General features: G+C 39.9%; 46 protein-coding genes. 25 read left to right on the forward strand and 21 right to left on the reverse strand.

The genetic code is table 11. The features are described from left to right. Positions 1–125, reverse strand: a 125-nt coding sequence (locus HYU69_04600; protein ID MBI2269621.1) for an ABC transporter ATP-binding protein, incomplete at its 3' end; no start/stop codon positions are given. A gap of 241 nt (positions 126–366) precedes the next feature. Between HYU69_04600 and HYU69_04605 the strand changes: the two genes are divergently transcribed. From HYU69_04605 to HYU69_04630, 6 genes are all read left to right on the forward strand, one after another. Continuing rightward, complete coding sequence (locus tag HYU69_04605; GenBank protein ID MBI2269622.1) at positions 367–750, forward strand: DUF983 domain-containing protein; 384 nt, start codon at positions 367–369, stop codon at positions 748–750. 85 nt (positions 751–835) lie between these two features. Beyond that, a complete protein-coding gene (locus tag HYU69_04610) occupies positions 836–2581 on the forward strand; it encodes a hypothetical protein (GenBank protein ID MBI2269623.1) in 1746 nt (581 codons plus the stop codon). A gap of 259 nt (positions 2582–2840) precedes the next feature. Further along, positions 2841–3365 carry a hypothetical protein gene (locus HYU69_04615; GenBank protein ID MBI2269624.1) on the forward strand — a complete coding sequence of 175 codons (525 nt, stop codon included), beginning with the start codon at positions 2841–2843 and terminating at the stop codon, positions 3363–3365. Between the two features lie 140 nt (positions 3366–3505). Next, complete coding sequence (locus HYU69_04620) at positions 3506–4165, forward strand: DUF2461 domain-containing protein (GenBank protein MBI2269625.1); 660 nt, start codon at positions 3506–3508, stop codon at positions 4163–4165. Between the two features lie 106 nt (positions 4166–4271). After that, entirely contained in the window at positions 4272–4502 is a 231-nt protein-coding gene (locus tag HYU69_04625) for a hypothetical protein (GenBank protein MBI2269626.1), read from the forward strand. After that, positions 4496–4804 carry a type II toxin-antitoxin system RelE/ParE family toxin gene (locus HYU69_04630; protein MBI2269627.1) on the forward strand — a complete coding sequence of 103 codons (309 nt, stop codon included), beginning with the start codon at positions 4496–4498 and terminating at the stop codon, positions 4802–4804. Before HYU69_04625 ends, HYU69_04630 begins: the two co-directional genes overlap by 7 nt. 37 nt (positions 4805–4841) lie before the next feature. Here the strand turns inward: HYU69_04630 and lptB are convergent, their stop codons facing one another. The 5 genes from lptB to HYU69_04655 all read right to left on the reverse strand — a co-directional run bounded on the left by lptB (position 4842) and on the right by HYU69_04655 (position 10423). Beyond that, positions 4842–5567 carry an LPS export ABC transporter ATP-binding protein gene (gene lptB, locus HYU69_04635; protein ID MBI2269628.1) on the reverse strand — a complete coding sequence of 242 codons (726 nt, stop codon included), beginning with the start codon at positions 5565–5567 and terminating at the stop codon, positions 4842–4844. A gap of 102 nt (positions 5568–5669) precedes the next feature. Continuing rightward, complete coding sequence (locus HYU69_04640; GenBank protein ID MBI2269629.1) at positions 5670–8075, reverse strand: carboxypeptidase-like regulatory domain-containing protein; 2406 nt, start codon at positions 8073–8075, stop codon at positions 5670–5672. Positions 8076–8379: 304 nt separating this feature from the next. Continuing rightward, positions 8380–9009, reverse strand: a complete 630-nt coding sequence (locus HYU69_04645; protein MBI2269630.1) for a thiamine phosphate synthase — start codon at positions 9007–9009, stop codon at positions 8380–8382. Positions 9010–9020: 11 nt separating this feature from the next. Further along, complete coding sequence (locus HYU69_04650) at positions 9021–9770, reverse strand: geranylgeranylglyceryl/heptaprenylglyceryl phosphate synthase (GenBank protein ID MBI2269631.1); 750 nt, start codon at positions 9768–9770, stop codon at positions 9021–9023. Positions 9771–9796: 26 nt separating this feature from the next. Beyond that, entirely contained in the window at positions 9797–10423 is a 627-nt protein-coding gene (locus HYU69_04655; GenBank protein ID MBI2269632.1) for a 4'-phosphopantetheinyl transferase superfamily protein, read from the reverse strand. A 144-nt stretch (positions 10424–10567) separates the two neighbouring features. Between HYU69_04655 and HYU69_04660 the strand changes: the two genes are divergently transcribed. After that, positions 10568–11917 (forward strand): adenosylhomocysteinase, encoded by a 1350-nt coding sequence (locus tag HYU69_04660; protein MBI2269633.1) that lies wholly within the window; start codon positions 10568–10570, stop codon positions 11915–11917. A gap of 590 nt (positions 11918–12507) precedes the next feature. Here HYU69_04660 and HYU69_04665 read toward each other — a convergent pair. The 3 genes from HYU69_04665 to HYU69_04675 all read right to left on the reverse strand — a co-directional run bounded on the left by HYU69_04665 (position 12508) and on the right by HYU69_04675 (position 16085). Next, positions 12508–14925, reverse strand: a complete 2418-nt coding sequence (locus tag HYU69_04665) for a TonB-dependent receptor (protein ID MBI2269634.1) — start codon at positions 14923–14925, stop codon at positions 12508–12510. A gap of 107 nt (positions 14926–15032) precedes the next feature. Beyond that, complete coding sequence (locus HYU69_04670; protein ID MBI2269635.1) at positions 15033–15557, reverse strand: hypothetical protein; 525 nt, start codon at positions 15555–15557, stop codon at positions 15033–15035. Between the two features lie 72 nt (positions 15558–15629). Continuing rightward, positions 15630–16085: a hypothetical protein gene (locus HYU69_04675; protein ID MBI2269636.1), complete on the reverse strand. Its 456-nt coding sequence runs from the start codon at positions 16083–16085 to the stop codon at positions 15630–15632. Between the two features lie 62 nt (positions 16086–16147). Between HYU69_04675 and HYU69_04680 the strand changes: the two genes are divergently transcribed. From HYU69_04680 to queG, 17 genes are all read left to right on the forward strand, one after another. Continuing rightward, positions 16148–16471, forward strand: coding sequence for a hypothetical protein (locus tag HYU69_04680; protein ID MBI2269637.1), 324 nt, complete (start codon positions 16148–16150; stop codon positions 16469–16471). Next, on the forward strand, positions 16472–19453 hold the full coding sequence (locus HYU69_04685) for a histidine kinase (GenBank protein ID MBI2269638.1): 2982 nt from the start codon (positions 16472–16474) through the stop codon (positions 19451–19453). 147 nt (positions 19454–19600) lie between these two features. Then, complete coding sequence (locus HYU69_04690; GenBank protein ID MBI2269639.1) at positions 19601–20347, forward strand: response regulator transcription factor; 747 nt, start codon at positions 19601–19603, stop codon at positions 20345–20347. A 706-nt stretch (positions 20348–21053) separates the two neighbouring features. Continuing rightward, complete coding sequence (locus tag HYU69_04695; GenBank protein MBI2269640.1) at positions 21054–24758, forward strand: carboxypeptidase regulatory-like domain-containing protein; 3705 nt, start codon at positions 21054–21056, stop codon at positions 24756–24758. Between the two features lie 54 nt (positions 24759–24812). Continuing rightward, on the forward strand, positions 24813–28742 hold the full coding sequence (locus HYU69_04700; protein ID MBI2269641.1) for a T9SS C-terminal target domain-containing protein: 3930 nt from the start codon (positions 24813–24815) through the stop codon (positions 28740–28742). A gap of 93 nt (positions 28743–28835) precedes the next feature. Continuing rightward, the gene (locus tag HYU69_04705; protein MBI2269642.1) at positions 28836–29915 is read left to right on the forward strand and encodes a PorV/PorQ family protein; all 1080 of its coding nucleotides are present in this window, start codon (positions 28836–28838) and stop codon (positions 29913–29915) included. Positions 29916–30049: 134 nt separating this feature from the next. Further along, complete coding sequence (gene greA, locus HYU69_04710) at positions 30050–30523, forward strand: transcription elongation factor GreA (protein ID MBI2269643.1); 474 nt, start codon at positions 30050–30052, stop codon at positions 30521–30523. Positions 30524–30718: 195 nt separating this feature from the next. After that, positions 30719–31120: an HIT family protein gene (locus HYU69_04715; protein ID MBI2269644.1), complete on the forward strand. Its 402-nt coding sequence runs from the start codon at positions 30719–30721 to the stop codon at positions 31118–31120. Between the two features lie 219 nt (positions 31121–31339). Then, a complete protein-coding gene (locus HYU69_04720) occupies positions 31340–31921 on the forward strand; it encodes a redoxin domain-containing protein (GenBank protein ID MBI2269645.1) in 582 nt (193 codons plus the stop codon). Positions 31922–32245: 324 nt separating this feature from the next. After that, entirely contained in the window at positions 32246–33592 is a 1347-nt protein-coding gene (locus HYU69_04725; GenBank protein ID MBI2269646.1) for a cytochrome c, read from the forward strand. Positions 33593–33724: 132 nt separating this feature from the next. After that, positions 33725–34078, forward strand: a complete 354-nt coding sequence (locus HYU69_04730) for a hypothetical protein (protein ID MBI2269647.1) — start codon at positions 33725–33727, stop codon at positions 34076–34078. Between the two features lie 207 nt (positions 34079–34285). Further along, positions 34286–35170: an EamA family transporter gene (locus HYU69_04735; GenBank protein MBI2269648.1), complete on the forward strand. Its 885-nt coding sequence runs from the start codon at positions 34286–34288 to the stop codon at positions 35168–35170. 209 nt (positions 35171–35379) lie between these two features. Beyond that, a complete protein-coding gene (locus HYU69_04740; protein ID MBI2269649.1) occupies positions 35380–36231 on the forward strand; it encodes a YicC family protein in 852 nt (283 codons plus the stop codon). Between the two features lie 45 nt (positions 36232–36276). After that, entirely contained in the window at positions 36277–36846 is a 570-nt protein-coding gene (gmk, locus tag HYU69_04745; GenBank protein MBI2269650.1) for a guanylate kinase, read from the forward strand. Continuing rightward, entirely contained in the window at positions 36843–37529 is a 687-nt protein-coding gene (locus HYU69_04750) for a hypothetical protein (protein ID MBI2269651.1), read from the forward strand. The genes gmk and HYU69_04750 overlap by 4 nt, the downstream gene beginning before the upstream one ends. Before the next feature lie 95 nt (positions 37530–37624). Further along, entirely contained in the window at positions 37625–38653 is a 1029-nt protein-coding gene (gene ruvB, locus HYU69_04755; GenBank protein MBI2269652.1) for a Holliday junction branch migration DNA helicase RuvB, read from the forward strand. Positions 38654–38688: 35 nt separating this feature from the next. Further along, the gene (gene queG, locus HYU69_04760; GenBank protein MBI2269653.1) at positions 38689–39609 is read left to right on the forward strand and encodes a tRNA epoxyqueuosine(34) reductase QueG; all 921 of its coding nucleotides are present in this window, start codon (positions 38689–38691) and stop codon (positions 39607–39609) included. Positions 39610–39643: 34 nt separating this feature from the next. Here the strand turns inward: queG and HYU69_04765 are convergent, their stop codons facing one another. After that, positions 39644–39838, reverse strand: coding sequence for a hypothetical protein (locus tag HYU69_04765; GenBank protein MBI2269654.1), 195 nt, complete (start codon positions 39836–39838; stop codon positions 39644–39646). Positions 39839–40129: 291 nt separating this feature from the next. Then, entirely contained in the window at positions 40130–40702 is a 573-nt protein-coding gene (locus HYU69_04770) for a UbiX family flavin prenyltransferase (GenBank protein MBI2269655.1), read from the reverse strand. Positions 40703–41012: 310 nt separating this feature from the next. Here HYU69_04770 and HYU69_04775 point away from each other — a divergent pair, with 310 nt between their 5' ends. After that, positions 41013–42056 (forward strand): PorP/SprF family type IX secretion system membrane protein, encoded by a 1044-nt coding sequence (locus HYU69_04775; GenBank protein ID MBI2269656.1) that lies wholly within the window; start codon positions 41013–41015, stop codon positions 42054–42056. Between the two features lie 3 nt (positions 42057–42059). Here HYU69_04775 and HYU69_04780 read toward each other — a convergent pair whose 3' ends face one another. From HYU69_04780 to HYU69_04825, 10 genes are all read right to left on the reverse strand, one after another. After that, a complete protein-coding gene (locus HYU69_04780; protein MBI2269657.1) occupies positions 42060–42743 on the reverse strand; it encodes an NAD-dependent deacylase in 684 nt (227 codons plus the stop codon). 84 nt (positions 42744–42827) lie between these two features. Continuing rightward, the gene (locus HYU69_04785; GenBank protein ID MBI2269658.1) at positions 42828–43550 is read right to left on the reverse strand and encodes a (Fe-S)-binding protein; all 723 of its coding nucleotides are present in this window, start codon (positions 43548–43550) and stop codon (positions 42828–42830) included. A gap of 99 nt (positions 43551–43649) precedes the next feature. Then, entirely contained in the window at positions 43650–44951 is a 1302-nt protein-coding gene (locus tag HYU69_04790; protein MBI2269659.1) for an MFS transporter, read from the reverse strand. Between the two features lie 31 nt (positions 44952–44982). Further along, on the reverse strand, positions 44983–46071 hold the full coding sequence (locus tag HYU69_04795) for an OmpA family protein (GenBank protein MBI2269660.1): 1089 nt from the start codon (positions 46069–46071) through the stop codon (positions 44983–44985). 5 nt (positions 46072–46076) lie between these two features. Then, the gene (gene hemE, locus HYU69_04800; GenBank protein ID MBI2269661.1) at positions 46077–47099 is read right to left on the reverse strand and encodes a uroporphyrinogen decarboxylase; all 1023 of its coding nucleotides are present in this window, start codon (positions 47097–47099) and stop codon (positions 46077–46079) included. Between the two features lie 66 nt (positions 47100–47165). Further along, positions 47166–47864 (reverse strand): noncanonical pyrimidine nucleotidase, YjjG family, encoded by a 699-nt coding sequence (locus tag HYU69_04805; GenBank protein MBI2269662.1) that lies wholly within the window; start codon positions 47862–47864, stop codon positions 47166–47168. A gap of 201 nt (positions 47865–48065) precedes the next feature. Continuing rightward, positions 48066–48563, reverse strand: a complete 498-nt coding sequence (locus tag HYU69_04810) for a hypothetical protein (protein MBI2269663.1) — start codon at positions 48561–48563, stop codon at positions 48066–48068. A gap of 8 nt (positions 48564–48571) precedes the next feature. Further along, positions 48572–49222, reverse strand: coding sequence for a uracil phosphoribosyltransferase (upp, locus tag HYU69_04815; protein ID MBI2269664.1), 651 nt, complete (start codon positions 49220–49222; stop codon positions 48572–48574). Positions 49223–49284: 62 nt separating this feature from the next. Further along, positions 49285–50589 carry a polysaccharide deacetylase family protein gene (locus HYU69_04820; protein ID MBI2269665.1) on the reverse strand — a complete coding sequence of 435 codons (1305 nt, stop codon included), beginning with the start codon at positions 50587–50589 and terminating at the stop codon, positions 49285–49287. After that, a complete protein-coding gene (locus tag HYU69_04825) occupies positions 50589–51029 on the reverse strand; it encodes a DinB family protein (GenBank protein MBI2269666.1) in 441 nt (146 codons plus the stop codon). The genes HYU69_04820 and HYU69_04825 overlap by 1 nt, the downstream gene beginning before the upstream one ends. Between the last annotated feature and the right edge of the window lie 211 nt (positions 51030–51240).

Raw genomic sequence — 51240 nt, forward strand, 5'->3', positions numbered from 1 at the left:
GTGGATTTTCCCGCCCCATTTTTACCTGCAAGTCCTACCCTGTCCTTTTGGTTGATCAGAAAAGAGATGTCCTCAAAAAGAAAAGAACCTCCAAACCCAACACTCATTCCATTTACCGATATCATCTTCCACTATTTTTAAGCCTGCAAAGGTACGAAATGTAACTGGTTGAGCGCTATAAGGGTCAGGCAAAAATAAGCTTTACCTTTTCCTGCAAAAGCGCAAAGAGCGCAAAGGCTTTTAACAAACCTCTTTTATCTCTCTTTTTCTTCGCGCGAAACCAACACCGAGCATATCTATAATATGGCCCTGATAATTATCATACCCCTTTATTCCTGTTATATTGTACTTTTGCAAGTATATTTTATGAATTTCAGGGGAACCAAATTATACAGCATAGTAAAGGCTAAATGTCCGCGTTGCCATGAAGGGAATTTTTATGAAACAACCAACCCATACAACCTGAAGAAATTTGACAAGATGCATAAACGTTGTCCCGTTTGCGGGCAGGATTTTGAACGTGAACCTGGCTTTTATTATGGAGCTACTTATGCCAGCTATGGTATGACGGTAGGATTTGGCATTCTCACGTACTTATTAAGTACTGTTGTTTTCAAAATTGATGATATTCATTTTTTATATTTCTTTCCTGCACTGATAGTCCTTTTGGGCCCCGTATTTTTCCGTACTTCGCGGCTGGTATGGATCAATCTGTTTGTGAAATATGATCCGGCGGCGAATAAAAGTTGATCGGTAAAACACATACATTTTTAAAATTTATCCCTTACTTTGTTCTTGAAATAACGGGCCTGCATAAATAGTGCCGACGCTTAACATGGGAAAAAAGAACAAACAATCTCAACCAAACAAACCGGTACAACAAAGCCCCAAGCCGGAAACCAAAAAAACATGGCTTATAGCTGGAGGAATTGTACTGGTAACACTGCTTTGTTACACCCCTTTATTCAACAATGATTTTTTGAAAACATGGGATGATATGGCCTATGTTACAAACAACGAACTAATAAAGGATCTTTCTGCCAATGGTATTGCGCGTATATTTAAGGAGGATGGGGGTCTTTACGCCAACTATCACCCGCTTACCACATTGTCGCTCGCCCTTAATTACCACGAAGGTGTTACACCTTTTCCTTTTCAGTTCACCAACCTGCTGTTGCACCTCTTCAATACCGCACTTGTATTTGTATTTATTTACCTGCTTAGCGATAAAAAGATCATCCTCGCGTCGATCGTTTCATTATGGTTTGGCATACACCCCATGCATGTGGAAAGTGTAGCCTGGATCTCTGAACGTAAAGATGTACTTTATACATTCTTCTTTCTCACCGGACTTGTTACCTATTGGAGGTATATTACTTCCAACTTCGCGCTAAAATGGTATATACTTACCATGCTTTTATTTGCGCTAAGCATGCTTTCGAAGGCAATGGCGGCTTCCTTCCCGGTAGTTTTACTTTGTGTGGATTACCTGGTGAAACGAAAATTCAGCGTAAAACTCATTGCTGAAAAGATCCCATTTGTGGCCTATGCAATAGTGATGGGAATTATAGCCATAAAAATGCAGGCTGCCGGCAATGCAACTACCGCTTTAACATTTCCTGCATTCAGCAGGTTGCTGCATGCCTCCTATGGCTTCACCATGTATATTTCAAAAATGCTTGTTCCCACAGGGCTTTCGGCTTTTTACCCTTATCCCTACCCGCTTACCAATTCATATTGGAACATCGACGTCATTCCCTCAGAGTTATACACAACACTAGCTGTAACACTTTCTATTATTGCTGCTGTGATATATATTGCGGTAAAGCAAAACTCGTTAAGCCGATGGATATTGTTTGGCATGGGTTTTTACCTAGCTTCTATAGCCCTTGTGCTGCAATACTTTCCAGTTGGCAGAGCCATTATTTCCGATCGATATTCATACGTACCATATATAGGCTTGTTTTGCATTATTGGAGCATTTATCCAACACTATGTTACTTCGTCCAACACTAAACAAATGGGCAAAATACTCCTGGGTGCGGCCGGAATATATTCATTGGTATTATGCTACAAAACATACCAGCAGGTACAGGTATGGAAGAACGATGATACACTTTGGTCGAATACAATAAAAAAATACCCGGGTGATAACCGCATAGTGTTGAGTTATTTCAATCGTGCTTCTTACTATTATATGCAGAATAAATTCGATGCCGCGCTGAATGACTTTTTAGTGATCTCCAAACAAAACTCAAAAGACGACAATGTTATGGTGCGCATAGGAACTATATACGGCCAGCAAAAAAACGACCTTAACAACGCTATTTTATACTTCCGGAAAGCTTATGAAGTGAACCCGCAAAACACAGAAGCATTAAAATACCTGGCTACTGCCTATGGCCTCAAAGGGGACTTTACAAGTTCACTGGCTTACGCGCAGGAAGGCATTAAACTATCTCCCAACGACCCCGACCTGTACATAAATGCGGCAGTGAGTCTGCATAACCTGGGAAAAATTGAAGAAGAAACCATTTACAAAAACAAAGCGGAAGAGCTTAAAAGGCAAAAGGGGCAGTAAAATATTTGTTCCACATTAATACAGAACCTTCTGAAAAACTATCTCAAGAAATACTATGCAACAAACAGCCCGACTCGTCAGGCTGGCTAAGTCGAAGTCGGGCTCCGGCAAGCTTATACAAAAATTTTTGGATGACAGACACGCTCAAACCCAGCACCGACAACTGAATTACCATTTTGGTATTTAGCCGCAAACACAAACTTTTTTTATTGAATTGTCTTGAGTACCTTAGAGGAATAAACTAACACAATTAAACACCATGCTTGTAAAACTTAACCTTGCACTTGCTTTTGAAACGCTTGTTTTAATTGCCGCGCTTTTTTTATTGATATATATTAATAAAAATCAACTGAGTAAATGGTACCGGTATGCCGGCATAGCCATTGTCGTTTTTATTATGGGATTAATGTTATGTTCTGTTGCAGCCAGCTGCCGCATGTGCGGACATAAAAAAATGGGCGGCTGTGAAATGAGCGGCATGGGGAAACACAAACGCATGATGTGCATGAGTGCAACAATGCAGGGCGGTTGTTGTGAACAGATGATGCAGGGTTGTGGCAACAAAATGATGGGTTGCGGAATGGGACATGGAATGGGAATGGGAATGCATCATGGATCCTGCGGAATGGGTATGGGTAGTGGCTGTATGATGGGTTCTGACAAAGGCCACTGCGGAATGGACAAAGAAGACTGCGGAATGAAAAACGATGATGAAAAAGAAGAGTGCATGAAAAAATGCGGCAAAGATTCCATTATTAAAAAAGAAGTGATCATTAAAAAGTAAAAAAAGACTTGGGCTAAAACCCTCATTTCCCAGCCAATTTAATTGCCCCGGCATTAATGCCGGGGCAATTAAAATTCAGTATCTCCGGCTTTAGCCCCAACCTACAAATCGACAATTGGTTAATTTCATAATCTCCTGTTATGTTAAATCCTCAAACATTAAAGTTTTTAGCTTCGTTAAAAAAGAACAACAACAAAGAATGGTTTGATAAAAACCGTCCGGCATACGAAACTGCGAGAAAGGATTTTCAGACTTTTGTTGACACCCTCATACCCGAACTTGCACGTTTCGACAAGGCTGTGACGGGACTTGAAGGCAAAAAGTGTTTATTCCGCATAAACCGAGATGTACGCTTTTCGAAAAACAAATCTCCCTACAAAACCAATTTTGGCGCCATTATTAATCCAGGCGGGAAAAAATCAAACCTGCCCGGTTATTATATTCATATTGAGCCGGGAGCGGCCTTTATTGCAGGTGGCGTATGGATGCCAGAAGCTGATAAACTGAATGCCATTCGCCAGGAGATCGATTACAATCTCCCCGAATTTCAAAAAATAGTGAACGATAAAAATTTCAAAAAGCATTTCGGAAAATTAAGCCAGGAGGATAAACTTGTCAATCCACCCAAAGGGTATGATAAAGAAAATCCCGCACTTGAATTGTTAAAATTAAAAAGCTTTATTGCCTATAAAGATCTGAATTCAAAAGTGCTCACTTCCAAAACATTCTTAAAACAATGTGTTGAAACATTCAAAGCGATGTATGCATTGAATTTGTTTTTGAGAAGGGCGATGGATTAGCCTCACCCTGCCCTCTCCGAAGGAGAGGGTGCTAACGCACTTGCCTTGTTTTCAAAAAACATCCGAAAATTATTAACTTTGCATCGTATCTAAAATCATAATTACTATGACAGCTACTGCAATAAAAAAAGAGTTAAACGCTTATTTGCCTCTGTTATCAAACAAGCAACAAGAATTATTGCTATCTATGGTAAAAAACATATTACACATAGAACCATCCGGCCAACGGATAAGCGTTAAGCAATATAATAAAGAAATAGCCAAAGCAGAAAAGCAAATAGCCAAGGGGAAATTCACAACACAAGAGGATTTGAAAAAAGAAATGAAGGGATGGTAAAAGGTAAAGCTTATAAAATAATTTGGGCTGACTTAGCCAAAGAACAACTAAAAGATATTTACAAATACATTAAAAAAGATTCTGAGCAAAATGCTAAAAAAGTGCGCTCGGCTATTTTGGTATCCACAGCTGTTTTAGAAACAGGCAAGGAAATATACAAAGCGGCTCAACTCAAAATAAATAATAAAGGGAATTACAGAGCCTATATTATTTACAGTTACCGCATAACATACAAAATAGAAGTTGATACCATTGAAATATTAAGAGTGAGACATACCAGCAGAGAACCACTGGAGCATTGATTTTCCCATTGTGCACTTTTTTGAGAAGGGTGAGGACCTACTTCCTCAACTCAAAATTCTTCCCCAAATAAACCTTCCTCACCTGCTCATCATTCGCAAGGTCTTCGGCCGAACCGGCTTTAAGGATAGAGCCTTCAAACAACAGGTAGGCCCGGTCGGTGATACTTAATGTTTCGTGTACATTGTGGTCGGTGATCAATATGCCGATATTTTTTGCTTTCAGCTTATGCACTACGGCCTGTATATCTTCAACAGCAATGGGATCAACACCGGCAAAAGGTTCGTCGAGTAAAATAAATTTAGGATCAACAGCGAGGCAGCGTGCTATCTCTGTTCTTCTGCGCTCACCGCCCGAAAGCCGGTCGCCGATGCTTTTGCGTATATGCTGCAGGCCGAATTCATCCAGCAGCAGCTCCAGTTTTTCGGCCTGTTCCTTTTTATCAAGCTTTGTCATTTCAAGAATGGCCTTTATGTTATCCTCCACACTCAGCTTGCGGAATACCGATGCCTCCTGCGGCAAATAACCAATACCCATCTGGGCGCGTTTGTACATGGGCTGTTCGGTAATATCTGTGTCATCCAGGAAAATTTTACCGGAGTTCGGTTTTATCATTCCCACGATCATATAAAACGATGTGGTTTTCCCCGCACCATTAGGACCCAGCAACCCAACAATCTCGCCCTGGCTTACCTGCACCGACACATCTTTTGCCACCGCGCGGCTTTTATATTTTTTGGTAATATTTTCTGTACGTAAAATCATACTACTACGCCCATTGCCTGAATAAGATTGCGACTTCAGTAAATCCTGATTCATATTTTACTTTATTTGAATTATGTAACATAAGCTTCGTAGTACGCTGTATCAGAATGAAAGTTGAATAGAGCCCCGTATACCAAATTTAGAAATATCCGGTTTATCTAAGTACGTCAATCTCCAGAAAGCATCAAAGCGGAAAATTTTGGCGATATTTTCAACGCCCGCGCCTACTTCGGCATAAGCGCCCTTATCCAGCCAGGATAAACCGTTTGGCAGAACAGTTACATCAAGATTCTTAGGGTTTAAGTGTCCCAGCAATCCTTTCGCGATAAACACTTCTCTCCATTTCAACTTTCTGAATAACGGAATACGGTTAAAAAAGAACCCGTCAAAGTGGTGAAATATGGAAATCGTAATATAGCGGTCGCTCACAAACTCGAAAAAATTCATGAGGTTGTAGGAAGAGTAATCGTAAATGTATGTTTCATTACCGGGATGAATAAAGCCGAAAGGGGTGAAATACAAACGATCATCAATGCTCGCTACCATTCTGTGATAATCATACTCCCCTCCAAAAATGCCGCTCCCTCCATACGTATACTGAAAGGTTAACACAGGCGAGCGTGTTCCAAGACTGGTACGGGTAAATCCATCACCAACAAATTTTTCATCACGCGCATAACGTGTAACAAGACTAAATTCAGACGCATTAATGAATTCCCGTTCATCCAGTTTGCTGTTGAGTGTATTAAATAAATATTTGTCACCCAATATCTGGCTAAATATCCTGTTCGTAAAAAGCAACTTATTGCTGAATCCGGGATACCACTCCTGTTCATAAAAAGCTTCGGTCTTTTCAATAGCCGTCATGTTTTTAAGCGATCGCGCCCTGAAAACGGATGACAGGATATTATCCTGCGAAAAAGCGGTTGCGCTTTGTCCCAGCACTTCGTAATCATTCTTGTAAGATACACCGGCTATTATCCTGGGCTTCTTGGATAAAAATGTTTTGTAACCCATACTGTATTTGAACTGCTTATCCTTTATTCCGTAAGCTACGTATCCGTTCAGTTCATACCATTCGCTGAAAGCAATACTTGTACGGCCCCCGAAACGCAAACGCCAACCCTCTATTCCGTTAAAACTTGCCAGGTTATAATAGGGACCAATATCAAAGTAATTAAATGTTTTATACCCGCTTATAAAAATTGTCACAATATCCACCCAGGTTTTATATATAGGAAGCGTTTGAATGGTATCAACCATTTTGTAAATAGCCTTTTCATTTTTAGTGAGTGTATCATGGCGCACACCATTCCAATAGTCATCATTCCTCTTCAACGCCTCATCATCAACAACCAGGTTAGTGGCATCTGAATAAAAGTCGCCGAAATGTGGTTTGTTAATGACAAAGTTTTTATACGAAGTTGTTTTACGTCCGTATATCCCCATTGTATTGTCCTTAACCGAAAAGTCGATCACCAGCTTATCTTTATGGAGCATCCAAACGCTGTCAACACGTTCGTAATCCTGTATCACAGACAAGCCATTAATAAAATTAATATTGGCATCATTGGCTATACTCATCTCCAGGCGCTTAATAGCGAACGTTGTATCCGCGATCCACATGTTTCCCTCAAAACAAAATTCCTGTTTGCGTTTGGGCTTGAATTGGATCTGGTAGCACCAGTGATTGTCAACATACATACTATCGATCAGGTAATACTTATAAAAGAAAAGTCCATTATCAGAAACGGGACTGGCAAAACCCTTGGAGAATAGAATAATGCTGTTTTCATAGACATTAAGATTCAGATACATATCGCCCAGAAATTGTGATATACTGGAGTTCTGCACACCGGAAATTTTACTTGCTTTTACAACTTCCTTTTTCTCTTTCGGATCGCGGCGATAATAATAATCGGAAAGCGTTTCGGTTATAAAAAGCGGGAGAAAAGGTTTTTCACTCCTGTTTGTGCTGTCAATATTATCAAAAATAAATTTAATGGGTTTCATTATTTTCCGATTCTTGAATTCCTTGTTGATATTATTCAGATCGAACTCCAGCTTGTTGTAAGATTCATACTGGTATGCATCCAAAAGATCTCTGTCATTTTTAGGTTTATGAGCGATCACTTTACGCAATATCCGGTGAGCCGGATTTTCACCCGCTTTCACTTCAACCACCTGCAGGTTGATAGCATTCTCTTCCAATAAAATTGTAATGTTCTGGGAGACATTACGCCTGATCCCGACCGTCGTACTCTTATATCCAACAAAGGTCGCGACAACAGAATCCGAAACCGCATTGGTGCTTATATCGTAATTGCCGTCAAAATCACTGGTGGCACCATTCTTCGTGCCTTTGAAAATAACATTTACAAATGGTAAAGGCTCCTTGGTTTTAGCATCGAGTATCTTACCGGTAACTCTTGTCTGCGCAAAGGCTCCACCTGTCAGCAATAAAATTGCTATCACACAAAATAAACCTCTCATAATACGTAGTGCCATTTAAACTATTAAAATACATTTTTTTACGCAGTGTGCGCAGCTTTTGTTTCAATTATCCATGACTGCACCATATAATTCAGGAGTCCAATTAAAAATTGTATTCTTCTTTCGATCGGCATTATACCATTGGGCTTATACCTTTTTAGTATCAACATTAGTTGGGATCATCCTGAAGGAATTCCGGCTGGAGAAAAAGGGTTCCGGGCCTACATTTATACCATGGCTATATGAGTTTGCGGAAAGCAAACTGGCCAACGCTGCTGGTGTGTATACTGCACTAGAAAAAGCTGTTCAAAGGGAAGACTCATTCAGCAGGGATACCAAGCTCTTTAAACTTATTAATATAACTTTCAAATTCAGTTACAGGATCATCAATATTCCATATAGAACTGTGGATTGCAAGTCCGTAAAATCCAATCTCCTGCACTTTCGCTATATGATCAACATCAACTCCCCCGCGTGCTATAACTTTATAAGGTGTCTTTTTCAATGTGCCTATCAGGCTATGCTCGGTAAACCCGGCCTGGTACTTGGATGTTGAACTGTCGAAGATAGGACTGAGAAAAACATAATTGTATTGCTTTTCGGCTTCCAGTATATTTCCAAGCTTAGTGTATGAAGTTGTAACCAAAATACCGGGCTTCCGTCTTCTGATCATCATAAGTGTAAACCAGGTCTTGAGCCTTCTCCGTTTATGGGATTTGGTAAGATGTATCCCCTTCAGATCAAATTTTAAGGCCAGGTTGTGATGCGAATGAATAATTATACGGTTATGGTATTTAGATGGAATACTTTGCAGAAACTTCCTGAGTTTTGGCGTGGAATATTTCGGCTTGCGGAGATGTAGTGTCTGAAGCCCCTTTTCAAACAGACTCGTTAATATCTCTACTTCCTTTTCAATACCCGATGATGATGAAATCAGTATCAGCTTCATACAATCCCCACTTAATTATTCAAAATAATACCCTTATGAACAGCCTCCGCTATTGATAATAAAAGTCCGGCATCACTCTCAAGCGCGTTACCGATAACAAGTATATCCGCTCCGGCCTGTACAGCTATATTCGCTTGTTCAACCGACTTTATACCGCCTCCAACAACCAATGGTACCCTAATATTTTCTTTAACACTTTTAATCATTTGTCCGCTTACCGGTTTAAGCGCCCCGCTTCCGCCATCAAGATAGATCAGTTTAAGTCCCAGCATTTCACCTGCCATTGCAGTACAGGCCGCGATATCGCTTTTATCATGCGGAAGCGGCATCGTATTACTGATATAGGAGGCACTGGTTTGTTGGCCGCTGTCAACTAAAATATAACCGGTTGAAAGTATTTCGAGACCACTGTGCTTTAAATACGGGGCTGCAACAACATGCTGTCCGATTAACAGATCGGGATTGCGGCCGGATATAAGAGATATCAATAAAATACCATCCGCTTTATCACAAATCTGCATTGTGCTTCCCGGGAAAATAATGACAGGTATAGTGGAATGTTTTTTTATTTCCTTTATGCAGCGCTCAATGCTTCCTCCGGCCATAAGGCTTCCTCCCACAAAAAAATAATCAACTTTAGCGTCATTTGCGATTTCAACAATTTCAGTTGACTCAAATTTATCGGGGTCGATCAAAACAGCAAGTTGTTTTTGCCCGGAACGAATTTTTTCCTGAATTGTAGTGTATATGGAAGCCAATATACTTTCGTTTAGTTTTACAATATTAATTAATCATTAACATAAACCAACATGTAATCACCTGTTTTTTCGTAACAAAGAGACACATCAATGTTGATGTGTGATGTTTTTATATGTCCAACCAGCTTTCCACTTGCATTTTGAGCGAAAGGTTCAACAAAAATATTTTCACGGAACAACAATTCCTTTTTGCCATAGTATTTGTAAAGCGTTTCTTTAGCACACCAATAGGTGATCAATTGTTCGATCCGGTTATTATTATCCAACTGTTTAAGCTCCGCTTCACTCATGAACCGCCGGGCAATACGTTCAACCTTTGATTTAATAAGCTCAATATCAATACCTGTTTCGTTAACCTTGTTGATTATCACTGCTACCCGATCATGCGCGTGTGAAATTGAAATTTTTGTGGTCGAATTCATCAGGGAGGGTTTGTTATAACTGTCATATTTAATTTCGTTACAGGGTTCCGTGCATAACAGGTTCACTAATATCCTGGCGCTAATACGCTGTTTCTTCAACTGCTCATTTACATTTAATACCAATGGATCGATCCTGCAGTTAAGTAGCAACAATAGTCCATCAACGCCTTCGGTGATATGCCACAAAGCCAGCTGACTATTGGGGGTAATATGCTTATTGAACAGCAATGGCATATATATAGTTCATTATCAGTATATTAATAAATAATTTTGTGATCATCCTTGTCGAATAATAACCTATAATTTTTTGGGCTTTTAAGGTCACTTTCATACATTTGCAGGCTAAAATTCTGATAATCAAATTAAAAATAAAAAAACATGGCACAAACAGCAACTGCTGAAAAGAAAACTTCGGGTAAAAATCCTCCTCCGTTTTTAAAATACAAAGTAAAGGATATATCATTGGCCGAGTGGGGTCGTAAAGAAATAAAATTGGCTGAGCAGGAAATGCCCGGCTTAATGTCGCTCCGCGAAGAATTTGGTCCGAAAAAGCCATTAAAAGGTGCCCGCATTGCCGGTTGCCTGCATATGACCATTCAAACCGCTGTGTTGATCGAAACATTGGTTGAACTGGGTGCTGATGTTACCTGGTCATCCTGCAATATTTTTTCAACACAGGACCACGCTGCTGCAGCTATTGCCGCTGCGGGTATTCCTGTTTATGCCTGGAAAGGAATGACCAACGAAGAATTCGACTGGTGCATTGAACAAACACTTTTCTTTGGTGAAGACAGAAAACCATTGAATATGATACTTGATGATGGCGGCGACCTTACCAATATGGTTTTGGATCTATACCCACATCTTGTAAAGGATATTAAAGGCATCTCTGAAGAGACCACTACAGGTGTTCTTCGCTTACATGAACGTGTAACCAAAGGAACTTTACCGCTTCCGGCTATTAACGTTAACGATTCTGTTACAAAATCCAAATTCGATAATAAATACGGCTGCCGCGAATCATTGGTGGATGCTATACGCAGGGCCACTGACCTTATGCTTGCCGGAAAAGTTGCTGTTGTTGCCGGTTACGGTGATGTAGGAAAAGGTTCCGCTGAGTCATTAAAAGATTCAAAAGTTCGTGTTATTGTAACTGAAATCGACCCGATATGCGCGTTACAAGCCGCCATGGAAGGTTATGAAGTGAAAAAAATGGACGAGGCTATTAAAGAAGCTGATATTGTGGTTACCGCTACCGGTAATTTCAACATCATTACTGACCGCCATTTCAAAGCTATGAAACACAATGCCGTTGTTTGTAACATTGGTCATTTTGATAATGAAATTGACATGGCCTGGCTGAACAAAAACCATGGCAAAACAAAAGACACCATTAAACCACAGGTTGACAAATATACTGTTGATGGTAAAGATATTATCGTACTTGCTGAAGGCCGTTTGGTAAACCTTGGTTGCGCAATGGGTCACCCTTCATTTGTAATGAGCAACTCGTTTACCAACCAAACACTTGCTCAATTGGAACTATGGATGAATCCAGGCAAATATGAAAACAAAGTTTATACGTTGCCAAAACACCTGGATGAGAAAGTAGCCCGCCTGCACTTGAAAAAAGTTGGTGTAGAGATTGACACATTAACTGATCAACAGGCTAAATACATTGACGTTCCTAAAAACGGTCCGTTTAAGAAGGATACATACAGGTATTAAAAGTAAAGCGGGTTTAAAACCCGCCTTTCATATAAAAGGGCTGAGATTGCAACGAGCAATTTCAGCCCTTTTTATTTTGCCAACAATAGTCCTGAAAAGGCTTCCTCCAGTTATAAATAGAAAACTCTACGCACCTTTCCCGATTAAGGAAATTATGAAACTAATAAGTATAGAACAAATAAATAATAAAAGGAGGAAGTTTTTTAATTCATCCTCCTTTATTAGCAATCAAATTTATTTGACTGCTTTTCCTATTGCAACACCAATTTGTATTCCTAATATAATAGAATACAAAGAAACGAAGCAAATTTGGAAACTATGGGTTTTACTCATAGCTTACATTAGACAAAGGGATAACGCAACCTTTGGGAAAGTCTACACGTTACTTTGTCTAATTATCTTAAAGGATTTATTTATTTGCCATTATTACATAGAAAGGAAAATAACGGATATAAAGTCATTCTTAGATGACATTACATCTTTCTTTCGTAACAACATTTCCATAAATGTAATAAATTGTTTCTTGTTTATTCACTTTTCCTTAATCGGGAAAGGTGCGAAACTCTATCAAAAATGGGGTAAATTATACTCTAAAAACGCACACGCAATGCCGCGGTAATGTTCCTGCCTGCAGCACTTATACCTGATGAATACGGCCGATACAGTTGATCGGTGATATTTTCAAGTCCTGCGTTTAAAACAAGGTATTGATTGATGAACCATGCTGCTTTAAAATTAAGTGTATACCAGCCGGGAGTAAAAGGATTTCCGTTTGCATCTTTAGCGAAAGACGAATTATCAATACGATCAACCAAAGGAAGACGCTCAAAATCCATTTTACCATTATATAATGCGTAAAGATCAAACTTGAGTTTTTTGCGCTCATAAAACAAATGAGTACCTCCAAACAAAGGCGCAACATGCGGTTTAGGGTAATAGATTAAACTATCTTCACTTTGTTCTTCACCCCGCTGATAGCTGATCGTGCTTTTTAATCCGACCCCTTTACCAAAACTGAATTCAATACCTGCCTGCACACCATAAACATTGGCAGCAGTGATGTTTTGGACTGCCAATACCTGGCTCAACTGTCCATCGTAAATAATACTGTCTTGTCCGTTATATTGAAAATTTCTGCGGGCCAAAGCATCCTTCAACAAAGTGTAATATGCGGCAAAATCTGCTTTCAGAAAGCTGCCAAACGTTTTAGCCGTGCCTATTTCCGCATTGTAAGCATATTCCGGCTTAAGATCTGCATTGGGAACAACCACACTTTCGGCCTGTGAATCAAACACCTTCCCCAGATCATCTATATTGGGAGCGCGAAAGCCGGTTGATCCATTCAGATACAACTGCCATGTGGTGTTAGGACTGAAAACAAAACCAATGCTGCCATTTAAGGCGCCATTACTGTTTTCCGCATGAACAAACGGGAAAGGGAACAGCGAAGTGTCAAAATCAGCTTTTATCATGTATTGGGTGTAACGTGCCCCCGCGTTCATGATCCATTTTGAATTTAACTTGTATTTCAAATTCGTAAAAGCTCCGTATGCCCGCCAGGTTGAACCATCAGGATAGCGCGTGGTGGTTGGTGTTTCTGCAAATGTTACCCTGTGTACCCGGTTGGCGACCGAACCTACTTTATTGTGAACAAACTCCGCCCCGAAGAACAATATCGCTTTTTCATTTATCCTTTTGTCTAAATCAAGATTGAATGAAAGAGCGTCAACAGTTTCTGTCTGGTTACGAAGTCGATTGTCATTAAACTTTCGGTCATGGCGGCTTTCCTCATAATCCTGCATAGCTGCTGCAAAACGTAATTGGTCATACAGCTTGCTGCTTTTTGTATTAGAAATGCCCAGACGATTCATCATCCACTTTTGGGGACCATAATACCATTCCGCATTATCAAGTTTACCATCGCTATTTAAATCCTGCACCAGCCGGTCATACCGCCCGGCGTCAGAGGTTTCAGAGTAATGAAATGCATAATCAAAATCCCATGCTTCATTCGGTTTAAACCGAATTTTTTGCATAAAATTTGTTTGGCTGAATGCAGAACCGACCTGCAAAGAGGAATCGCTGTTCACAAACATGGAATCTTTTCCATTTACTGTCTTCACGTATGAAGGACGAAGGAAATAAGAATTCCCTTTTGAACCGGCACGCAGATCGGCATAGTCGGCGTAAGTATAACTGGTTGTAAACGCCCATTTTTTCAACCCGATGCTTAAATCCATATGACCTGTTTTTTCATTATTCGCTGAAGAGAAGCGGCCAAATACATTTCCGGTGAATAACAACTTATCCCCTTCAGAGAATTTCGGCTTTAACGTATGGAAATCCATCACACCGCCTATTGCATCGCTGCCATACATTACCGCTCCGGGCCCGAAAAGAATTTCAGTGCTTTCAAGCGCATTGGCATCTATCGATATTACATTCTGAAGGTTGCCGGCACGAAAAATAGCATTGTTCATCCGAACACGATCCACAACGATCATTACACGATTGGTCGCGAAGCCTCTCAGGTTTGGTGAGCCTCCTGCCTGCTGACTCTTTTGAATATAAGCATACCCGCTTGTCTCCAACATATCTGCTGTTGTCTGAGGGTTCTTAAAAGCAACATCCCGCCTGCCTATTTTCTCAACACGAGCGGGAACTTCAACTTGCTTCTCTTCCCAACGATTTGAAGAGACGACCACTTCATTCAGTGAAATATTATCTTCCACCATTTCAACTTTAAATTGCATGGCTTCAAGCTGCTTATAACTATATACCGATTCTTTAAAACTTATAAACCGAAAAAAAATACTGTCAGCATTTTTAAAAGCAGAAATGTCAGCCTGACCCTTTGCATTGGTTGTGGTTGACAAATTCGGATTTTTGCTATAAATAGCACAACCCGGTAATGCCTGTAAAGCATTGTTGTCAATCACTTTTACTGTCTGGGTATAGCCCGTCACAGACCATATCCATAAAAATATTACCATAAATCTCCTTTTCATATTCGATCAGTTTAACTATTTTAATTTTGAAAAAAATAAACTATCATACAAAAACGATGGAGATTATTTATCCACGTCCTTATTATGAAAGAAAAAATAAAAATCAATTAAACTAACCTGGGTGGGGGGGAGGGAATTTCTCTGATACAAGAAATGAGTGAAGATTGAAACCTGCACGGTAATTGAATGGATTTCTCCTGAATAAAAGAATTCTGATTATTTGTTGGCAAATAAAGATTTGAAAAAAACTCGGGTAGCTTTTGTCCGCCTTTTCCTGTTGCCGGATTCTCTGTGTTTTGTTGCGTTTGCTCTTTAAGGTTAACAATAAGTTCCTTTTCTTTTTTGTCATTAAGAACTTCGACTACAATATTCCCATTGCCATCCGTTTTCTTTCTTACCACATCATATAAATTTCCTTTATAACGGAACTCATTTCTTTCAACCCATTCAAGGCTTTTATATTCATCCCCATCAAAAACAAATACAGTTAAGTCATTCTGGGGAACGGGATTTTTAATTTTTTGATACACCTCATCCTTTACCTGGCTCTGAAAATACAGGAACACAGGGTAATATCCCACAATGTTGTAGAGAAACAGAATAAGGAATAAGCACGAAAACACTCTTCTCATAAAATAAAAATGCCTTTTTACCGGGGCAAACAATTTAAACAGAAAGAACGATCGCCCTCAGTTTACTATCAATTAATTAAAAATATGAATAGTATTTGTACCGTCGAAAGTGGCCTGATACTTTGTTAATGGAATAGTTGCAGGACCAACATTTACACTTCCATCGCTCATTAAAAATTTTGAACCGCAGCAAGTATCAATGGCAAAAATACCACCCGGCTCTCCGTTAATTCTCGCACAGGCATCTGATGGCGTATATGTACAATTGCGTTCATACGCCATAAAGTCGGTACTGTTTTTACGATAAACAAGAATTCCACGTACTCCTCCGTTCACATACACCCAGCCTGTCGGGCTGTTCAAAGCCGGATTACTGGTGATATAAATATACATGTCAACCGGCGCGGTTGGAACACCGCTCTTATTATTCTCCGAATTTTTTTTGCAGCTATTGCATATAAAACAAAACAATAACCCAATAAAAATATATTTTCCTGTATTAAACATAATGCTGTAAAGATAGGGCATTTATGCCCTTTTTAAAAGAGTGTGTAAATTTTCGTATAATTGTTACCCCACATTCCCAATTTATGAGCAAAATATATAAGCGCATAATCCTATTTGCTGTCCTTTTTATGCCTTTAATAGCATTTGCCCAGGAGGCAGCCAAAACAGACAAAGAACAACAGCCTAAAACCACACGCGCCCAACGCAAAGAAGCAAAAAAGATGTGGAAAGAAAAACGAAGGAACGAACGAGCCGAAAAAAAGAAAATTAAAGAGCACCATAAACGTATTCAGACAAAAGAAGTGCGAAAAAGAATGAAAAAAGACAGGAAAACTGCTATTCGAAACAACCAACACAAACGCGAATTCTTTCTCAAACGCTGGTTTTCAAAAAAACAAAAAGTCTGATTGAAGAAACATACAGAATATAGGAGCTGTTGCGCATTATTAATTATTAATTTTTCATTATTAATTTCTTTATCTCCCCTATTCGCGCAATCCTATTACTTCCGGAATTACTCAGTTGATAATGGTTTGCCATTTATACAGGTATCTGCCATTTTCCAGGACAGCAAAGGCAATTTATGGACAGGTGGCTACGGCGGCTTAAGCAAATTCAACGGTCGCACATTTACAAATTACAGTCCTAAGAACGGACTCATACACCATTCCGTCAGATCAATCACAGAAGACAAACAGGGAAATATATGGATTGGCACAATTGATGGAGTGAACAAATTTAACAATGGAAAATTTACATCATATACTACTGCAAATGGCCTGCCCGACAATTCCATCCGCGCTTCTTTAACTGACTTTGAAGGAAATATTTGGTTCGCTACAGGCAACGGGATCTGTAAATACGATGGAGAACGATTTGAACTCATTAACTCCGGCAACGGACTCATCTCAAACGATGTATTGTGTTTACATGAAGATGCTGCGCACCTGATCTGGATCGGCACTTCCCAGGGATTATGCTCATACGCAAACAAGAAAATTACAAATTATTCAGTCAATGATGGATTGCCTGATAAAAGCATAAGAACCCTGTGCAGCGACTTAAATGGAAATTTATGGATCGGCACCAGTAACGGCTTAAGTGTACTCAGTAAAAATAAGTTTGAAAACTACTTTATACAACAAGGCTTGCCCGACAATGAAATTAAAACCGTGCAAACAGACGCGCTAAAAAACGTATGGGCTGGAACAGAAAAAGGACTATGCAAGATCATTCATTCACCAAATGGCATTTCATTTAAAAAATATGTTCCGGGACCCGAACTTAACAGTAATATCATTGAAAGTCTTTATACGGATTATGAAGGCAATTTCTGGATCGGAACGTACAACGGCCTGTATCGATACCGGAGTGATGTGTTTGGCTTATTTGCAGAGAAGGAAGGAATGCAAAGCACATTTATATACCAGATCTTACGCGACAAAAACAACAACCTGTTTATAGGCACTAAAAACGGAGGGTTTTATATTTATGACGGAAAAACTTTCACTAACTATACCACCAAAAACGGATTAAGCGGAAATGATGTGAATGCCGCAGTACTTGACAAGAACAATGATCTGTGGATCGGAACCAATAACGGTCTCAGTAAATTTGACGGACACACTTTTGTAAACTATACTAAAAAGAACGGACTTACCAGCGATTCGGTAACTGCGCTTTATATTGACAACACCGGGATCATATGGCTGGGACAAAATAACCGTATTGCGTTGTATGATGGAAAAAATTTCAAAACAATTCCTCTTCAAAGTCCGAAAGGAAACTTCGATGTATGGACAATAGCGCAGGATAAGAATAATACCATATGGCTCGGCACATATCTTGGCGGCTTGTTTAAGTATGACGGAAAAGAATTTGCCGAATACTCAAAACAGATAGGAGTTACCAGTAATTCTGTTTTCAGTATACTTCAGGATACCGAAGGAGATCTTTTTTTCGGAACACTTGACGGCGTGTTCATGTACGACGGAAAACAAACCACCCATTTCAGCGAGTCGGACGGCATGAGTTCCGACCTGGTTTATGTAATGCTCCTCGATGATAAAGGATTTTTATGGGCAGGCACAAACCAGGGTATCAATAAAATAAATGTAAACGAATTCAGGAAAAGCGGGGAAAAACGAATTCAGCCCTACGCGAAGGAAGAAGGATTCCAGGGTGTTGAATGTAATACGAATGGCGCGTTCAAGGAACCTGATGGAAGCCTTTGGTTTGGCACCGTTAATGGCCTCATAAAATATACTCCGTCAGAGGATCGGTTAAACACCCTTGAACCCAAAACAAGCATTATCAGCATTGCTCTTGCCGAAAAGGATACTGTATTAAACAACAATTGCAAACTGTCCTATGATGAGAATACCATTTCATTCGGATTTATCGGCGTGTGCCTGACCAATCCGGCCAAAGTCCGGTATCGATATATACTTGAAGGCGCGGATAAACAATGGGCGCCTGTAACCAGTGAGAACTTCGTAAAATATTCCAGCCTGCCGGCCGGGCATTATACATTTAAAGTGATCAGCTCAAATAATGAAGGTGTTTGGAATAAACAGCCAACACAATTTTCATTCACTATTGTTCCGCCATTTTGGAAAACATGGTGGTTCAGGACGCTTGCAACGATCGGAATAATCACTGCGGTGTTCCTGTTCATTTATTATCGCATAAATCTTGTACGTACACAGGAACGACAGCGCTCCGAACTTCAAAAACGCATCGCGAATGTTGAACTCCTTGCCTTACGTTCCCAGATGAATCCGCATTTTATCTTTAATATAATGAGTTCCATTCAGCACTATATCGCGAACAACGAATCCGATGCAGCTTTAAAATATCTTTCCCGTTTCGCCAAATTGATGAGGGCAATTATGGAAAATACCAAACAGCCTTCGATCACTATTAAAGATGAACTTGATACGTTAAAACTATATCTCGAGCTGGAAGCTATGCGTTTCGACAATAAATTTGAATACATCTTCAGGGTCGATCCGAAAATAGATGTTAACAACGAAGAGATACCTTCCATGTTAATACAACCTTATATTGAAAACGCTATTATCCACGGCTTGTTACCAAAAACAGGGAATGGCAAACTGCTCATTGATCTTACAAAAAATGATGATTTTATTATTTGCACAATAGAAGACAATGGTATAGGGCGCGCTAAAGCGAAAGAATCAAACAAAAGCAGGATCAGCCAGCATCGTTCGCTTGGCATGTCAATTACGAAAGAACGCCTGTCTATTCTGAATCATATTAATAATAACAACACCAGCTTAAGCGAAGAAGTTGTAGATTTAACAGATGCTAACGGAAACCCTGCCGGGACACGCATTGTAATATTTGTACCCGTTGAAAGCAGTTGACCAGCGCACAAAAGCATTCAGTTGGCAAAGATCAGTTTGCAGTTGGCAAACAGCAATCATTGCCAACTGTAAACTGCCTTCTGCCAACTTTTTTACATTTTGAAAAACAAATTATTCAATGTTACCTCATAAACTTTAAACAAAAGCATGAAAGCAATACTTGTAGATGACGAAAACGGATCACGCGAATCTTTAGCCCTGATCCTTGAAAAATATTGCCCGCAGGTACATATACTCGCCAAAGCTGATTCCATGACCAGCGCGCTAACAGCGATACAGAAATACGAACCGGAGTTGGTTTTTCTTGATATTGAAATGCCCAATGGCAGCGGATTTGATCTGCTTGAAAAAATAAAGGACATTGATTTTGATGTAGTGTTCATCACCGCCTATGATCATTATGCCATCCGGGCGATCAAATTCAGCGCGGTTGATTACCTGTTGAAACCCATAGATCCCGAAGATCTTAAACATGCGGTAAAAAGGGTGGAAGAAAAACGTTTAAGTAAAAAATCACTGGGCGATAAATACAAGACACTTCTTTCCAATGTAAAAAGCGAGTCCAAGCTGAAAAAGGTTGCAATTCCTGATGGCGATGGTTTGGTTTTTATAAACCTTACAGATATCATCCGTTGTGATTCGGACGGCAACTATACATATTTCATTTTGAACAACGGCAAAAAGATCATGTCATCCCGAACACTGGGCGAATACGAAGAAATGTTTGAAGGAGAGAATTTTTTCCGTGTGCACCGCTCACATTTAGTGAATCTCGATCATGTAAAAAAATACATTAAGGGAGAAGGCGGCTATGTAGTGCTATCTGATAACTCACAGGTTGAAGTATCACGCAGAAAAAAGATCGAATTCCTCGAAAAGCTGGGTGGACATTAGTTTTGTTCAATGTTCCGGGTTCAATGTTCAATGTTTGATTGTCCTCGAATATTGCTCCTGATTGCCAAACAGCATCTATCTCATCGACCCCGTTTAACTTTGAACTTTGAACCTTGAACTAAATAGGTAACCGTTTATCATAATTATCCCACCACTTAAAAAGTAAGCACCTCCCTTCGGAAGAATGCCACAATAAACACTGTTTTTACTGCGTAATATTGTCATAACCAAAACCTAAAGATCATGAAGGCAATTTCGAAAAGAAGAGTCAGTTACCACAGAGTGGTCGACTCATGGATTCGCTGGTGCGGTGCTGCAACCTTAGCGTTTATTATTTACAATGTAATAGTAGTAATAACAAGTTAAATAGATTAACATTCTTTTCCTTCAACAGAAAGAGAAAGTAGGAAAAGGTGGTCGCCGGGCAAGCAGGAAGCTTAAACAAAAAGCGTGGGGCTTAACCTTCAGGCTTGTCCGGAACAGACCAAAAAACAAATAAATGACGCGTAAAAAAAAATGGCAAATTTACAGCATACAAACCGCTGCCAGGAAGAATGAAATTAAAATTTAAATAGCTGATATGAAGTGTCTTATAGGGAAAATAAAGATGGAAATAAATTTTTATAACTTTTTGACAATTATTCCTATATTCGCCCTTCGCATTGTACAAAATAAATCATATTACGTTTAACATAAACTTCTCAAAATGCTACGAAAAATACTACTCGTCTTTTCTTTCGTTGTAGCCGGAACAGTATTGTCATACGCGCAAACTGGCTCATTAAAAATAAAACTCGTTGATAAATCCAACGGCGAGCCTATGCCTTTTGCGAATGTATTGGTTGAACAAAATGGCGCTAAAGTCGCTATTAACCAAACCAACCTTGACGGTGAAGTTCAATTTACAGCACTCCCTCCCGGAAAATATGATGTAAAAGCCACTTTTGTCGGCTATCAAACAATACAGCAAACAGGTATTATTGTGTCTGCCGATAAAGTTACTTACCCTAAGCTTTCTATGTCAACCGTAGCAGGTGGTGTTGAATTGAAAGCCGTTGAAGTATCCGAATACAAGGCTCCTCTCATCGACCCTGAAACCAAATCAGGTTCAACCATCACACGCGACCAGTTCATTAATATGGCGCAGAAAAACGTTAACACCATTGTTGCACAAACAGCCGGTGTATTCCAGGCCGATCAGGGAGGCGCATTAAGTATACGTGGATCTCGGGCGGATGCTACTTCTTATTTCATTGACGGTGTTCGTGTGATCGGCGGCTTTGGTGTATCACAACTAGGTGTGGAGCAAATCACAACAATTACCGGTGGTATTCCTGCACAATACGGTGATGCCACGGGTGGTATAGTTTCCATCACCACACGCGGTGTTCAGCCAAAATTCTTCGCTTCGGTACAGGGTGAATCATCACAATACCTGGATGCTTTTGGCCATAATCTATTAGGCTTCAGCCTTGGCAGCCCCCTCTATTCAAAACGCGATACAGCAGGAAATAAAAAAGCTGTAATAGGCTTTGTTCTTTCAGGTGAATTCATTCACAGAAAAGACCCTAACCCATCAGCAATTGGTTCGTATAAAGTAAAAGATGATGTTCTGAAAGGTCTGGAAGAAAATCCATTAATACCTTCTCCTACAGGAGCCGGAAATTTACGCGCTGCCGAATTCATCACAATGAATGACCTTGAAAAAATAAAATTCCGCCAGAATGTTGCTCAATCAGGTATCAACTTAAATGGTAAACTCCAGTTTAAAATTGCTGACAATACCGACCTTACCATTGGAGGAAACTATTCTTACAATAACCAATCTGCATTTGTATATGAATATGCGCTCTTCAATCCGCAAAACAACCCGCAAACAATAAACAATACGTATCGTGTAAATGCGCGTCTGGTTCAGCGCTTTAATACAAAGACTGAAACGGAAAAGGACAAATCAAACTCAACTATTACAAATGCTGTTTATACTTTACAGGCAGAATATACCAAAAACATGTCTGTTACGCAGGATGCCGACCACAAAGACAATTTTTTTGACTATGGTTATGTCGGGAAATTCGACAGGCTGAGAACAAGATATACCTTCTACGATGCAGGAAGTGACCAATATTACCCGAATTTTTCTTATAGCGCTTCGAAAAACGCTTTCGTGCAGACCGGAGCACCCGGCGATTCATTGGTACTCTTCACTCCGGCCACAATAAATCAAACAGGAGCAAATTATACATCACAATATTATCAATACGAGAATAATAAGGTTCACAATTTCAATGAAATTCAAAATGGTTTGGGTTTATTAAATGGCGACAGGCCGGGCAACATATATTCATTATGGTACAATACCGGCCGGCAATACAATGGTTATAGCATCAGGAATGATGATATCTTTCGGGTTTATACAAGTTTTTCGGCAAGCGTTAAAAAGCACAATATCCAGATCGGATTTGAATATGAACAGCGGATACAACGTGGCTTCAATGTCAATCCTATTGACCTATGGACATTGATGCGTCAATTAACAAACAGCCACCTGACGCAATTGGATACGGCGAATCCTACAAGAGTGAATCTTGGCGGCACTTATGATTACATTTTTTATGATCAAAAATATGATGGGAACAGCCAAAAGCAGTTTGACAAAAATTTACGTGAAAAGCTCGGAATGCAAATTAACAATACTAGTTTAATAAATACTGATGCCTATGCTCCTAGTTTTTATTCATTAGGAATGTTCAGCCCGGATGAACTATTTAACAATGGAAGCGCACTGGTTTCATATTGGGGGTATGATTATACAGGAAAAAAATCAAGTGCTACACCCAGCTTTGACGCATTCTTTAATGACAAAGACCCTGCAGGCAACTTTAAACGCCAGATCGGTGCATTGCAACCTATTTATATTGCAGGGTACATTCAGGATCAGTTTGATATAGAAGATCTGAAATTCCGTTTAGGTTTACGCATTGATAGGTATGACGCCAACCAAAAAGTATTAAAAGATAAATACTCGCTGTATGAAATGAAAACAGTCGGTGAGGTTAGTAATCTTGGTAATCACCCTACCAGTATTGGTAATGATTATGTTGTTTACGTAGATGATGTTAAAAACCCATCGAAAATTGTCGGGTACCGCAATGAAGACAAATGGTATAACCCTCAAGGCACAGAAGTGAACGACCCCAATGTGTTAGCCAAAAATGCAAGTATAAGTAAATTATATCCATATCTGGTTGATCCGAACAGTTCGGCTATCAGTTCAAAAGCTTTTAAAGATTATGAACCTCAGATCAATTTAATGCCTCGTATAGCTTTTGCCTTCCCAATATCTGATCTTGCTCAATTCAACGCCAACTACGACATTACAACACAGCGCCCCGGCAATAACTTAGCACTTCCGACTGAATATCTATTCTGGACTTACAGCGGCCAATCTCCTTTTGTAAGCAATGCTGCCCTGCAGCCACAACGCACAACCAGTTATGAGATCGGTTATAAACAAGTTCTTAATGAACGTAAAAATGCAGCAATCACTTTATCCGCTTTTTATAAAGAGTCACGCAATTTAATTCAAGTAAGAAATGTTATACAGGCATACCCCTCGCAATATTTGACGTTTGACAATATTGACTTTTCTACTATTAAAGGATTTTCAGTATCCTTCGATCTGCGTAGAACAAATAATGTTCAGATAGGCGCCAACTATACACTGCAGTTTGCTGATGGTACCGGTTCAGGTGCAACCGACGGGCTTAATTTAGTTTCTGCCGGATTACCAAATTTAAGGACATTGATTCCTCTTAATATTGACAGGCGTCATACAATGAACGTGGTACTTGACTATCGCTTTGGCACCAAGGGGGAATACAATGGCCCCGTTTGGATCCGCCACAAAGGACAGGAACAGGAAAAAGTCCTGAAATTACTGCAGGACGTAGGATTCAATTTGGCTATGAGAGCAGGTTCCGGCACCCCTTTCAGCAGACAAACCAACGTAACTCAGGATGTGGCAACCGGAATTTCGCAACGCTCATCACTAAGCGGAAACATAAATGGATCTAACCTTCCATGGTCGTACTGGCTTGATCTTAAGATCGACAAGAACCTTATAATGACCTGGAGAGCTGAGCAGGAAGGAAAAGCTGCTAAAACCGGCTCTTTAAATGTGTATATTGTATTTCTTAACCTGCTTAATACTCAGAATGTGCTTGCCGCCTATCGTTATACCGGCAACGCAAATGATGATGGTTTTCTTTCTTCACCTGATGGACAAAAATACAGTGCTTCACAAAACAGCCCGACTGCTTTTAATGATTTGTATTCGGTTAAAGTTAATAATCCGGGTCTATATAGTATGCCCAGGAGTATTCGTCTTGGCTTTATGTTGGGTTTTTGATCAGAGAAATATTTTTTTGCTTGTCTTGCTTAATAGAATTTAAATAGTACGAAAATGAAAAATATAAAAACACTATTGTTACTGTTGGTTTTACTAACATTAACTACCCTTTGCACAATCGCACGCGAAAATATTGACCAGCCGCATTTTAAAAAAGCCCTGGTTGAATCGGTAATGTCCGGCTGCATACCTGCCAAAACCCAAACGGAGCTCGATATTAATAATGTTCGCACTACAATACTTACAGGCGGTGATATGTGGTGGAACCTGCTGTCAGCCAAATATGAAATTCCTAAAGGTGGAGGAGCCCATTCATTATTCTCCGGCTCACTTTGGATAGGCGGTATTGATGCCGGTGCTCAGTTAAAAGTTGCCGCAATGACCTACCGTCAGAACGGTAATGACTTTTGGCCAGGCCCTCTTGATACAACTACTGTAGATATCTCCGCCGCCGATTGTGCTGCTTTCGACAAACACTTTACCATTACCCGAAAGGAAGTTGAAGATTTTGTAAACGGGGGGCCCATTACCCAAAATATTATTAACTGGCCTGGAAACGGAAATACATCGATCGGACAGGGAAAATACCTTGCGCCTTTTTATGACAAAGATGGTAATGGTATTTATGATCCTGCAGCCGGTGATTATCCTAAATACAGCATGGATTCCCGGAAGTTTGCCTGTGATGACAGGCAGGTGTTCGGTGACAAAACCCTGTGGTGGGTGTTTAACGACAAAGGAAATATTCATACTGAGTCGGATGGCAACTCAATTGGACTTGAGGTACGCGCACAAGCCTTTGCCTTCACTTCAACAGATGAGATCAACAATATGACCTTTTATGATTATGAAGTAATTAACCGATCATCGATCCAGCTTAATAAAACATATTTCGGAGTATGGGTGGATGCCGATCTCGGTTATGCTTTTGATGATTATGTTGGTTGCGATGTACAAAACGGTATCGGGTATTGCTACAATGGTAACCCAGTTGATGGAAGCGGCGCACTTGGAACTTATGGCGCCAATCCTCCTGCAGTTGGTGTTGACTTTTTCCGCGGTCCTAAAGCGGCTGAACCTGGTGATGGGATAGACAGCTTAGTTAGTTATGTTGAGCCAAACGGCAGGATCAGCATGGCCAAGTTTGTCTATTACAATAACGACTTTACTGTTCAGGGTAATCCTACCAAACAAACAGATTATTATAATTATTTATCCGGCAAATGGATCGATGGAACTCCTTTCACATATGGTGGTAACGCCAAAGGCGGATCCACAGTTTGCGCCTTTATGTTTCCAGGTGATACTGACCCTTCAGGCAAAGGCACACAAAATGTGCCACAAAGCGCTTGGACAGAAACTACCGTTGGTAATCCTGTAGGTGATCGACGTTTTTTGCAATCAGCCGGTCCATTTACATTGAAGCCGGGTGCTGTAAACAATGTCACTATCGGATGTGTTTGGGCCAGGGCAACACAGGGAGGTCCGCTTGCTTCTGTATCACTCATGCGCGATGCGGATGTTAAAGCACAGGCCTTATTTAACAGTTGCTTTAAAATTACAAACGGCCCTGATGCTCCTGACCTGACTATACAGGAACTTGATAAGCAATTGATTGTTTACTTAACCAATAAGGCAACCTCGAATAATTATAAAGAAGGGTATAAAGAACGTGATCCTTTTATTTCTTCATTACCCGACAGTTTGTATGGATTTGAAGGATACCAGGTATACCAGATCGTTGATTCTACGGTAACTGTTACTGACCTTAATAACCCAGACAAGGCCCGTTTAATCTTCCAAACCGATCGCAAAAACGGAGTTGCGCAAATCGTAAATTACTATAAGGATCAAAGTTTGGGCGGAGCTTGGGTTCCACAGCAAATGGTTTATGGTGCCGATGCGGGCGTTAGCCGTTCATTTACGGTTGACAAAGATTTGTTTGCCAAAGGCGATAACAAATTGGTGAATCACAAGCAATACTTCTTTACGGCAGTTGCCTATGGATATAATGTGGGTGAAGCAAGTGCCGATCCCATCAACCGTCCCGACGGATATAACTTACCCTACATTTCAGGCAGAAGAAATATCAATAATTATGTAGCTATTCCGCATAATATAGCCCCAGAGGCAGGAGGAACTGAACAACATTCCAATTACGGCGATGGAGTTCAATTGACACGCATAGAAGGACAAGGTAACGGCGGACATATTCTGGATATTACTTCTAAATCAGTCACTGACATATTAAGTTCAACCATCTCAAGGGCCATTAACATTACTTATGAACGCGGCAAAGGTCCTGTTGAAATTAAAGTCGTTGATCCTTTAAATGTACCTCCTGGTTGCTTTACCATCGCAATCAGTGACTCAACACCAAATGCCCGCTGGACTCTTAAGAACAGCACTACAGGTAGCATCATAGCTCAATCCGATACGAGTTTATTACTCGGATCAGAACAAATTATTCCCGAATTAGGTATTTCGATAAGAGCAACGTATACCTATGATGTGGGTTATGGGAATGCTCCCGGCAATAGCGGTATCCTTGAAGCAACAATATCATTTGCAGATCCTCTAAAAAATTGGTTATCAGCCCTGGCTGATGTTGATGGTACAACAGCCCCTTATGGCAATCTGAACTGGATCCGTTCCGGAAAAACCTCAAGTACCCCGGCCAGTCCGTACGATGATTATTTTAGTGGCACGAATCCGGTGGATGGTTCACAGGATTTTGAAAAATTATTGTCCGGCACATGGGCGCCATATAGGCTTTGTGCTTATAGTGATGCGGCACTTACATGTACCGGTGGTCCTGCATGGGATAAGCTGATCTCACAGAATGATATAAGAAAAACACTTGCCAGTGTTGATATTGTTTTAACCTCTGATAAAACCAAGTGGACCCGCTGTCCTGTGATAGAAATGGCGGAAGAAACTGCTTTTGCTGAGGGCGGTGCACGCAAAATGGACCTCAGAAATTCACCATCGATCGATCAAAATGGTAACAAAGGTGATGGGACAACCTGGAGCACTAACCCGGCCGACCCCGGATATATTGCCCCAACAGGCATGGGATGGTTTCCTGGTTATGCAATTAATGTTGAAACCGGTGAGCGCCTGAATATGGCTTATGGTGAAGATTCTGGATTGCCACTCGAAAACGGGCGTGACATGGTTTGGAATCCAACCTCAAATGTTTTCTCTTCATCGGGCGCGAACCCAATATTCGGCGGCAAGCACTATATTTATGTATTCGCGCACTCTGCCGATCTCACCCCCTTCTCATCAGGTGATGCTGTTTTACCTAACGGGGCAAAGAGTCTTCCCCCATACGATCGTGGCAAGGCGATCTGGGAATTATTAAACACTGTAAAGGTTACTACAAGTAATAACAATTACAAAAGAGTTGTATATGTTGATGCCATGTGGGTTAATATTCCTTTGCTTTCTTCAGGCCACCAATTGCTGGAATCAGATGTGAAAGTGCGCTTGAGAGTTTCCCGAAAATTCCGGAAAGGATTCAGCGGTTTCTATGGTATAACTGCAGCTTCACAAGCTGTTATTGACACGATTACACCTAGTCAAAACCTGAACTACCCCATGTACAGCTTCTGCACCAATGATCTTGAAGCACATAAGGGTGATCATGAGATCGCAAAGAATGCAATTGATCTCATTAATGTGGTGCCAAATCCTTATTATGCCTTTTCCGGCTACGAAACAGATCAGGCGGATAACCGTATCAAAATAACCAATCTGCCTGAGAAATGCACCGTACGAATGTATTCGCTTAACGGCACGCTTATACGTACGTTCAAAAAGGATGATCCGAAAACATCCCTTGATTGGGATTTGAAGAACCAGGCAAATATTCCGATAGCCAGTGGAATGTATATTATTCATGTTGATGCTCCGGGCGTTGGTGAAAAAATACTGAAATGGTTTGGTGTAATGCGTCCGGTTGACCTTGATTCATATTGATTATTGGATGTAGACACCTCTGATAAGAAAAAATAAAAACAGCGTCGTATAAAATTGTTTAATGATTAACCTAGATAAAAGCAAATAACAGTCATGGGAAAATTTATTAAAAAGATCATTAGTGCTCTTTGTGCATCAGCAGTGCTTGGCAGCAGCACATTTGCTGGCAATGCCGATCGTGCCGGTCAGGCCGGTGCGTCTGAACTGCTTATTAATCCCTGGGCGCGCAGTTCCGGTATGGCCGGAGCCAACACCGCAAGTGTTAAAGGGCTGGAAGGATCATTTTTAAATATAGCCGGGATCGCATTTACCCGGAAAACGGAACTGATATTCTCTCACACCGATTGGCTGAGCGGAACTGATATCAGCATTAATTCGTTTGGTTTTACGCAAAGGGTTGGCGAAACGGGTGCTCTTGGCTTAAGTGTAATGAGCATGAACTTTGGCAATATTCCCATTACTACGGTTGACCAGCCTGAAGGAGGTATAGGAACATTTTCACCATCATTTGTAAATATGGGTCTGTCGTATGCAAAAGGATTTTCCGACAATATATATGGCGGCATGACAGTAAGAATGATCTCGGAAGCGATATCCGACGTTTCGGCACGCGGAGTTGCACTTGATGCAGGTATTCAATACGTAACCGGTCCTTTCGACAATATTCATTTTGGGGTTTCCCTGAAAAATGTTGGCCCTCGTATGCGCTTTAATGGTGACGGTCTTTCTTTCCGCACTCCGATTCCAGCCAACAATCCATCCGGAACCAAAACATTTACAGTTGAGAACCGTTCCGCCAACTTTGAATTGCCGTCCCTGGTAAATATCGGCGCTTCATACGATCTTTATTTTTCAAAGGACAGCGTATCAATGAAAAATCATCGTGTTACTATTGCGGGTAACTTTACATCTAACTCTTTCAGCAAAGACCAGTTCATGTTTGGTGCGGAATATGGCTTTAAATCATTCCTGATGGTCAGGGCTGGTTATTTGTTTGAAAAGGGAATAACCAGTACCGATGAAAGAACAACTGCTTTCACAGGTCCTACAGCGGGAATAACGATTGAGATCCCCTTTAATAAAAGTAAATCTACATTTGGTTTTGATTACTCCTACAGGCATACAGATCCCTTCATGGGGGTACATAGCATAGGAGCCAGAATAAATTTGTAAATTAGTACTGTTTTTAGAGTACTACGAAGCTTTAATGAGCGTAGTAGTATATCACATAAAAGAGAATTTCTAACGGAGTTCTCTTTTATGGTTTTTTATACTTTTGTAAATTACACTTATAACTACGTTTTATCATGTCACAGGTTTCATATTTTACGGAAGACGGCTTAAAAAAGCTGAAAGACGAACTCCACCATCTCGAAACTGTTGAGCGTCCCTCGATTTCAAAGCAAATAGCTGAGGCACGGGATAAAGGCGATCTGTCAGAAAATGCGGAGTATGATGCCGCGAAAGAGGCTCAGGGTTTGCTTGAGCTTAAAATATCGAAGATGAAAGAACTCATAAGCACAGCCAGGATTATTGACGAATCACAGATCGATACATCAAAAGTGTTTATTCACGCAAAGGTTAAGATCAAAAACCTTAAAAACAACGCTACCATGCAATACACATTGGTAGCCGAAAGCGAAGCTAACCTGAAAGAAGGAAGAATATCTGTTGACTCCCCGATCGGCAAAGGCTTACTCGGAAAAAAAGTGGGTGATAAAACTGAAATTAAGACCCCTGCCGGAAGTGTAAAGTTTGAGGTAATAAGTATATCACGATAGTATATAATTCTATAGAAATAAATTCGACAAATAATTTAGGCTTCAGGATTGGGGATTTAGGATTTATAAGACATAATAAGTTGGGCAAAATAAAAGTAGTATACTCTTATTCCTCAATCCCAAATCCTCAATCCTAAATAAGAAAGGGGCTAATTAATCATTTGATTTTGTTACTATAAACTTAGCATTCACATTGTGGCATCCTTGTTTTCTAAAATAGTAAAAGGCGAGATTCCATGCTATAAAGTAGCTGAAACAAATGATTATTTGGCCTTTCTGGACATTTTCCCTCTTAAACAAGGCCATACCCTTGTAATTCCTAAAAAGGAAACCGATTATATTTTTGATATTGATGATCAGCAATTAGCCGGACTGCACGTGTTTTCAAAACAAGTGGCACGCGCAATTGAAAAAGTTGTTCCCTGTAAAAGGATAGGTGTCGCGGTTATCGGACTGGAAGTACCACATGCTCACATTCACCTGGTACCTATGAATGAAATGAGCGACATCAATTTTGAGCGACCCAAACTCAAATTGCCACCAAACGAAATGGAAAGGCTGGCACAAGCCATACAACAGGCTTTTAAGGCGCTTTAACTAACTCATTATGGACTGAAAGTCCATAAGTTGTGGTAAAGAAAGAATAAAACTCTTTCCACAATACTAAATAAAAATGCTCAGTGTTTCTCTGTGTCACCTGTGTGCCTGCACACCGAAGTGTTTTGGCACACAGGTGTGAACTTTGTGTAACAAAAAATTACACAGAGAAAAAGGAGTTTCACAGAGTAGCAGGGTTTCAACTAACGAATGAGGGCAATGAAAATTATCCAGTCGGCAACAAAATTTCTATTCCCGCTTTTTCTACTTGCATGCTCTGCCCATCACACTAATAAAAATGAGTTGTTTACCATTACTCTTAAAACGATTAATGGCGTAGAATTTCCACTTCAGCAACTTTCAACAAATAAAGCATCGGTGTTTATTTTTTTATCGCCTGATTGTCCTGTGTGTCAGAGTTATTCTCTTACTTTAAATCAATTATTTGATAAATACAAAACGGATGGAGTGAAATTTTACGGAGTGTTTCCCGGATCAAATTTTGACAGGTCAGAGATTGAAACATATATAAAAACTTACAATTTAAAGCCTGATCTGTTGATGGATGAAGAAAAACACCTGAGCACTTTACTTGGAGCAAAAGTCACTCCTGAAGTATTTGTCATAGACCGAATGGGGAACATTCTCTATAAAGGCAGTATCGATAACTGGATGTATGAACCCGGACAAAAACGAACCCTTATCACAGAACATTATTTGGATGATGCATTGAATGCTCTTATATCAAATACTGCAATAAAAACAATTTCGACTGAAGCTAAAGGATGTTTAATTGAATAAAAAATAAACTAAACCACCATGTGCTGAAAGTCCATAGTTAATGGTAAAGGAAGGATGAAATTCTGATTCTCTGTGTCTCCTCTGTGCCTGCGCACAGAAGTATTTTGTCACACAGGTGTGAAACTCTGTGTAACAAAAAAATTATACCAAATATAAATTAATCCGTAACTTCTCTCTCCTTTGGAGAGAGACAAAGAGTAAGGCCAAAAAACAAAGACTAATTTATATTTATAATTGGTATTACACAGAGAAAAGAGAGTAGCCACAGAGAGAAGAATTTTTTTAGAAACTGAAAGTGCAGATTTCAACTAACGAATGAGACCAATGAATAAGTATTTGTCTGTTTCTTCTATTTCCCTGTTTATATTTTTTTATTCATGTCAACAAAAAGATCCTGTAACCTTCAGTGAGCATATCGCTCCTATTATTTATAAAAACTGTACCACTTGCCACAGGCCCGGATCTGCCGGCTCGTTTTCGCTTATCACCTATAGAGATGTTGCGAAACGAGCAAAGATGATCGGTAAAGTAACAGCATCCGGACTAATGCCTCCTTGGCCTGCCGACAACACTTATACTCATTTTATTGATGAGAAAGTATTGACTGAAGGTGAAATAAGTCTGATACAGCAATGGGCTGAAGCCGGCGCTCCATTGGGGGACACGACAAAACTTCAAAAGGCACCCGAATATATTGAAGGATCAATGCTTGGCAAACCAGACCTCGTCGTAAAAATGCCGGTAATATTTAATATAAAAGGTGATAACAAAGATAACTTCATGCTGATGAAGATCCCCTTCGAATTGCCGAACGACACATTTGTGCGCGCGATCGAGTTTGTTCCCGGAAACCGAAAACTCGTTCACCATGTAAACGGACATCTCCTGCGTTATGAGTATGATAAAAAGAAAAATATTAATGACGGCGAAAAAATCGTAGACACACAAACAAACAGCGTGAAAGAATCATATGATAAATTAAGGTTGGCCAATGATGACGGCACTTACCCATTACTTAAACAATCGTTTGTAAACTATTTACCAGGGGTGATGCCCGTTAAGTATCCCGATGGGATCGGAGGATTTGTCCTGAACCGTAAAAATGCCATCCTCCTGAAGGACATTCATTATGGGCCTTCACCTATTGACACTTCCGATCAATCCTGGTTCAATATTTTCTTTGATAAAGAAGCACCCAAACGGCCAACGCTGGAACTTCAGCTGGGCACATTAGGTGTTTCGGAAATAATACCTCCATTAGTTATACCGCCCAATGAAATAAAAACATTTTATACCCGTACTGTAGCGCCTATGGATATGTCCATACTTACCATAAACCCGCATATGCACTTATTAGGAAAAACTTTTTGGGCCTATGCCTTAACGCCGCAAGGCGATACTATTCCGTTGATCCGGATCAAAAAATGGGATTTCAGATGGCAGTATTTTTATACGTTCAAAAAAATGGTGAAAATTCCAAGAGGCTCAGTTATAACAGCAGTGGGAGTGTATGATAACACAAGTAACAATCCCAATAATCCATTCAATCCTCCCCAACTGGTGCAGGAACGAAGTGGCAGTATGCGTACCACCGACGAGATGTTTCAATTTATTATCACCTATTTGCCTTACCGGACAGGCGATGAAAATGTTAATTTAGGGGGGAATTAGCTGCCGGTTGAGAAGCTTATGCGACAATTTATTAAATAAAACCTTACTGAGCACTACGAAACTATGTAATGAGCGTAGTAGTATAATGACACCAACCAACAACCGACAACCCTTAACAAACAACCAATACTTATGAAAAAAATCTACTACCTATCCTCCTGCTCTACCTGCGCAAGAATAATGAAAGAGTTGGATATCGAAAGAAAAAGTTTCATCCTCCAAGATATTAAAACAGAAAAAATAACCGCAGCACAGCTCGATGAACTCAAAAAGATGGCCGGCACTTATGAAGCACTCTTTAGCCGGGTGGCGTTGAAATACAGAGCCATGGGCCTTGACAAAAAACAACTCACTGAAAAGGATTACAGGCAGCATATCCTTGAAGAATATACGTTTCTTAAAAGGCCGGTTATCATTGTGGGCAGCAGGATATTTATAGGGAACTCGAAAAATAATGTGGCGGCAGCAAAAGAGGTTTTGAAATGATACAAGTTGTCGGTTATTGGTTGTTAGAAACTTAAATAAAAACAGTGCGACGGGGACATTGAGCTTGTCGAAATGTAGCGTTGGCCGGCTTTCCCATAGGTTTCGAAGGAGCTTAACCTGGTACACAATAATCACTATTTTTGAGACAGCTTAAAGTAAGAGTAGCAACTGAAACCAACAACCAACAACTGGTAACCAACAACCAGTATGAACAAGAATCTCAAAGCACATATCGCATTACTTTTATCTCAGCTTATTTATGGGGCTAACTACTCCATTTCAAAACTGGCCATGCCGCAATACATTCAACCTTTCGCTTTTATCTTTTTAAGAGTAACAGGGGCTCTGGGACTTTTCTGGATCACAGGAATTTTCGTTAAAGAAAAAATGGAAAAAGCCGACTTTAAAAAAATTCTGGTATTGTCTGTGTTTGGAGTGGCTATTAATCAAATGCTTTTTTACAAAGGTCTCAACATGACCACCCCCATAAATGCCTCTATCATTATGACATCAAACCCCATTGTTGTATTGTTATTAACGGCATTTATTCTGAAAGAGAAAATATCGGGTAACAAAATATTCGGGTTAATACTTGGCATAACAGGAGCATTAATGCTTATGCTTGTAAACAAAAACTTCACTTTTGGTTCGGATACAATCGTAGGCGACATATTGGTATTTATTAACTCAACTTCATGGGCCTTTTACCTGATTCTTGTAAAACCACTGATGAAAAAATACAACTCTGTTACAATTCTGAAATGGGTATTCCTGGTTGGATTATTTTATATTACTCCTTTCAGTATTACCGAATTCAACCAGATAAACTGGGTTACAATGCCTGCGACTATTTACTGGTGTATTGCGTTTGTCGTAGTTGGCACCACTTACTTTGCATTCCTGTTTAATACATACGCACTAAAGGAATTAAGTCCTTCTGTGGCAAGTATTTATATATACATGCAGCCTTTCCTGGCCTCATTGATAGCTATTGCTATAGGACAGGACAATCTCGACCCTATAAAAGTATCTTCGGGAATGCTCATTATAGCCGGTGTATTTCTGGTCAGTAAACGATCGTCCATAACTTAACATAGTTCTATTTTATGTCCATTCTGTATTTGCTTCTCTGACTTCAAATTCCTTTTTAATTCCTATTTTTGAAGTATATATAACATTTATGAAACAGCCATAATACCTTCAATATCAAAAACACGGATGAATATCATGGGTGTTCCCTGTCTGCCGACAGGCAGGCATCCGACAACCAGAAATTTTAAAAATATATACGGATGAAATCAATGACAGGTTTTGGGAAATCGACCGGTGAATTGCCCAACAAAAAAATAACCGTTGAGATAAAATCACTTAACAGCAGGCAATTCGACCTTAACCTTCGCATACCAGGACTTTATCGCGAAAAAGAATCCGAACTACGCTCTGAATTATCAAAGCAGACTGAACGCGGCAAAATTGATTTCGGCATTTTTTCCGAATACACCGGCGAAGCTAACGTTGTCAGTATCAATAAACCTTTGGCAAAAGGCTATTATAATGAACTGAAAAAATTATCCTCTGAGCTGAACGAACCTGCAAAAGACATACTTTCTCTCATTATGAAGATGCCTGATGTCCTGAAATCGGATCGCCAGGAATTGGATAAAAAAGAATGGGAACAGGTAAGAAAATTGATCGACGAAGCCATTAAAGATTTCCAAAAATTCAGGGATGATGAGGGTACCGTACTAAAAAAGGAATTCATTAACCGAATCAACCTCATAAACAAATTATTGGAAGATGTTATAAAACTGGATGAGGAGCGCATTCCTCTTTTACGTGAAAAATTAAATAAGGGGGTAAACGAACTGAAAGAAAAGATCGATCAGAACCGTTTTGAACAGGAGCTTATCTATTATATTGAAAAACTTGATATCAGCGAGGAAAGGCTTCGTCTTAAAACTCACCTCGATTATTTTTTGAAAACCATGACTGAAACTTCTTCCGGCCGAAAACTCGGTTTTATATCGCAGGAAATCGGACGTGAAATAAATACCATTGGCTCAAAGGCCAATGATGCAGGGATACAAAAGCTTGTAGTACAAATGAAAGATGAACTTGAGAAGATAAAAGAACAATTGTTAAATGTTTTGTAATATGTGGCCGATTTGCGTCATTATTCGCTTTCTTTCGTAAATGAAATGGATCAGGGTAAATTAATCATATTCTCAGCCCCATCTGGTGCAGGCAAAACAACTATTGTGCATCATCTGCTCAATGTTCTTCCTTACCTGGAATTCTCCATTTCCGCCTGCAGCAGACCTATGCGCAAAGGTGAACAAAACGGTGTAGATTATTATTTTTTAACTGTTGATGAATTCAAACAAAAAATTAAAACCAATGAGTTTATTGAATGGGAGGAAGTGTACACCGACAATTTTTATGGCACATTAAAATCAGAGATCCAACGGATATGGAAGAATAACCGGCACGCTATTTTTGATGTTGACGTAGAGGGTGGACTGAACCTCAAAAAACAATTTGGCGAAAAAGCGCTTGCTGTTTTTATAATGCCTCCATCTGTTCAGAGCCTTGAACAACGATTGCAACAACGTGAAACCGAAACCCCGGAAAGTATTTCCAGGCGTGTAGGTAAAGCCGAAAGAGAATTAAAGCTTGCCGGTAAATTTGATAAAATAATACTAAACGACGATCTTGGCAAAGCTTTGGCTGAAGCCGAAAAAATAGTGGGGGAATTTCTTAAAACTTGAACAGAGCTGCAAATACCGCCTTCATCTTTCCTATTCTTCTCCTTTTATTATTTATCCCGAAATATAGTTCGGCTCAGATGCTGGATTCTATTCGACTGAGCTTCAACCAAAAATGGCGCTTTGTTGTCGGGGTCGATTCCCGTAACTCATTTATCAGTAACGAAAGAGCAGAGATCCTTGGTTTAAAACTGGGAGTTCAATTTGGAAAAAAAATCGAGATTGGAATAAGCGGGCATTTAATGAATGGTCGAAATTCGCATTTTTACAAAAACTATGCAGTAACGTCGCCTTCAAATACTACCGAAATAGTAAAAGCCCAGCTAAAATTATTCTATATCGCATATTACGCCGAATACATCTTTTTCAACAGCAAATACTGGAAGTTCAGTGTGCCCTTGCAGTTAGGTATGGGACGTTCAAGTTATGTATATAGTTATAACCGGAAAAATGTACGCACCGACAGGCATTTGGTACTGATCTATGAGCCCATCATTGCTACCGAATATAAAATATTCAGGTGGCTTTCAGCTACTGCAGAGGTCGGTTACCGGATAATGCTGATCAACAATCCGGCTATAAAGGAAAATTTCAATTCTCCAACATACTCATTGGGTGCAAGCATTTCCTTTACCGAGCTTTATAAAAGATGTTTTCCTGAAAGCAAATTGGCAAATAAAATGTAGTGTTGTTAATTATCGATTGTTTATATAATTGATCCCTAACAACTGACAACATAACATCAAAAAGTTTGTTTAAATTTGGACATTAACATAAATTCATGAACCCAAGCATCAATCCTGATTCTGAAAATCTTTCGTCTGAAGAAAAGGAATTTGAAAAGGCTCTGCGGCCCGGCGAATTCTCTGATTTTACAGGTCAGTATGAAGTGGTTGAAAATTTAAAGGTGTTTGTGCAAGCCGCCAAACAACGCGGAGAAGCACTTGATCACGTACTTTTACATGGTCCTCCGGGTTTGGGTAAAACAACACTTGCCAATATCATTTCCACCGAATTGGCGGTAAGTATTAAAACAACATCCGGCCCCGTACTCGAAAAACCGGGCGACCTGGCCGGACTGCTTACTAATCTTGAAAAGTTTGATGTTTTATTTATTGATGAAATACATCGTTTGAGTCCTGTTGTTGAAGAGTATCTGTACTCTGCCATGGAGGATTACAAGATCGATATCATGATCGACTCAGGTCCCAACGCACGCACAGTGCAAATAAAACTTAATCCATTCACATTAATAGGCGCCACTACCCGCTCGGGATTGCTTACCGCTCCATTACGCGCCCGCTTCGGCATTAATTCCAGGCTCAACTATTACGATTCCAAATTAATCCGGAAAATAATTGTTCGTTCATCCGAAATTTTAAATGTGCCCATAAATGAAGATGCGTCATTCGAAATAGCACGGAGGAGCCGTGGAACACCCCGTATCGCGAATGCTTTGTTGCGCAGGGTACGCGACTTCGCGCAGATAAAAGGCAAAGGCATCATTGACATGGAAATTGCCAATTATGCGCTTGCTGCATTAAATGTTGACAAGAACGGACTTGATGAAATGGATACACGCATACTTACCACACTTATCGATAAATTTAAAGGAGGACCTGTCGGCATTACCACCATATCAACAGCTGTTGGTGAAGAGGCCGGAACTATTGAAGAAGTTTACGAACCATTCCTCATACAGGAAGGTTATCTTGTACGAACTCCGCGGGGCCGGGAAGCAACGGAGCTGGCATACAAACATTTGGGCCGGGTACCTCGCCATACAAAGGGATCATTGTTCGATATATAACCTTCGGTTCTCCATTTACTCCGTGGGACCTTGCAATGAATAAGACTCATCATACTGCGTTTGTTAAACAGGAAGCTAAGCGCCTTGGATTCGACTATTGCGGAATTTCGAAAGCAGAATTTTTAGCCGATGAAGCGCCGCGTCTTGAACAATGGTTGAAGAAAGGGATGCATGGCCGGATGAAGTATATGGAAAATCATTTCGACAAACGGCTTGATCCGCGCTTACTTGTTGATGGAGCCAAATCTGTTATTTCATTATTGCTGAATTATTTTCCCTCCGAAACCCAGGATGACATTGAAGCTCCAAAAATTTCCAAATATGCTTATGGAAAAGATTATCATTTTGTGATAAAAGAAAAATTAAAGTTGCTCAGTGACTCCATTAAAAAAAATATCGGAGATATAAATGGACGGGCTTTTGTTGACTCAGCGCCTGTATTGGATAAAGCCTGGGCAAAAAGATCCGGCTTAGGGTGGGTCGGAAAGAACAGCAACCTGATCAACAGGCAAAACGGTTCGTTCTTTTTTATAGCGGAACTGATTATTGACCTTGAACTGGAATACGATGGAGCGATAGATGACTATTGCGGCACCTGTACAAAATGTATTGACGCGTGCCCGACAAATGCAATCGTGGAGCCATACATAGTCGACGGAAGTAAATGTATCTCCTACTTTACTATTGAACTTAAAGAAAATATTCCCGTTGAAGTAAAAGGAAAATTCGAGAACTGGGCGTTCGGATGCGACATCTGCCAGGATGTATGTCCCTGGAACCGCTTTTCGACAGCACACAACGAACCGATGTTCGCCCCAAAGAAAGAATTGATTAACATGGACGCGACTGATTGGGAAGAAATTACAGAGGAATTATTCGATAAACTATTTCATGATTCCCCCCTTCAGCGGCCAACTTATAAAGGCTTCAGGCGAAACCTCGATTTCTTAAAATGACCTGAAATATTTTTCTGGTCCTCTCCCTATTTTATCAAGTTTTGGTAACTGTTTTAAACACCTGCAGAATAATTTCACGATATTGAGTTCCAAACGTAGCCAGGCACCATACCTTCAACATCAATCGCTCTTCATGCTTTACCCATTGTACTGCTTTTTTTAATTCTTTGCGGAACAGTGAACGATCAAAGCTCACCTTTTCCAAAATCTTTTTACTTAGTTCAAACATGGTGGGGAGGATTTAGGCTTATAAATATTGTTTTGATAAAAATCAGGAAGATTAATTTAAAAAAAAATAGCATGAAAATCTAATTCGCCTTTCAATAGTTTTTAACAAAGTGTTTGTTAATACCGATGCAATATCAATGTCGTTAAGTTAAGTTCGAAGGGCTTATCTCAACAAACCATTACTCTTAACTTAACGGCATTGGATGCTATAAATAGGAATCCCCATTCCTGAATATCACATTAACGACTAATATCCTCTGTTTTAAAGAAATTTGGAACTCTATCCGACAAATTACCTGTCATTCCAACGGAAAGTGTCCTGTTCAAAACCTGCCAGGTCGAGAACACGATCGATCACAGTTGAGGCTAATTGTTCGAAATTTTTTGGGCTGCTATAAAATGAAGGGCTTGCCGGACAAATAATACCTCCTGCTTCAGTAACTGTTTTCATATTATTAATATGAATAAGGCTCAGCGGGGTGTCACGTGTAACTATAATCAGCTTACGTCTTTCCTTTAAAATAACATCGGCTGCACGTGTAGTAAGGTCATTGGAAATTCCTGAAGCTATTCGGGCAAGGGTACCCATTGAACAGGGGCAAACGATCATTATATTGTACATGGCCGAACCGGATGCAAATGGGGCTGTAAAATCAGTTTTTGAATATGTTTTAAAAGATATTTTCTCAAATGACCTATCACCTAGTTCATGCTGCCATACCTCTTTGGCATTATCACTCATCACCACACCAACAGCAGCCACCTGGCTTTTCAATAGCTCCAGCTTTTGTAAAAGAACCCTGGCATAAACAGATCCACTGGCACCAGTTATTGCGACAATAACTTTATGTTTTAACTGCGGCATTATAATTCACTTTCAATTACTTAATCTGACAATACTCTATCAGCGTAAAACTACAATACATTACTCATTAATCCAGTCTTAATTTTTATGTATTGAATAATTTTATTTTACAGAAACAATGGAAATTATAACATAATTAAAAATATATAATACGCTAGTAAATTTTGCAAATTACTGATAATCAATTTATTAAGTCTATTGATTGAAGGCCAGAGTTGGAATTGAATAAAACATGACAGAAAATTTATCCAATAATTGCTTTTCAAATAATAATAATTTATATTTGGTCATAATCTAAACTCATACCCTTATGATTAAATCTATCCGCAATTCCATACTGGTTGGCTTATTCAGCATGAGTGTTCTTGTGAATGCGCAAGATATACACTTTAGCCAATTTGATCAGGCTCCATTATTCCTGAATCCGGCTCTGACATGTTTAACTTCCGATTTCAGAATTACGCTTAATTATAAAGATCAGTGGGGAAGTATAAGTCCCGGAGCACCTTTCAGAACTTATGCCTTTACAGGTGAAATGGCTTTATTTAAAAAGCGTGGAAAAGGAGCTTACATGGGTGTGGGTCTTTCTGCATTTTCGGACAAAGCCGGCGATATTGAATATGGCAACAAAACAATAAGAGCAACTGTATCCGGCGTTGTACCGGTTAATGAAACAAATACCCTTTCAGCAGGTTTGCAAGGCGGATTCGGACAATTGTCATACAACCAGGATAAAATGAAATGGGGAAGTCAGTACAATGGTACTGCCTTTGACCCAACTATGGCGGGTGAAACCCCTAACTCCGCACAGGAAAGTTATGGTGATTTTTCGTTAGGTGTTCATTGGGCTTATGGTAAAGACCAAATGTATATCAGCGCCAACGACAATCTTAAATTTAACGTGGGACTTGCTATGTACCACTTAAACGCTCCTAAGGTATCCTTCTACACCAATGACCCTGATAAACTTTTTTCTAAATATGTTATTCATTCGAGTTGTACTGTTGGTATCAAGAATACTAACCTTCAATTATTGCCAAGTATGATGTATCTTGTACAGGGTCCTTCAACAGAGTTAACCTTTGGTACATTGATCAAATACATTTTACGTGAAGATTCAAAATATACAGGCTTTGTAAAAGGAGCGGATGTTGGATTAGGTTTATATATGCGTGCGAAAGATGCTGTGATAGCCCAGTTACTTCTTGAGTTTGGAAACTATGGTTTAGGTGTGAGTTACGATGTAAATACATCAGATCTTCGCGCTGCGACCAATGCAAAGGGCGGATTAGAGATCATGTTGCGCTATCGCAGTCCGAACCCATTCTTATATCAATCAAGAGCACAATTCTAATACTTACATAAGCAATTGCTTAACTAAAGCAGGTACCCCGGTACCTGCTTTTTCTTTTATAATTGTAAGATTACTTACATGCTCTGTTTTATCGACTGTAGGGTCAATGAGGTATTTTGGAATTTCGTCATGTGCATGATCCAATAAGCCTGCTGCAGGATATACATTAAAGGATGTACCGATCACAATGAATACATCGGCCGCGGAGGTTATCTCATATGCCCTGAGCATATTTGGAACCGGCTCCCCAAACCAAACTATATGAGGCCTTAACTGTGAATTCTTGGCACATTTCTCGCCAAGCTCCAGCTTCCAGCCTTTAATATCATAAACCAGTGAAGGGTCCAGTGTACTGCGGCTTTTCAGAACTTCTCCATGCAAGTGCAACACTTTTTTTGAGCCCGCCCGCTCATGAAGATCATCTATATTTTGTGTGATCACCTGAACATCATAACGCAATTGTAATTCAGCCAATGCTATATGTGCGGGATTTGGCTTCGCTTCCAGCACCTGTTTTCTTCGCAGGTTGTAAAAATCCAACACCAATGCTGGATTCTTTTTCCAACCCTCAGGTGTCGCTACATCATTGATATCAAACTCTTCCCATAAGCCTCCGCTATCACGAAACGTTTTAATGCCGCTTTCCGCGCTTATGCCGGCACCTGTAAAGACAACGATTTTTTTCACCTGGAATTATTTCCAATTAAACTCATAAAAGACATGGGCCGGCTTTCACCAAAAATATAGCCTGCATGTTCGAGCCACACCAAATCAATCCCAACCGCTTGCCAGAACATCTGCAATATGCATCACCTTCAATTTCTTTTGCCGCTTTTTGATGTAGCCATCCATATGCATTAAACATGACATGTCCGTAGAGATAATATAATCTGCGCCGACTTCCATTGCGTTTGCAACTTTATCCTGCCCCATACCAACAGCAATGGGTTCAAATTTTACAGCAAAACTTCCGCCAAATCCGCAGCAAACATCCGTATCCTTCATCTCCCGCAGTTCAAGTCCGCGGACTTTTTCAAGCAATACCCGAGGCTCTCTTTTCACGCCGTATTCGCGAAGAGCCGAACAGGAATCATGGTAGGTAGCAATGCCATTCAGTGCCGCGCCTATATTTGTGATCTTTAAAATATTGACCAGGAAATCCGTGAACTCAAACATGTTCTTTTGCACTTGTTTAAATTCATTATGAAGCACGGAATTGTGAAACATCTCCGGGAAATAATTTTTAACAAAGCCGGTACATGAAGCCGAAGGACAAACAATATAACGATCGTTTTGAAACTCTTTAATGAATTTTTCACCCACCTCCTTGGCTTCTTTCCAATAGCCGGCATTGAAAGCCGGCTGCCCGCAGCATGTTTGTTCGGGGTTATAGTTAACAGAACAGCCCACCTTCTCAAGCACTTTAACCATATTTACTGCAGCCTGCGGATAGATCTGGTCGATAAAACAGGGAATAAAAATATCTACTATCATAGTGGACGAATAATCCACCTTCGCCGAGACTTGGGTGGACGAGGACGAATTTACGAATAATTGGACGTGATAAACCGGGAAGTTTTTAACAGGAAGTGCTCACTCGGCTGCCTCGATAACCCTGCTTTTAGGGATGGTAAGCAGGATAACAAAACCTACAACAAAAAACAAGATCAGCGCAAGCACTGAATTGCGCATGCCGCCTGATATTCCCTCAATATAACCAAATGAGAATGTTCCGATAACTATACCTATTTTTTCACATACATCATAAAAACTGAAGTATGACGCGTGATCCTCTGTTTCCGGCAAAAGTTTGGAATAGGTTGAACGTGATAACGATTGAATGCCTCCCATAACAAGTCCTACGAGGGAAGCTATGATATAAAAATCGCCAGGAGTATACACCCAAAGGTAAGTTCCTATACAAATTCCTATCCAGATAAAAATAGCGACTCCTAATGCCTTAATATTCCCTACCCACCCCGAAAGTCTCGAAAACAACATAGAACCCGCCACGCCGACAAACTGTATGAGCAGCACGCTGATGATCAGATTACCGTCTTCCATACCAACAATTTCTTTTTTGGCAAAAAGAACTGCCATAAGCATAACAGTTTGAACCCCCATACTGTAAATAAAAAAAGACGTTAAAAAGCGCTTAAGCCTTGCGATATGCTTCAATTCGGACCACACTTGGTAGAGTTCCTTAAAGCCTTTGAAAACAATATTGCCTTCCGGTTTATGCCCGTAAATATTATTGGGCAAACGTGCGAATGTTATCTGCGCGAATCCTATCCACCAGATACCAACCGTAACAAATGAATAACGTGCATTCATCTCAAAACCCTTTATTAAGATCAGATTGATGATCAATAACAACGCACTCCCGATATAACCCATTGAAAACCCTTTCGCGCTGATGCGATCGTGATCCTGGGGATCGGCAATTTCGGGAAGGTATGCATTGTAAAAAACAAGGCTGCCCCAAAAACCAACACTGGCAAGCAATACAGACAACAAACTGAAAAAAAGATTGTCAACACTAAAAAAATAAAGTGATGCGCATGATAATGAACCGAGATAACAGAAAAACTGCATGAATTTTCTTTTGTTACCCGAATAATCTGCTATGCCCGAAAGAATCGGAGCCAAAAGTGACACAATAATAAATGACAGGGAAACAACATAGGAATAAAGCTCAGTGTTCTTAAATTCCCTTCCGAACAATGATAAAGTATCACTCAATAACTTACCATCGTTATCTACAACACTGGTAACATTCTGATAGAAAACAGGAAAGATGGCAGCAGTAATAACCAATGGGTAAGCGGAGTTGGCCCAATCGTAAAAGGCCCAGGCATTGATTAGTTTTGTATCTCCTTTTTCGATGTGGGTCATTTACTCCAAATCATAAAACGCTGGTATAAAATCAATATTTCGTTATTTCAAATTCTACTCTCCTGTTTTGTTTCCTACCCTCTTCCGTAGCATTACTTGAAATAGGTTTTGTGCTTCCGTAGCCTTTAAAATCAATTTCATTAGCTACACCTTTTTCGATAAGGTAATCGAATACGGCTTTAGCCCTTGCTTCCGAAAGTGCCTGGTTAGCATCCTCATTGCCCTGGCTATCCGTATGCCCATTGATACGCAATTCCATTTTTGGATTTTGCTCAAGCTGCTCGATCAGCCTGTCCAATTCCGGGTACGAATCATCAACAAGGTCAGACTTGGCTGTTTCAAAGAAGATACTGCTCAAACGAACAACATCACCCGCTTTATACAAATTTGCTTCTTCAGGCACATGCATTTTATGAACCACGGAGCGCTTCATCTGAGCCAGAGTTGCAGGATCGATCTTTTCAACGAGTGAAACATCATCAACAAAATAATAGGACTCATGAAAAATCGCGAATAGTTTTTTCCGATTCAACCTGTACATGTCGCGTTTTGTTTTTTTTACAAAGTGACCAAGTGTAAGGTATCGTTCGCCTCCACTGGCAACAAAATCTCCTTCAAGCTTAATCCAGTCATAATTTCCAACGAGACCCTTTCGGTTATACATATAAAGCGAATTGGTTGAATCTACCTTATCGGAAAGAACAAAAGGTTTGATAGAGAAATAAACCCCCAGGTGCTTGAGGGCCATAGTACTGATAGAAAGTAACCGGAAATAACAAACAAAATGATACTCTTTACCCGGTTTTAATTTCTCAATGAGTTTAACATACAAAAACTCCTTATACTTTAACTGAAAACGAAGTCCGACACTTGCCTCACCCGAATGAGCTCCGTGATATCTGCTTGTATCGAGTTTTAAAGCCTGCAGATAATAATCAACGGTTGCAATTCCTTTCCAGGGAGCGCAATTCGATATAGATGCATTGCGCTTATTTTTGTGTGCTTCAAAACCGCCGTTAGGAACCAGGTTTTTCTGAGCATACAAGCCGGATGCCATGAACACCAATAACAGTGCCGGGATCACTTTTCTATATTCAATACAAAAGCCCATTCGCTTCAAACAGATCAGAATTTGAATTCTTTAATAGTATCAACAAAAAATTTCACTTTATCCTTTTCCGTATCCGGATACAGGCCGTGACCAAGATTTGCAATGTGTCTTTTAGGACCAAATGCTCTGAGCATTTTTATTGTTTCTCTCTTTATCGTTTCGTTATCGGCATAAAGTAAACAGGGGTCCATATTACCCTGAAGCGTTTTACCCCATCCGATCAATTCACGGCTTTCAGCAATATCCATGGTCCAGTCGAGGCCAATTGTATTACACTTCAAGGTACTTAAATCTTTACGTACAAAAAAGGCGTCTTTAGCAAAAACTGTTAACGGCACCTCGTTAATTGCTTCACATATCTTTGAAATATATTTCAATGCAAATTCCCTGTATTGTTCCGGGGAAAGCACACCTGCCCAGCTGTCAAACAGCTGGAGCATATCAGCCCCGGCTTTCACTTGTCCTTTTAAATAATTAATGGAACTCTGCGTAATCTTATCCAGCAATTGGTGAGCCAACTGAGGATGTGTATATAAAAATTTCTTAGCTTTTGAAAATGTCTTAGAGCCAGAACCTTCTACCATATAGGCAAGTATGGTCCAGGGCGCGCCACAAAAGCCGATCAAAGGAACACGATCATTCAATTCATTTTTGGTAAGCTGCAATGCTTTCATTACGTAATGAAGGTCATCGGCCTGAGCGATCCGCAATTGGTCAATATCATTTTTGATCTGAATTGTCTTTTCAAACCAGGGTCCCTTCGCTTCTACCATCTGGTAGGGCAAACCCATTGCCTCAGGAATGACCAGAATATCGGAAAAAATTATGGCGGCGTCAACACCTAAAATATCAACCGGCTGTATACTTACCTCGCATGCAAACTCAGGCGTTTCAACCAACTCTTTAAATCCGTTGAGCTTTGAGCGTACTGCGCGATACTCGGGCAATACCCGCCCGGCCTGGCGCATGAGCCAGACAGGAGTTCGCTCCACATCCTCACCTTTTGCCGCACGTAAAATCAGATCATTTCTCAGCATACCTAAAGCCCCACTTGGTTTACTTTATCAATTTATAAACAGCCGATTACAAACCTACATGATTTTTTATAATATTTCCATTAACTCATTCAATGATTTTATCTCATAACTTATTGTTTCAGCATGCTGCTTATCAGTTAAATTATAATACACCTGATCCATTCCTGCTGCACGTGCACCCAATATATCAACTTCCAGATCATCCCCGATCATAATACAGTCAACCGCATTCGCCTTGACTTGCTTAAGAGCGTATTCAAAGATAAGTGGCGATGGCTTTTTATAACCTGCCTGTTCAGGAGTTATCACGCGTTTAAAATGAGTTTCAATTTTTGAGGCTTTTAATTTGGAAAACTGTGCATCTTCAAAACCATTAGTTATAATATGCAGTGAATACTTACTTCCCAGATAATTTAATATTTCATACGTATATGGCTGTACAATGCTTTTATGCGGAGCGATTTCAACATAATCCTCACTTAAACTGTAACTCAGATCATAATTTTTCACGCCAAAATGCTGCAGCACAAGTAAAAAACGTTTGTACCTGAGTGATTGCTTGCTTATTCTTCCTTTTGAATAATCGGCCCAGAACTTCTTATTTATTTCATCGTATTTTTCAATGAACGCATCAAGCGAAACCAATCCTTTTTCCTGCAAAGCATATTTATAATACAACTCTTTTAATGTCTCAGCAGAGTTGGCATCCGCATCCCAAAGTGTGTGATCAAGATCAAAAAATATGTGCCGGTACTTTCTTACCATATATTTTTAGTTTCAATGAGTCCCGGATACTTGTGCCCTTGAGGATATAATACCATCTGTGGTTTCAGACATGAATTGGGTGAGTCTGAAATCCAGGATGGAATAATATTTCATCCGCATATTTTTTTAAATTTCTGATTGTCAGATGGAACACCCATGATATTCATTTGTTATTTTGATTCCAAAGGAATCATGGGTGTTTCAATGAAAGATATACTGATAAATATTGTTGTAAAAAAAATACAGGACAACAGCCCAGCCCCCAATAGAAATAAACATATAGGACATTATTTTCTTCCTGTTTTTATAATATCGCACAGCTAAAAAAACACCCAGGGGTATTGATAAAAGTGAAGGGGTAAGAATTGCGAGGCCAAACAAACCGAATCTGCGTTTGACTCTCACGATCATTTTATTTGTAAAGGTAAATTTAGGCTTTGGTTTGACCTTGCTTTCCTCAGGATCCGGGTTACTCTTGTTTTCAATAAGCTTTTGTCTTACTTTTTTATACGAACGGATCAATGCCTCGCTGATAAAGGTAAACACAAATGTTCCGGTCATTCCGCCGCTAATGGTAACTGTTAACACTTTGAAAAACGACCAATTAGCGAATACAGCTGAGGGTACGCCGGCCAGACCAAACTTTAAAGCACTAAGTACAAAAACACCGGCAATTTCAAGAAACTCTTTCCAGCCCATAACAATAATTATTGCTTTATACCAAATGACAGATCGCCGGCATCACCGAGGCCAGGCACAATGTATGACTGAACAGTAAGCTCCTCATCAACAGCTCCTATCCATAACGAAATAGTATCCGGCAAATGCCTTTTTACATACTCAACTCCTTCATGGCTGGCAATGACCGACACCACATGAATTTTTTTAGGAACACCCCTGCGGAGCAATGCCTTGTATGTAAGTTCGATGGAAGTGCCTGTGGCCATCATAGGATCTGCAAGAATGAGTGTTTTATTATTGAGATCGGGAGAGGCCATATATTCAACTTTAACATCAAAGCTCCCGTCTTTCTGGTGCTGGCGGTAAGCCGACACAAAGGCGTTTTCGGCCTTATCAAAAACATTGTGCATGCCATAATGCAAAGGCAATCCGGCTCTTAGTACAGTAGCCAGTACAGGCTGTTCTGCCAAAACATTCGCATGAGCATGCCCAAGTGGGGTTGTTACTTCAATGGTATTATAAGAGAGTGTTTTGCTTATTTCGTAAGCAAAAACCTCACCCATTCGTTCAATATTCCTTCTGAAACGCATACTATCACCCTGTATTGTCACATCGCGTAATTCGGCCATATACTGGTTCATCACCGAATTCGTTTGACTCATTATTGTTACCTGCATAATTGTTTCTGTTTATTTCTCATAAATATAGTACTTTAGGAGTAAAGGGGAAGAGCGTGCTATCAGCTAACAGCATATTTAACAACATCTTCATATAACTCCCGCCAGCCGAACCAAACTTTATCGTTACTCAATGTTTCATTGTGCCATAAACTCATGAACACACCATTTACAGCACGCACTTCATCCACCAGAGGTTTAATGTAGTCCATCGCCTCCTCGGGATCAACTTTCATATAATATTTTAAAGTGGCATCCATCACAGCGAACGGATGAACTTTGAGCCGTGTTTCAACCTCCTGATCGAGGTCATAAAAATTGAAAGGAGTACAGGTACCGGCCCTGAAACCAACCTGGTTGGCATAACCCATAGAATAATCATCAGTTATATCGAGGTCAATCAGACTGCGATAGGTATCGGGAAAACGTAATTTCAGAAAATGTTGACGGCTTTTTGTGATCTCACGGTTAAGTATTGAAGACAACCGTTTAAGCTCCTTTTGCAACTGAGCCTTTTTTGCATTCGACGCATACGATGGGTGTATTCCAACATCTGCCTGGTCGGCCAGGTTTTTTATTAGGGACCTGAACCTGTTATTTTCAGGGGAAATATTTTTGTCGTTGACATCATAATCGCCCAGCAAAACAAAATAGACCGGACGGAGCTTATACTTCCTTTGAATATCGAATAACAGATCATAGGTATCATAAGGATCTTTTTGCGCGCCCATCAACACTTTTGTGCGCTCCGTCACTTGCTGAAGGTTGAATTGTGTAAATGATTTGGCATAACCACCCAGTGTGCGCATCACTCCCTTTTCCTTATACGCATAAGCATTATCTATATCAATTGTTGAGATGTACTTATACTTACGCTCCGGAAATTTTAAAGCAGGGTATCTCTTTGCTATAAGATCCCTGAGCCAGCCTGCCCATATATTTACTACCGGCTTGTGCAGAAAATTGTGCTTATACGCCAGGCTTTCAAAAGCGTTATAACGATCGTATTTATCACGGATATGAGGCAGGTACTCTTCATACCTGCTCACCAGGTAAAAAATAGCCGCAAAGGGATCAAAGGGAAGTGCGGAATGTTTCCCGATGCCACAAAACACGGCATTGTGCTCCCACTCAAACACCTGAATATTTTGTTCACTTATCCCGGTTTCGAACAGAAGCTTGTGGCACTGTACAAAAGGTTCATCACCAATAGGTTGTTGGGCATAACAAATTTTTTCCTGTGCGTAGTTTCTGAACCTATCAATATCCGACACCAGCTCAAAATCAACACCCAGCATATCCTTAAATACAAGATGGAAAATATACCTGCAGCGATTGGTAATTTTGGGAATGTAGATGAGCAGCATCAGTCAATGACTTGCTTTAAATGATGTTCAATATGGTCAACGTAATCATCTATTATAAATTGCAGCCTGAGTGTTCCCTGCTCATGAAAGTCGGCCACATTACTTAATTTAAAGCTATTCATACTCCTTAAAATATGAAGCAAATGCAGGTTATATATATGCCATAATTCAATAACATCAACCCATTTTCGCTGATTGTAATGCTGAACCTCCACCCATTCATTCTGCTTGTATTTGGGCAATTGCAGGTTATTATCAATCTGCATACGCACAAACCGTTGATGATTATTCGATGCGGAATCAACCAGGTGGCCGATCACTTCCTTTTTTGACCATTTGCCGATCAGCAAACGCTCGGAAGCTTCTTTTTCTGTGATTTTTTTTAATTTTTTTGGAGCTTCTTTCAGTATTTTTTCGAGTCGCTCAATTGCAGCTATCATATTTCAAATTTATATATTATCATTACTGTTTTGATGTTTATATATAACGTTCTTTGAAAGTATTGTTATCATTGAGTTACAGGGCTTTTAGTTGCTAAGACGATTTGAAATTGATTCAGCATTTTTTGAGTGTAATATGCTCAAAATCAGCGCTAAATGAATCAAGGTAAATATGTTTTTTCGCAGTTGACCGATCTTTTATCACAAACAA

Source organism: Bacteroidota bacterium (assembly GCA_016183775.1).
Classification (GTDB): domain Bacteria; phylum Bacteroidota; class Bacteroidia; order JABDFU01; family JABDFU01; genus JABDFU01.

Coding starts and splice junctions, on each gene's coding strand:
- HYU69_04605 (MBI2269622.1), top strand. CDS start 367: ATGAATTTCAGGGGAACCAAATTATACAGCATAGTAAAGGCTAAATGT.
- HYU69_04610 (MBI2269623.1), top strand. CDS start 836: ATGGGAAAAAAGAACAAACAATCTCAACCAAACAAACCGGTACAACAA.
- HYU69_04615 (MBI2269624.1), top strand. CDS start 2,841: ATGCTTGTAAAACTTAACCTTGCACTTGCTTTTGAAACGCTTGTTTTA.
- HYU69_04620 (MBI2269625.1), top strand. CDS start 3,506: ATGTTAAATCCTCAAACATTAAAGTTTTTAGCTTCGTTAAAAAAGAAC.
- HYU69_04625 (MBI2269626.1), top strand. CDS start 4,272: ATGACAGCTACTGCAATAAAAAAAGAGTTAAACGCTTATTTGCCTCTG.
- HYU69_04630 (MBI2269627.1), top strand. CDS start 4,496: ATGGTAAAAGGTAAAGCTTATAAAATAATTTGGGCTGACTTAGCCAAA.
- lptB (MBI2269628.1), bottom strand. CDS start 5,567: ATGATTTTACGTACAGAAAATATTACCAAAAAATATAAAAGCCGCGCG.
- HYU69_04640 (MBI2269629.1), bottom strand. CDS start 8,075: ATGGCACTACGTATTATGAGAGGTTTATTTTGTGTGATAGCAATTTTA.
- HYU69_04645 (MBI2269630.1), bottom strand. CDS start 9,009: ATGAAGCTGATACTGATTTCATCATCATCGGGTATTGAAAAGGAAGTA.
- HYU69_04655 (MBI2269632.1), bottom strand. CDS start 10,423: ATGCCATTGCTGTTCAATAAGCATATTACCCCCAATAGTCAGCTGGCT.
- HYU69_04660 (MBI2269633.1), top strand. CDS start 10,568: ATGGCACAAACAGCAACTGCTGAAAAGAAAACTTCGGGTAAAAATCCT.
- HYU69_04665 (MBI2269634.1), bottom strand. CDS start 14,925: ATGAAAAGGAGATTTATGGTAATATTTTTATGGATATGGTCTGTGACG.
- HYU69_04670 (MBI2269635.1), bottom strand. CDS start 15,557: ATGAGAAGAGTGTTTTCGTGCTTATTCCTTATTCTGTTTCTCTACAAC.
- HYU69_04675 (MBI2269636.1), bottom strand. CDS start 16,085: ATGCCCTATCTTTACAGCATTATGTTTAATACAGGAAAATATATTTTT.
- HYU69_04680 (MBI2269637.1), top strand. CDS start 16,148: ATGAGCAAAATATATAAGCGCATAATCCTATTTGCTGTCCTTTTTATG.
- HYU69_04690 (MBI2269639.1), top strand. CDS start 19,601: ATGAAAGCAATACTTGTAGATGACGAAAACGGATCACGCGAATCTTTA.
- HYU69_04695 (MBI2269640.1), top strand. CDS start 21,054: ATGCTACGAAAAATACTACTCGTCTTTTCTTTCGTTGTAGCCGGAACA.
- HYU69_04700 (MBI2269641.1), top strand. CDS start 24,813: ATGAAAAATATAAAAACACTATTGTTACTGTTGGTTTTACTAACATTA.
- HYU69_04705 (MBI2269642.1), top strand. CDS start 28,836: ATGGGAAAATTTATTAAAAAGATCATTAGTGCTCTTTGTGCATCAGCA.
- greA (MBI2269643.1), top strand. CDS start 30,050: ATGTCACAGGTTTCATATTTTACGGAAGACGGCTTAAAAAAGCTGAAA.
- HYU69_04720 (MBI2269645.1), top strand. CDS start 31,340: ATGAAAATTATCCAGTCGGCAACAAAATTTCTATTCCCGCTTTTTCTA.
- HYU69_04725 (MBI2269646.1), top strand. CDS start 32,246: ATGAATAAGTATTTGTCTGTTTCTTCTATTTCCCTGTTTATATTTTTT.
- HYU69_04730 (MBI2269647.1), top strand. CDS start 33,725: ATGAAAAAAATCTACTACCTATCCTCCTGCTCTACCTGCGCAAGAATA.
- HYU69_04735 (MBI2269648.1), top strand. CDS start 34,286: ATGAACAAGAATCTCAAAGCACATATCGCATTACTTTTATCTCAGCTT.
- HYU69_04740 (MBI2269649.1), top strand. CDS start 35,380: ATGACAGGTTTTGGGAAATCGACCGGTGAATTGCCCAACAAAAAAATA.
- gmk (MBI2269650.1), top strand. CDS start 36,277: ATGGATCAGGGTAAATTAATCATATTCTCAGCCCCATCTGGTGCAGGC.
- ruvB (MBI2269652.1), top strand. CDS start 37,625: ATGAACCCAAGCATCAATCCTGATTCTGAAAATCTTTCGTCTGAAGAA.
- queG (MBI2269653.1), top strand. CDS start 38,689: ATGAATAAGACTCATCATACTGCGTTTGTTAAACAGGAAGCTAAGCGC.
- HYU69_04765 (MBI2269654.1), bottom strand. CDS start 39,838: ATGTTTGAACTAAGTAAAAAGATTTTGGAAAAGGTGAGCTTTGATCGT.
- HYU69_04770 (MBI2269655.1), bottom strand. CDS start 40,702: ATGCCGCAGTTAAAACATAAAGTTATTGTCGCAATAACTGGTGCCAGT.
- HYU69_04775 (MBI2269656.1), top strand. CDS start 41,013: ATGATTAAATCTATCCGCAATTCCATACTGGTTGGCTTATTCAGCATG.
- HYU69_04785 (MBI2269658.1), bottom strand. CDS start 43,550: ATGATAGTAGATATTTTTATTCCCTGTTTTATCGACCAGATCTATCCG.
- HYU69_04790 (MBI2269659.1), bottom strand. CDS start 44,951: ATGACCCACATCGAAAAAGGAGATACAAAACTAATCAATGCCTGGGCC.
- hemE (MBI2269661.1), bottom strand. CDS start 47,099: ATGCTGAGAAATGATCTGATTTTACGTGCGGCAAAAGGTGAGGATGTG.
- HYU69_04805 (MBI2269662.1), bottom strand. CDS start 47,864: ATGGTAAGAAAGTACCGGCACATATTTTTTGATCTTGATCACACACTT.
- HYU69_04810 (MBI2269663.1), bottom strand. CDS start 48,563: ATGGGCTGGAAAGAGTTTCTTGAAATTGCCGGTGTTTTTGTACTTAGT.
- upp (MBI2269664.1), bottom strand. CDS start 49,222: ATGCAGGTAACAATAATGAGTCAAACGAATTCGGTGATGAACCAGTAT.
- HYU69_04820 (MBI2269665.1), bottom strand. CDS start 50,589: ATGCTGCTCATCTACATTCCCAAAATTACCAATCGCTGCAGGTATATT.
- HYU69_04825 (MBI2269666.1), bottom strand. CDS start 51,029: ATGATAGCTGCAATTGAGCGACTCGAAAAAATACTGAAAGAAGCTCCA.